Here is a 57,671-nt window from a genome sequence, read left to right as displayed (position 1 = left end):
ATACTGAACGGCTGCGAAAGAAACCGAAACGGTACCGCTACTGAGCTGCGTTTGATTCTTTATAGTTTTGGAAGATTGTAAAACGGTATTTACAACGCGGTCCAGGAAATTACCGACAAACTGGTGCTCGCGGGCAAATTTTACCGCCTGCTTAATCTGGCCGACTACTTCATAATCACCAAGAATCTGTGAATCAAGCCCCGCGCTGACTTCAAAAAGATGCTGAATAGCTTCAGTTCCGGTTTTAATATAGGCAAGAGAACTAAATGTATCAATGTCGCCTACAGTCTGGGAGCAAAGTAGCTGTATAAGTTCCCGGGCGGTTTCTCCGAACCCATAAATTTCAGTTCTGTTGCAGGTAGACAGGATAAATAATTCATTTATTCCATAAAAAGGAGCAAGATCCAGGATAGAAGCATATTGTTCTTTGCCAATAGCAAACTGGCCCCTGATGGAAGCATCAGTCTTTTTATAGTTAATTCCCGCTACATGAAACTTAAAAATCTCTCTGGTCGTATTTCCGTTCATCAAAGTACTGCTGTTCAGATTGCAAAAATACTCCCTGGCCAGCTGAATCTGCATTTTCCAAGTCATTGTAATGTCATATTATTACCCGCTGAGGCAAACAAAAAGAAAGCACAGGCGTTTATTCAAGCGCAAATGTAATTTCGCGCAATAATTGAAAATGATGACCAGAAGGGGTATTATGCTGATGAACCTCGGATCGCCAGAATCCACGGAGGTAAAAGATGTACAGGATTATTTAAATGAATTTTTGATGGACCCAAGGGTTATTGACTATCCCTGGATATTCAGAAAAATATTAATAGAATGGATCATTACTCCGAAGAGGGCGCCGAAATCTGCTGAAGCGTATAAGTCGGTCTGGCTCCCTGAGGGTTCACCGCTGATAGTTTTATCACAACAACTGAGGGATGCCCTTCAGCTTGTAGTTGAAGAACCCGTTGAATTATCGATGCGCTACGGAAAGCCCCATCCTGCCACGGCATTTGAGAACCTGATGAAACATAATCCTGGGCTTGATGAGGTTATTGCTTTGCCCCTCTATCCCCATTACGCCATGTCATCCTACGAAACAGCCGTGGAATATGCAAAGGAAGTACATCAAAAAAACAAATATCCATTCAAACTAACTTTCATAAAGCCATTTTACAACGACGCTGATTATATAAATGCAATGGCAGAAAATATCCGGCCTTTTCTTGAAAACGAATATGACCAGATCCTCTTTAGTTATCATAGTATACCCCGGCGTCATATTACAAAAGGTGATATTACGGGGTCACATTGTCTCAAGACCCCAAATTGCTGTGAAGTGGCTTCGCCGGCGCACAAACAGTGTTACAGGCACCAGTGTTTTGAAACTACCAGGCTAATTGTTAAAGAGCTTGGAATACCTGAAGATAAATATGGAATATCTTTTCAGTCCCGGTTGGGAAGGGAGGAATGGCTCAAGCCCTATACCGCGCTCCGTCTCGCTGAATTACCTGCAACCGGAGTAAAAAAACTTTTAGTGGTCTGTCCTTCCTTTGTAAGTGACTGTCTTGAAACACTGGAAGAAATGGCTTTCGAGGGCAAAGAAATATTTCTTCATGCGGGAGGAGAAAGTTTTCAGCTGATTCCATGTCTTAATACACATCCACTACTCATCCAGACAATCGCAGGGTGGATGAAAAAATCTATCGCCGGAAGTAAAGAAATGGTCCTTGCATAAGTTCCAGGTTTCAATTAATAAAAACACAGATTGTTTATCTTGCCCACCGCATGTACGAATACGTAAAAGCCCTGCATATAATATTTATAGTAACCTGGTTCAGCGGTATGTTTTATATCGTCAGGCTTTTCATCTACAATACAGAAGCTGCAGAAAAACCCGAGCCGGAAAAAAGTATTTTAAACAGCCAGTTTTCGATCATGATAAAGCGGCTCTGGTTCGGTATCACCTGGCCCTCTGCAGTGTTGACCCTGATATTCGGTTCCTGGATGTTATACTTATTTGGATCTGTACCTGCATGGCTGGGTATCAAGATTGCGTTTGTCGCCGGCCTGTATCTTTATCACCTTTCCTTGCATAATATTTATCGTCAACAGATGAAGGGAGTATACAAATATTCCAGTACTCATCTTCGGCTGTGGAACGAAGTAGCCACAATATTTCTTATTGCAATTGTAATGCTTGTTGAAGTTAAACAGGCAATGAGTTTGTGGTGGGGGCTTGGTGGCCTGGTAGCATTTGCGCTTCTGTTGATGAGCGCGGTGCGTATATACAAGCTTGTCAGAGCCAAGAAGGAAGGCTGAATGATTGCCTTACCCTAATCTCTTGCATCGTTGATTTCCAACCAAAATCCATCCGGATCCTGGAAATAAATTTGTTTAACGCCATCCACGCGCTTAGTGATCTTTCCGCTTTCACCCGCCCAGTTCATAAACGGAACCTTCATTTTGTTTAACCTTTCGGCAAATTCATCAACCGACGGCACCGTGAAACAGAGATGGGTGTTTTTATCATGGCTGGTAATTTCTTTTGCAGATTCAATAATATGGAGATGACTTTTTGGGCCAATATTGAACCAGGTGTGTTTATTATCATGGAAGGGTTCAGGGATAGTGTCCAGCTGAACAACATCAATATAAAATGCTGTGCTTTTTTTAAGGTTTACTACTGAGAGCGCAATATGATTTAGTGCAGCTTTTTTTGACTGTGCAGTAGCAATTGTTGAGAATCCTGAGAACAATATGGTGGCAAATAATGCAATTTTATGAATCCCTTTCATGCCATCAAGATACAAAGGTTATAATAATACTCAAACTTTTAGTGCCAGGTGATCCGAAAAATCAATAGTTAACATGTGGAGAATACTCCACAATATGCCATCTTTGACTGATCGAAAAATCCGGAATAAACCGGCAAATTTGATTTCAAACTTATGAAATGGCCCGATACTACCCGATTTCACCAGCTATGTGTGTAGTGTACATGATAAAACGTCTTAATTTAATAATTTTTATTGCAACTGGGTGGTTGGAGCAACTTTTGTTTAATGTAATATCAAATCAAACTACGAAACTGTTCTCATCCGGGATACAAATTAGTCGATCGTAAGCATGGAGCCGCAAAAAAAGAAAAACTGGGTTAAGATCATTCTTAAGTGGGTGGGAATCGTGATAGGAAGCATCCTCCTGCTGCTGGTTATTTTGTGGTTTGTACTCCAGACAAGGTGGGCCCAGAATATCGTGAGAAAGGAGATTGTAAATTATCTTGAAAAGAAACTTGACACTAAAGTAAGCATTGCGCGACTGTCCATCAATTATCTGTACCATCTCGAATTAGATGGTGTTTATGTCGAGGATCGCTCCAAAGAGCCGCTGGTATATATCGGTAAGCTGGAAGCAGGATACAGATTGCTTGATCTGCTGGATAACACTTTGACAATCTCCAGTCTGGAAGTAGACAGTCTTCGTTTAAATATACATAATTCAGAGACCGACAGTTTATTCAATTATGATTTCATCAGCAAGGCATTTGCATCGGGTGATACTACCAAAACGGCGGATACACTGTCATCAGGCACTGCAATGAAATTCAATCTTGGGGATGTTGAATTATCCAGGGCGAATCTTCATTATAATGATGCCTATAACGGCCAGAACTTTACTATAACTTTCACCAATATAGATATTGGCATCGACAGGTTTAACCTTGATTCGATGGATTTCAGACTTGATCATCTTTATACACAGAATCTTGCTGCAGGTATCCGGTTCAAACCTACTTCCCGTTTAACGGCTAAAGATACTACTACTACTACTACTACTTCTACTACTACTTCTTCTTCAGGTCCCATGCCTTTGATCCGTGCAGACAGCATCCTGCTTACGGGTACCAGGATAATATATATAGATGATAACAGTGCAATAGATCTCAACACTGTTGCTGCGAAGCTCGGAATTTCTGACCTGAGGCTTAATCTCAATACAAACAACGCAAGTATACACAACCTCAGCCTGGCAGATCATTCCACCATATTTGCCACAAACTCAAAGCGGCCGGATAAGGAAGAGGTGGCCGAGATAAAAGATTCAATTGAAGCTGATCCCTTTAAATTCAGTGTTGAAAATCTTTCCCTTGAAAATAATACAGTGCAATATGACGATGTTGCGAAGCCAATAGTTCGTGGACCCCAGATGGATTTTTCTCATCTGAAACTAAATAACCTGAATACTTCCATTAAACAACTCATATCTGATGGGAGAGGATATAAGGCTGAGATTGAATCTTTGACATTTAATGAAAAAAGTGGCTTCCGGCTAAAGCAATTACATACTAACGCAGTTTATGATGAGCAGTTGGTGAAACTGGAAAAAACTGTTATACAAACAAATCGCAATCTCATTAATGGCTCAATGGAAGCGACTTTTGCATCCATTGAGGAGGCCAGCAAAAATCCCGGATCAGTTTCTATAAAAGCCGTTTTCACAAACACCAATCTTGTATTAAATGACTTGTTATATTTTCAACCTGACCTGGCAGCAAACAAATATGTTCAGCCTTTGCTAAACAAAACCATTGAGCTGAATACAAAAGTAAATGGGAAAGTTAATAGCCTGAACATTCCACAACTAATAATCCGACAGGGTTCTACAGCATTAAATGCTTCGGCGAAAGTGACTGGTTTGCCGGATGCCAAAAAAATGAAGATCGATCTGCGGCTAAATAATTTTAGTGGCACCCGTGAGGGACTGCTAAGTTTGTTACCAACGGATTTAATTCCATCATCTGTTCATATTCCCGAAACTTTCAATATCAGTGGTACCTATGACGGAACACCTGATGATATGAGCGCCGATATAAAGGTTGTAACCAGCAGCGGGGATGTTTCAGTTGTGGGTAAGATAAAAAATGCATCAGATAGTATCAGGGCCGTATATGATGCTCATATTACTTCTAACAATCTTCAGCTTAATAAATTTCTCAGTGATACCAGTTTGGGCCTCGTATCAGTAGATTTCAAAGTTAAGGGTAAGGGCTATGCCGTAAAAACTGCAGATCTAAGTCTTGATGGTTCAGTTAATAAACTGCAGGCAAAAGGTTATACTTATAATAATATAAAAGTAAAGGGGACTCTGGCCAATAATAAGGTGGTTGCTAATTTAAATTCACCGGACTCAAATCTGTTAGCAGATCTAGATGTCAGTTACAATATGGATGAGGTCCATCCGGAGCTGAAGGTTAATTCAAATGATATGAGGGTTAACCTGCAGAAGCTTGGTTTTTCAAAAGAACACCTGATCGTAAAGGCCAAACTCAATGTCGATCTTGTTAATGCAGATCCGGATAAGCTTGATGGAAATGTTTTTATTACCGGTTTGCAGATTGCTCATAAAGATAAAGTGTATCCACTCGACTCATTAAAAGTGATTGCTGGCAGAGTAGGGGATAGTTCAGATATAAGCATAGAGACACCAATGCTTTTCGCGAATATGCGGGGTTTATATAAAGTGTCAACCCTTGCTCAGTCTGTTCAGGCGGTTATGGCTCATTACATGAGTGACAGTACATTTTCTGACACCAGTGTTCCCGCTAATCAGTTTCGGCTTACAGGTACAATAATAAATCATCCGATTATAAGATCGTTTGTGCCGGATATGCGAAGATTTACTCCCTTGAATTTTGCTGTTAATATGAATTCGGCAAACTACCTGTTGCAGGTAGTGGCTAATATGAAAACATTGCGCTATGGTGATTTCATAGTAGACTCCTTCAATCTTGGGGCAAATTCTCAAAATGATAGCCTGGTATATGGTATTAGCGTTAAACAGGTTACTCATCCAACTACCCCTTTATACAAAACAACGATATATGGAGGGTTACGGGGTGGTAAGATTGGCTGGAACATAAACCTCCACGACAAACAGGATAAAGACAAGTATTTTGTCGGTGGCACGTATAATACAATAAGGGGTGTTTCAGAACTGCGGTTATTGCCGGAGCTCCTGATTAATAAGCAGACCTGGACGACAAATGAAAATAACCTGGTTCAGTTAGACAGTAATGGAATTAAAACTGCAAACCTGGCCCTTATGCGGGGAGACCGGGGTTTAAAAATCAATGGAACGGGTGCTGGTGGTGGATTTCCGATCAACCTTCAGTTTATGAATTTTTCGATTGCCACCATCGCGTCGATGATCCAGAGTGACACGCTAGTGGCAGATGGATTAATAAACGGCAGCATTGCCCTAAAACAATCTTCTCCATTTTCATTTGTGGCAGATCTTTCAATAGACAGTATTGAAGCTTTCAGTCAACGAATAGGCACGCTGAAGTTAGATGCAAGTAATAGCTCTCCTGAAGTTTTTAATGTGAATGCAGCTTTAACAGGAGACAGTGTTAATTTGACTGTAAAGGGCGACTATACAACCACTGGCGAGAATAACCTGAACTTCGATCTTAATATTCCTGAGTTTTCACTTACAGCAGCGCAGCCATTTGTGAAAGACATGATCACGAATTTGTCAGGATTGGCAAGTGGCAATCTAACATTACGCGGCAGTGCCGCGAAACCGCAGGTTCGCGGTTCTCTGTCTGTAAAACAAGCCTCGCTTATTTATGCTGAGTATGGCACAGCATTACGTATTCCTGATGAAACAATTGTATTTGATGATCAGGGTATTCTGCTTGATAAGTTTACCATTACAGACTCAATGGGTCATGAGGCCATAATAGATGGCAGGGTATTCACAACCGATTACCAGGATTACCGATTTGATTTGAGTTTGAATGCAAGGGAGTTCAGGGCAATAGATAACCGTTTAAAACCTGACCAGACCATTTTTGGACCTGCCTCCATCAATGCCCGGCTAACTATTAAAGGGGATATGAATTTGCCTGTTATAGAGGGACGGGTAAGAGTGATTGATAATTCTTCTGTCACCTTTGTGCTGCCTTCAGAGGATCCACAAGTTGAGAGTCGGCGTGGAATCATCCAGTTTGTTGACTTATCTAACCCCGTCGATTCATCATTAATAGCAAATACAAATCCAAAAGACACATTAGCGGAAGATGTAATTAAGGGATTGTCCTTAAGTATCAGTGCAGAAATCACACCCGAGTCTTCGTTGACCATTGTGCTTGATGAAGATAACGGCGATAGTTTAAGAGTCAACGGAGCAGCCACTATCAATATGACAATTGATCCCAGTGGTAAAACAAGTATGACAGGCAGATATACTGTTAGTGAAGGCGCTTATATTCTATCATTGAACCAGTTTATCAAAAGAAAATTTGATATCGTAAAGGATGGAACAATAACCTGGACCGGTGATCCCACTTCAGCTACTATTGATCTTTCGGCCGTATATACGGTAAACACTACGGCAGAACCGTTGTTGAATGCCACATCGAGTGTACCAGAAGGTGCACTCAGACAGAAATTGCCTTTCCTGGTTTATCTGAACCTTGAAGGTGAAATGCTGCAACCAAAGATCTCTTTTAAACTTGATATGCCTGAACGGGAAAGAAATGTGTTTGACGGCGTGGTCTATAACCGGCTTAAATTAATTAACAACGATGAGTCGGAACTGAATAAACAGGTAATGGGCTTACTGGTACTTAATAATTTTATTGGTAATAATCCATTCAGCAGCCTTTCATCCAGTACGAGCGCGGAGACAATAGCTATGGGTGCTGCAGGTAAAATCCTTGCTCAACAACTAAATAATCTCGCGGGAGATCTTATTAAAGGAGTTGATGTCAATTTCGATTTTGAACAAAGGGAAGATTATACAAGCGGTAGCCAGCAAAATTCCACCAGGATGAATGTTGGTGTGTCAAAAAATTTATTCAATGACCGCACAACGGTAACGGTGGGAACCGGCATACCGGTTGAAGGCTCCTCGAACAGCTCCTCAGGACTGACAGGAAACGTGACTATAGATTATAAAATAACACGTGACGGCAGGTACCGGCTAAAAATATACCGTCGTAACGATAATCAAAGCATTATAGATGGTGAGGTAGTGGAAACCGGCGTTGGTTTTATACTTGTGATGGACTACAATGAGTTCAAGGAAATATTACAGAAAAGCAGGCGTGACCGGAGATACCGAAATCAAGTTGGGAGGCCGCCTTCACAAAACACGAAATGAATAGAAAATATCAACTGATACTTGTTGTGCTCACGGGTTTGATATTGTGTTCCTGCAATAACTTAAAGAAATTGCCGGCCGGAGAGAGATTGTACACCGGTGCAGAAGTTGTGTTTGATGATACAATCAAAAACAAGAAAGAAATCAGGAATGAATTAAAGGAACTCCTTCGACCGGTTCCAAACTCGAAGTTTCTTGGCATGCGGATCAGGCTGAGTCTTTATAACCTGGGTAAACCAACAAAAAAGAAAGGACTTAATCACCTGTTACGTAATAAATGGGGCGAAGCCCCTGTTTTGTGGAGCCGCGTAAAGCCCGAAAACAATTCTACTATTCTCAACAATTATATGTGGAACCATGGTTTTTTCAAATCCATTACCGAGGCAGAGCCTTTATTGAAAGAAAAAACTGCCAGCGTAAAATATCACGTCCGCGCAGGCATCAGGTATAAGATAGATACTGTCGGATTCCCCACAGACAGTACTGCGTTAGGTATGCTCATTCGTGCGCAACAAAAGAAAACTTTATTAAAAACCGGAAATTTTTTCAATCTTGATGATATTAAAGACGAAAGGACAAGGATTGACCAGGAACTTAAAAATTACGGATACTTTTATTTCAATCCTGATTACCTGCTAGTCCAGGTCGATAGCACACTTAAAGGAAATGTAAACCTTTTTGTAAAAGTTAAGGAGCGTAGCCCGAAATCCGCATTAGTGCCTTATGATATCAAGAACATATACATTTATGCAAACTACCGTACTACTGTTGATACATTGTTGCTTTGGAAAGACCTCGTTAATTTTCCCAACTATAAACTAATAGATACTCAAAAGCTGTTTAAACCTAAATTGTTTGAAAAAATTGTTACCCTTCACCAGGATAGTATTTATTCAAGGGCTGCACATAATGTTTCACTGAAAAGGCTTGTCGATTTAGGGACTTTTAAATACATCAGGGCCACATTTGAGAAATTGCGTGACTCAACGTCGTTACTGAACGCATCTTTTTATCTCACACCAACAGAAAAACGATCGTTACAGTTCCAGCTTTCGGGAACCTCAAAATCAAACAACTTCGTAGGATCACAGATCCAGATAAACATGAAAAACCGCAACTTTATGAAGGGTGCGGAGTTACTGGATATTGCTCTAGCAGGTGGATTCGAGAAACAGGTGGGCGGTGAACAATATTCGACCAATGGTACCTCGCTGACCGGGGATATTAATTTATATGTTCCAAGGTTTATAGTTCCATTCCGGATAATAAATCCTCACACAGAGTTTGTGCCCCGGACAAAGTTTAGCGCGGGTTTTGAATTTTTGAATAGAAAGGATCTTTACCGACTTGATGCGATACGTGGTGGACTCGGTTATGTCTGGCGGCAGACTGATAAGATCGAACATGACTTCGCCCTGGCTAGTATAAGCTATATTCAGCCTTCGAATATCACTCCAAAGTTTGATTCCATACTTCAGCAAGACTTTAGCCTGCAGCAGGCGTTTGAAAAGCAGTTTATCATTGGCAGCAATTATACATTTACATACAATGAGTCGACAACAACTCAAAAATGGAACGCAACAAATATCAGGTTTAATGTAGATGTAGCTGGTAATACCCTTGGTTTGATTACCGGGTCGTTTAAGCAATCAGCCAGTCAGAAAACACTGTTTGGTATACCCTTCGCCCAATACCTGCGTTTTAGTACCGAGGCAAGTAATTACTGGAAACTTAATAACCATGGCGTGACCTGGGCAAACCGTATTTCCCTGGGCTATGGATATGCTTATGGCAACTCGCAACAGATGCCATATGTAAAGCAGTTTTTTATTGGTGGAAGTAATAGTATCCGTGCGTTCAGGGCAAGAACACTGGGCCCGGGCAGTTATTATTCTGAACAGAGCCAGACCTATGCCAGTGAAGCTGGTGAAATTAAAGCGGAAGTAAATACCGAGATCAGGGCAAAACTATTTAGTATAGTCAACGGTGCAGCTTTTGTTGACGCCGGTAACATCTGGCTTCGTAAAGAAAACCCCCAGAAACCAGGAAGTGGTTTAGCAGGATTTTATAAAGACTTTGCGGTTGGGACCGGGGTGGGTTTGAGATTTGATGCATCCATTATCATTGTCAGATTTGACCTGGCTTTCCCTTTACGTAAACCCTGGTTACCCGAAAAGGAAAGATGGGTTATTGATGAGATAGCATTCGGTAAAAGTGATTGGAGACGTGACAATCTTATCCTTAACATAGCTATTGGTTATCCCTTCTAATATTGCAATTTCGGAACGAAATTATTCCCGCAGATATTTCATCCAGTCTTTTCAATGAAGTTTATCCAATGAGATCTTTCAACGAGATCTTTCAACGAAAACTTTCAACGAGATCTTTCAACGAGATCTTTCAATGAAAATCTTTCAATAAATTCATTAACGCTTCTTTAATTTCTTCAAACCGGCATCTATGAATTCATGGTTCATATATTTTGATCCAATCATTACCCCATGAATATTTTTGGTTTGATCAATGTCGACCAACGGATTACCATTCAGTAGAATCAGGTCGGAAGGTGCACCTGCTTTGATGGTTCCTTGCAGCGGATCATTATAAAACTGTCCCACATTCACAGTACCTGTTTTAATAGCTTCAAAAGGTGTAAGGCCGGCATCAACAAGATATCTCAGCTCATGATGGACGCTAAAGCCTGGCACATTGAAAACCTGGGGCCCGTCGGACCCAAGTAGCAAACCAACTCCCCCATGATTACATGCGGCAATAAGTTGTCTTCTGATTTTTAAAAATTCATTTACACGATCAGGGTTGTAGGAGGGATTGCTTACCAGGGATTTTTTAGATTTTACCCAGTCGTTCACAGTTTGTTCATCCATATAAACCATTTCTGGTGCGGATGCAAGCATATCTGCGTCTGCTCCGGGAGCTATCCATCGTTCAGCTAAAGCCTGGGTGGGCACAACATAGATCCTTCGGTTTCTTAAACCGGTGATCAAAGTTTTTATCCGGCTGGTATCCGCACGGTATCCAATAAAAGTCGCGAAAAGGCCTGTCCGGTTTTCTGGTATACTATCCAGGCCGGGCACCAGGCTTTCTACAAATCCATCCAGATGGTCGATAGTTGCATACCCCGCATCAATGGCTCTCCATACACCCACCGCATAAGGCACATGCCCGGCGAATGGAATATTTTCAGCTTTCGCGGTTCGTGCAACAGCATTAAAGTTTTCAAGCGTTAGCCCGGGATGGATTTTCAAAAAATCATAACCGGCTTTTTTTTGTTCAATTACCCTGGCGGCACCTTCTTCTTTTGTTTTTACTGTAGAGCCATTAAATGAGGGACCTGAAGTATAAAAATGAGGACCCAATATCTCGCCGCTTTTTATTTTGGAACGCAATTCAAGATGACGGGGATGACCCAGCATACCCCGAATGGTTGTAACACCATTTAATGCAAACAACATGAGCACGTTTTTCATTGGCTCTATATCATCAATCGGCGGAACATGCGCATGCATCTCTGAAAGTCCAGGCATAAGGTACTTGTCGCTGGCTTCCACTACAAAGGCGTTTGCGGCAATCTTTGCTTTTGCTCCATCTGTAATTGAAACGATTTTCCCGTTCCTGGTTACGACCGTTTTATTGGTCAGTACCCTATCGCTGTCCATCGCGATCACATTTACATTTTTGAAGACAATATCCCTGTTCCGGGAATCAATTGGTTGCTGTCCATGGACGATATCTATGCAGAGCAGGGCTAAGAAGGTGACAAACAATTTCATCGTTTTTGAAATTTCACTGCAGCGTTTGGTCCTTGCGGGATGTTTCGAAATCTCAGATGGGTGATTCATATAACATCTTTATTTGAGTCGGAAGTGAAAATGTGTGTTCGGGCAGATAACATTGTACCTGATAAATTTACAATAAATTTACACTGCTCAATCAACTAAGCTGGCGGGGTGGCTGGTCCCTTGGTGAATTTCATGTGAATTTTACTATCGGTATATGCAGGTTCAAAAACTATATGAAGATTGCATGATGAATGGTGTAGCGGAACCCAAAAAATAATAAATAACGGATGAAATACAGAAAACTAGGTAAATCTTCTCTTGAAGTCAGCGTTATTTCATTTGGTGGTATGTCAATGCCCGTTGATCAGCCGATTGCCGATCAATTAATATCGAAAGCTGTTGACGGGGGAATCAATCTTTTTGATACTGCCGACTTATATAACCAGGGGGCAAACGAACTAATGCTTGGTAAAGCACTAAAATCATATCGGAAGAAAGTCTTTATAGCAACAAAGGTTGGCAATCAATGGAGGCCGGATAATTCGGGTTGGGATTGGAACCCTTCAAAACAGTATATCATTAGCCAGGTTGAAAACAGCCTGCAAAGACTTGGTACCGACTATATTGATTTGTACCAGCTACATGGAGGAACAATAGATGATCCGATTGATGAAACAATATCCGCTTTTGAAGAACTAATACAAAAAGGTAAGATCAGGTTTTATGGCATTTCATCGATTCGTCCAAACGTGATTCGCGAATATGTTCAGCGTTCATCCATTTCTTCCGTTATGATGCAATATAGTTTGCTCGACCGTCGCCCCGAAGAGCTTTGCCTGCCATTATTAGCAGCTTCAGACATCGGAGTGCTCGCCAGGGGGAGCATTGCCAAAGGTTTGCTGGGTGGTAAACCGGCAGACAAGTTCCTTAATTATGACAAACTTGAAGTGCATAAATTATCAACGGCTATTCGCAGTATCAGTAGCGACGGTAGAAGTGAAATGCAGACTTCAGTAAACTATGTGCTTCAGCAGCAAGCAGTTACATCGGCTGTAATAGGTGTTCGCACTATGGCTCAACTTGATGAGGCCCTGGCAGTTCCGGAAACATTGGCGTTAACGGCCCAGGAACTGGCCTACCTTAACCAGATACTCCATCAGAACTTTTATGAAGAACACAGGTAATGGCTCTCTTGGTTTAAAATAAATTAATTATTCAGATAGGGGTGCAATAGCCTGCAGGTGTCTTTAAATAAAGCACAAATTTGGCCGGAGCCCTCAAATACAGCACTGGATATCAAACCCTAAGAATGGAAGTAAAAGACAGTGGAAAGCTGTATAACCCTGGAGATACGGGGGAACAAGCTTTTGAACAGGTTTTTAAAACAAACTTTAAAAACCTGCATGCCTACGCCTATACTATCATCAGGGACGATATCATGGCCGAAGAGATCGTTCAAAATGTGTTTTGTCGTCTTTGGGAAAAAAAATCTAAGGTTGAAATTCAAATCTCCCTCGCGGCATATTTGTACAGGTCGGTTTATCATGAAAGTCTTAATTACCTGAAACACCTGAAAGTGCGTTCAGCATATAACAATTACGCACAATCGCAGATGAAAAGCAATTCGGACAATGCGGAAAAAAAGATTTTATTGGGTGATCTGGAAAGCAAACTCAACCAGGCATTAAGCGAATTGCCGGAACAGTGCCGAACTATATTTCAGATGAGCCGTTTCGAAGAACTCAAATACCAGGAAATCGCAGATAGAATGGGCCTGTCGATAAAAACAATTGAAAACCAGATGGGCAAAGCCTTAAAACGGCTGCGGCTCAAACTTGTTGACTTTTTGCCAGCTGCCATTTTAACTTTTCTTAACCTATAAAAGCGACTTCATTGAAAGAATTTTTACATGATATGGATGATGAAATGCTGGTGAGGTTCCTGCTTGATGAGGTAACGGAAGAAGAGCGGGCTCTAGTAAATAACTGGATCGGCCAGACTCCGGCCAATCAAAAATACTTTAATCATTTTGAACTCATCTGGCAACAGAGCAGGGTACTGGCAATATCAAGGGAGGTGGACGAGGATGCAGCCTGGCAAAGATTTAAGATCAGGATTAATAGCCCTGGTAAACCTGCTATCATTGTTCCATTTAAAAAAAGTTTTAACTGGATGCGTGTCGCTGCAATTTTCATTACCACGATCGCAGTTGCCGTCTTATTTTACCTGGTTAATACAAAAACCGCTCAACTGGAACTTGCAAGCAATGATATAATTGTTAATGATACGCTGCCCGACAATTCCATAGTTACCTTAAACAAACATTCCAGTTTGAGTTACCGTGAAAAATCAGGCAGGCAATCTTATCGCAAAGCAATTTTGAAAGGAGAAGGATTCTTCAATGTAAAACCCGATAAATCAAAACCATTTTTTGTTGAAGTTGATGGTATCGAGGTAAAAGTAGTCGGCACTTCGTTTAATATTAAAAGTCTGAAAGATTTTACAGAAATAATTGTTGAAAGCGGTATAGTGACCGTAGCAAAAGATAATCAACTGGTCACGCTTCAAAAGGGCGAAAGGCTTACGATACCGCGGGCCGGGGCCATGCCACAGAAAAAACAAAATTCCGACAAACTCTATAACTATTACCGGAGCCGCGAATTTGTTTGCGATAATACTCCTGTATGGAAACTGATTGAAGTGCTCAATGAAGCCTATGAAACGAAAATTATCATCGAAAACGAAAAAGCAAAAAAAGAACTTTATACTGTCACTTTCTACAACGAGCCTATTGAAAAAATAATTTCAGTTATCGCAGAAACTTTTGACCTCACTACTGAAAAGAAAGGCGACCAGATCATTTTAAAATAACGTTCAACAATATTTAAGATAAGATTCAACACTAATTTCAAATTAGGTTCAACGCTAACATTTCACCAACAAACAATGAAAGGAAGAATTAAGGTACATTTCGTAACAGCATTTGTAACAATCCTGTTTGCAGGAGCCGCAACCGCGCAATCGAATCTCAGCAAAACAATTTCACTTACGGTTTCAAAACAACCAATTGACCAGGTACTGGAGATCTTAAGCAACAAAGGAGATTTTTATTTTTCTTATAACAGTAACATAGTGTCCCGCGACACGCTGATCACTATTTCAGAAAATAATAAGACGGTAAGACAGTTGCTGGATATGATTTTCAAATCGGGATTCGAGTTCCGGGAAAGTGGCAATTACATCATTATCAGGCGTGCTCCGATTAAACTTACATTGGTCACATCAAAAGCGGTGAGTGAAAATAAAATATATATCGTAAGTGGATATATCGTGGACGACCAGACGGGCAAGCATGTGAGTTATGCAAGCATCTATGAGAAGGACCGCCTGGCTTCAGCCATGACCAATGAGCAAGGTTATTTCAAGATAAAATTAAAAAGCAGATACAAAACAGCATCACTTACCGTCAGTAAAGAATTTTATGAAGACACCACGGTTGTAATAGAACCAAAGTTCAATCAACAGATAACCATCACGATCATGCCGCTTGAGGTAACTGAACAATCAGCGATAATCAGTCCTAAGAATTACGAAGCACCCGACTCTATTGTAATTGCTGTCCGGCAGAATGACAGCATTCAATGGTTATATACCTATAAAAAAACAGATTCTGTAAGGGTAGAAAAAACCACCCTGGGTGACTGGTTCATCAGTTCCAAGTTGAAATTTCAAACGATTAATCTGAAGCGGTTTTTTATTGCCCGTCCTTACCAGGTATCCATTACACCAGGTTTAAGTACAAACGGTAAATTAAACGGGCAGGTTATTAATACCGTTTCCCTCAATTTGTTCGGTGGCTATTCGGGTGGGGTAAATGGTTTTGAGCTGGGCGGTTTATTTAACATCAACAAGAAAGATGTAAGATATGTGCAGGTAGGAGGCATATTCAACGCGGGCGGGGGAGATATGGAAGGCGTTCAGGTGGGTGGCATTCACAATTCTGCGTTGGGTTTTGCTACCGGTTTACAGATAGCGGGGATCAACAACTTTGTTGGCCGGAGCTATACAGGTTTGCAATTAAGTGGAATTTATAATCATGTTGGTGGCCGGTTGAATGGGATGCAGATAGGCGGCATAGCCAATTACAGCAACAAAGATGTAAGAGGTATGCAGGTAGCGGGCATTGCAAATATCAACCCCGCTGAAACAAAAGGGGTCCAGATTGGTGGCATATTTAATTACACCCGCAAGTTGACGGGACTGCAGGTTGGTTTGATAAATGTTTCCGATACTTCAGAAGGGTATAGCCTGGGGCTCATTAACATTGTGAGAACCGGTTATCATAAGCTGGTATTTTTCACCAATGATGTTGTTACCGCAAATTTTGCATTTAAAACAGGTAACCGGAAACTATACAGTATACTACTCGGAGGTTTAAATACAGATAGTAAAAGAATGATCTATTCATATGGCTATGGGCTTGGTACTGAAAAGTATATAGGAAAATGGTTCAGTATCAGTCCTGAAATCACCTCGCAATACCTGCATCTCGGTTCATGGGATCATCTCAACCTGTTGAATAAGGCAAACCTTAATCTCAATATTCGTTTTGGCAAACACTTTTCGATTTTTGGAGGACCTGCCTTCAATGTCTATTATTCTAACCAGACTTCAGCTGTGCCCGATTACAAATTTGATATAGCGCCAACAAATTCATATAAATACGGAGATCATGTTAATGCGTGGTTTGGTTGGAACGCAGGGATCAGCTTGTTTTAATTTTTTTCATGCGCATAGGGGTAAATAAAATGAAGGTTGTCATAATGGAATAAAAAAACCTTTGTATGAAAAAAATCAGCCTGGCTTTATTATTAGTTTTGTCAATTATCAGTCTTCCTTCATGTCGCAAAGTTGTGGGTGATGGTCCTGCCATCACCGAAAACAGGTCAACGGGAGAATTCACAGGGATCGAGATGGGTGTTCCTGCAGACATGTATTACATTCCCGGTAACAACTTCAAAATCGAGATCACCGCACAACGTAACATCCTTGATGTTATAGAAACCTATGTTTCAGATAACATATTAAAGGTTAAAGTGAAGCACAGTGTAAACATCAAATCCCATGAACCCGTAACAATAAAGATAACTGCGCCTGATGTTAGCTGGCTTGGAGTAAATGGTTCGGGAAATATCAAAGTGTTGGAACCTTTCGAGCCGGCTGCAACAACCTTGTCAATAAATGGATCCGGCACTATGGTAGTTGCAAAACTGGTCGCCGAAGATGTCCAGGTAAAAATCAGCGGTTCGGGTAGTATCCAGGTTTATGATGGCAACACTTCCAAAGAAAGTTTGTCCATAAGCGGGAGTGGGTTGATAGATTTAGCTGCATTAACAGCTGTACAGGCAAGCACCAGCACCAGTGGATCAGGCACCATGCGCGTTAATGTTGTATCCAACCTGGACTGTAAGATTTCCGGCAGTGGAGTTGTAATGTATAAGGGCAATCCCAAAGTAAGCAGTAGTGTGTCCGGTTCAGGGCGCGTAATACCCCTGTAATCCAAATTTCACAGATCCGGCCTTCCATTCATTGGATAAGGTTTAATATTGCAGATTAATAACAGCATTTAACGCTCTCATTAATCAAATATCATAACCAATGGTTCGCATCGGAGAATACAACGATTTACAGGTGATAAGGGTCGTAGACTTTGGAGTATACCTCGATGATGAAAAAGAAGGAATTCTGTTGCCCAAACGTTTTGTACCCGAAGGTCTTCAAACCGGCGATAGTCTTCGCGTTTTCATCTATCATGATTCTGAAGACAGAATGATCGCTACCACACTGGAGCCAAAAGGTGTAGTGGGTGATATAGTTAAATTAAGGGCGGTTGATGTCACTCAGCAAGGTGCCTTTCTTGACTGGGGTTTAATGAAAGATATTTTTGTTCCAAAATCCCAGCAAATGCTTCGTATGATACCAGGTGGAGAATACCTGGTGAAAATATACATCGATGAGAGAACAGGCAGGGTTGCAGCTACCGAGAAAATTGACCAGTTCCTGAGCAATGATACACTTTCTGTAAAGGAAATGGATATTGTTGATCTTGTGATCTATCGGCGCACTGATATTGGTTATCTCGTAATCATCAATAACAAACATACCGGCGTTCTTCACTTCAATGAGGTTTTCCGTGTGATAGAAACCGGTGATAAGCTTGAGGGCTTTATAAAAAAAATCGGGCCGGAGAACAAAATAGATGTAGTAGCCGGCCGTCCTGGCTATCAAAGAGTGGAAGACGAAACCGGGAAAATCATGAGATTGCTGAAAGAAAACAATGGTTATTTACCTTACCATGACAAGTCCGACCCCGATGATATTTATTCATTTTTTTCAATGAGTAAGAAGACATTCAAAATGACGACGGGCAATCTTTTCAAACAGCGGAAAATTGTCTTTACAAAAACCGGAATCAAGCTGGTTGATGAAAACGATTAATCATTATTTGACCATTTCAAATAGAATATCCCCGTTTAATTATGCCCTGAAAAAAATAAAAATAAGAATAGATAAAAATAAAACCGGGTCAGATGAAATTTAATAAACGTAGCCCCCTGCTCAAAGCGAGGGGCTTTTGCTAATTTGCGGTTTATGGCAAAAGGATTTGTATTTGATCTGAATGGAACAATTATCGACGACATGCATTATCATAACCAGGCATGGTTCGACATTCTTACAAAAGATTTAAAAGCTAAACTTACCTGGGAGGAGGTGAAAAAAGAAATGTATGGCAAAAACAGCGAACTCCTGGTCCGTGTTTTCGGACCCGATAAATTTACAAGCGCTGAAATGGATGAATACTCCCTGGAAAAAGAAAGACGATATCAGCAGGCCTATAAACCGGATCTAAAGTTGATTCCCGGATTGGATAGATTCCTTGAGAAAGCCTCAACCAAAGACATCCCCATGGCAATCGGCTCCGCTGCCATCATGTTCAATATAGATTTCATCCTCGACAATCTTGATCTCAGGAAATATTTCAAGGCCGTCGTCAGCGCAGAGGATGTAAAAAACAGCAAACCTGACCCTGAAACTTTTCTGAATTGTGCTACTTTATTGAATGTCCCGTCTCAAAATTGCATTGTATTCGAAGATGCACCAAAAGGTGTTGAAGCAGCCCGGAATGCGGGTATGAAAGCCGTAGTAATAATGAGCGCGCATGAGAAAGCAGACTTTGCTGATTATGACAATGTTTTATATTTTATCAGGGATTATAACGATCCGCAGCTTGATCAGTTATTTTGACTGCAAAGATAAATGTACGATATACACTTAACTGAAAATTTCAGTATATTGGACATTCATTTGAAAGCTTGCCAATTGTATGCCTGACAATTTTGTTATCGGGGTCGACTACGGTACAGACTCAGTGCGCACCATAATTTTGAATACCGGCAATGGAGCAACTACTGCTTCTTCAGTATTCGAATATCCAAGATGGCAGGATGGATTGTTTTGCAACCCAGCCATCAATCAGTTCAGGCAACACCCCCAGGATTATATTGATGGGCTTGAATCTACTATACGGAGTTGCCTGGTACAGGCTGGCGAAAATGTCAGAAAAAACATTGTTGGCATTTCAGTCGATACAACAGGTTCCACCCCCGTCGCCGTTAATAAAGAAGGAAAGCCGCTTGCACTTGTTCCAGGATTCGAAAACAATCCTAATGCAATGTTTGTCTTATGGAAAGATCATTCCTCGACTCTCGAAGCGTCCCAAATCAACAATCATGCAAAAAAATTCAATACAAATTATCTCCGCTTTGTCGGCGGTATCTATTCTTCCGAATGGTTCTGGGCAAAGCTATTATACATCTTAAGAAAAGATGAATTCGTTCGCAATGAATGTTATTCCTGGGTTGAACATTGTGACTGGATCCCATTTTTATTAACCGGTGGCGTCGATATTCATACAATGAAGAGAAGTGTTTGTGCCGCAGGGCATAAGGCACTTTGGTCGCCTGAATTTGATGGTCTCCCGCCAGATGAATTCTTTGCTTCCCTTGATCCCCTCCTTAAAGGATTTACTTGCCGGTTATACAAAAACACATATACCGCTGACAAGGCGGCCGGATATTTGTGCGAAGAATGGGCACAAAGGCTCGGGTTATCGACTGATGTAGTAATAGGAGTCGGTGCTTTCGACGCCCATATGGGAGCAGTCGGGGGCCAGATATCACCATACCAGTTAAGCAAAGTGATGGGAACTTCAACCTGTGATATGTTGGTAGCCCCTGTTAACGAATTGGAGAACATACTGGTCAGGGGCATTTGCGGACAGATAAATGGATCTGTTATTCCAGGGATGACCGGGCTTGAAGCCGGCCAGTCCGCTTTTGGTGATACTTACGCCTGGTTCCGCGATCTGCTTAGCTGGCCACTTTCCCTGTTGCCGGAAAGCAAATTAATAGATACAGCAACTGCCAAAGCCCTTAAAGAAGAGTTGAGCTCCACAATGATCCGGCAATTGGGTGAGCAAGCCAGCGAACTGGATCCGGATGAGGATTCGGAGCTGGCACTTGACTGGTTTAATGGTCGCAGAACCCCGGATGCAAACCAGGAAATAAAAGCAGCCATTACCGGGCTTAACCTCGCATCGAACGCGCCCAGGATCTTTTATGCGCTGGCTGAAGCCACTTGTTTCGGTGCAAAAAAGATTGTTGACCGCTTTAATGAACAAGGTGTTCCGGTGAAAGGATTGATCGGGCTGGGTGGAGTAGCAAAAAAATCACCTTTCATTATGCAGATGATGGCAAATGTGATGAATATGCCAATCCGTATTCATAAATCTGAACAGGCTTGTGCCACCGGAGCAGCTATGTTCGCGGCCACGGCAGCAGGTAGATATAGAAAAGTGGAAGAGGCAATGATGGCAATGGGAAGTGGTTTTGGAACAGAGTACAAACCACAGTTATCAAAAACAACCTTATTGCAACATCGCTTTGACAAATTTACCAGGCTATCAGAACTGGTTGAAGATAAGTTATGAGCCTCGCCCGCCGTAGTACATCGAAATACTGATACACTGCCAGATAATTAACGAAGGCGGGCCTCGCCCGCCGAAGTAAGTTGAAAACTGTTTTTAATGCCATACTATTAACGAAGGCGGGACAAAAAATAATTCTGAAGCGATGAAAGAATTTAAGGAGCTAAGAGAACAGGCCTATCTCGCAAATATGCAATTACCAGCGCTCAACCTGGTAGTATTTACTTTTGGCAATGTAAGTGCCGCAGATCAATCGAAAAAAATTTTTGCAATCAAGCCAAGCGGAGTTCCTTACGATCAATTGTCACCTGACAGCATGGTGATTGTCGACTTCGACGGAAAAGTGGTGGATGGCGCTCTTCGTCCTTCATCAGATACCCTCACACATGCAGTGCTGTATAAGAACTGGCCGGCGTTAGGGGGTATTTCACATACGCATTCTATCTATGCTACCGGCTGGGCACAGACATTAAGAGATATTCCAATTTATGGGACCACTCATGCTGATCATCTGTCGGTGGACTTACCCTGTGCTCCACCAATGGATGATACCAGGATAGTTGGTAACTATGAATATGAAACAGGATTCCAGATTATTAATCACTTCACAAACAGGAAATATGATTATAAGGATGTTGAAATGATCCTTATTGGCAATCATGCGCCTTTTACCTGGGGCAATACAGCGGGCAAGGCTGTTTATAATAGCGCAGTCCTTGAAAATATCGCATACCTGGCATACTTAACCGAACAAATCAATCCTAAGGCTGAACGTATGAAGGAATCACTTATCAGAAAGCATTATGAAAGGAAACATGGTCCGGATTCATATTACGGGCAGGTTATCTTTTAATTTAATCGGAAAGCTATGGATCTAAAACAATTCGAAGTCTGGTTTATCACTGGAAGCCAACACTTATACGGAGAAGCAACATTAAAACAGGTAGCAGAACATTCGCAGGTAATTGCGAAGGCGCTAAATCAGCACATAAGCATTCCCGTTAGTATTGTCTTCAAACCTGTCGTTAAAACGCCTGATGAAATTTTTCAACTTTGCCAGGACGTAAACATCACAAAAAACTGTATTGGCATCATTGCCTGGATGCATACTTTTTCACCGGCAAAGATGTGGATAGGAGGGTTGAAAGTATTGAAGAAACCGATGCTTCATCTTCATACCCAGTTCAACCGGGATATTCCCTGGGGTGAAATCGATATGGATTTTATGAACCTGAATCAGAGTGCTCACGGCGACCGCGAGTTCGGATTTATCATGACACGTATGAGGTTGAACAGGAGAGTGGTAACAGGTCATTGGCAAGATAGTGACGTAATTGACCAGCTCAATGGCTGGACAAGAGCTGCTGCGGGCTGGAACGACTGGCAGGGAGCCCGCTTTGTAAGGTTCGGTGATAATATGAGGCAGGTGGCGGTAACAGAAGGAGATAAGGTTGAGGCAGAATTGCAATTCGGATATTCAGTGAATGGACATGGTGTTAGTGACCTGGTGAAAGTGATTTCGGAGGTTACTGATAAGGAAGTCGAAAACCTGGTAAGAGAATACGCAGATAAATACGAACTCGCTTCGAAACTGAAAAAAGGTGGGGACTTTCATAATTCATTATTTGAAGCAGCCCGGATAGAAGCCGGTTTGCGTCACTTCCTGGTGGCCGGTAATTTTAAGGGATTCACTGATACATTCGAAGATTTGAATGGTTTGCCCCAACTGCCTGGAATAGCCGTGCAACGGCTAATGGCAGAAGGTTATGGTTTCGGGGGAGAAGGCGACTGGAAGACAGCTGCCCTGGTACGGGCTATGAAGGTGATGGGTGCCGGGTTAAACGGCGGGAATTCTTTTATGGAAGATTATACCTATCATTTTGATCCTGCAAACAGGATGGTTCTTGGTTCGCATATGCTTGAAATCTGTGAATCAATATCCAGCGGTAAACCTTCCTGCGAAATTCATCCGCTCGGAATCGGGGGTAAAGCTGATCCGGTTAGATTAGTCTTCGACGTTGCTGCGGGGCCGGCTATCAATGCCTGTATAATTGATATGGGCAACCGTTTTCGTTTACTTGTAAATGATGTAGAAGCTGTTACTCCCCTGGAGTCACTGCCGAAACTTCCGGTAGCAAGAGTGATGTGGAAACCAATGCCTGATATGAGGACGGGTTGCACAGCCTGGATTTATGCCGGTGGCGCTCATCATACCGGGTATAGTCAGAACTTATCGAGTACACATATGCGTGACTTTGCAGAAATGGCCGGCATAGAATGTGTAGTGATTGATAAGGACACTAATTTGAATGCATTCCGGAATGAATTGAGATGGAATGAAGTTTATTATAAGGCGGCACAAGGGTTTTAACGGTAGTGCAGTGATTTTAATGGCCCCTTAATATTTATTATTATAATTTTCAATTGCCTTTCACCGGTCTGTTAACTTTTCACTGTTCGTTTTTCATCACCTATTGGTTTGCCTAATCAAAAGCCCCCATGAGTATTATTCAGTACAAAAATTACGACCGGCTGCTCCTGGCAGTAGATTGTATCATATTCGGATTTGACGGACATCGGATCAAAAGTCTGCTTATTAAACGTGGTTTTGAACCAGAGATAAGTAAGTGGTCTCTGATGGGTGGTTTTGTAAATAATAATGAAAGCGTTGACGAAGCTGCGAAAAGAGTTTTAAAGCAGCTAACCGGACTTGATAATATTTACATGGAGCAATTGCAATGTTATGGCGATCCTGAGCGGGATCCGGGAGGGAGGGTTGTTTCAGTTGCATATTTTGCGCTGATCAGGATTGACAATAACGACAAATTACTTAAAGAGCACCAGGCAGAATGGTTTTCGTTCGATAAATTTCCTCCACTGATTTTTGATCACCAGGAAATGGTTAAAAACGCAAAGGAGAGATTGCAACAAAAAGTAGCCAACCATCCCATCGGATTTGAACTGTTGCCTGCAAAATTCACCCTGCCTCAATTACAATCCCTCTACGAGGCGATTTATGAAAGTCCTGTCGACAAAAGAAACTTCACAAGAAAAATTTTATCACTCGATATCCTGGAAAAGCTGGATGAAAAAGAAAAAACCACATCAAAGAAGGGGGCCTTTCTTTACGTGTTTGATAAGGAAAAATACATGAAGCTTGAAAATGAAGGCCTGAAATTTATTTAATCTGAAAAATTAATTACCTGGGTCAAAATGTCGGACACAGGGATTGTCTTTTGTCACCGTTGTAGTCGCTGTAGAATCCATGATTTATGAGCGCAAACTCAAACGCTCCACGTGAATTATTGTATTGTTTGAGCGAAGATGAAGTCGCATCGTAGCTAAACACCAGTCTCACATTTTTCCATGAGAAACCTATCATCGGAATTATAGCATCTCCCGGGCGGTAATAAAGACCACCAATCAACTGAATCTCTCCATCACCTGAAAGATTGTACTGGATATTTCCACCCGCAACCAATTCGGATGAACTGGCCTGGTTACTGTAATAGGCCATCGGGTTAATAATAACCATATCATTCATCTTGATGCTTGCATTCACAAAAGCTGTATATCTTGGTGCTATCCGTCCATCAAAGCTGATGCTGTCCAAACTATTCGGATCCGTTGTGAAAAAAGATTCACGGGGCCTGTTAATATGGTGCGCAGACAATCCGGCATTCAGGTATAAATTTTCAGTCGGAAAGTATGCATAGTTTAGTCCGACCTGCATATCAAAATAATTAACGGCACTTGCGTCGAGCACTACACTTGTCGGGAGCGTATTGTCAAAAAATTTGCCATCAAACTGATCCGGAAATTTCAGGTCTGACATGTTAACTCTCTTATTTGCCCAGCCTACATTAAATCCTGCTGATAACAGGTGTGCTTCGCCAAGCATCTGGTGATAAGCCACGGAGCCATAAACTTTGGTTGAAGTGAGGGTACCGGATCCGGCCACATCGCGCAGTATTACACCACCCAATCCAAGCCAGCCGCTTTCAATACGGTCGCGGAATACCTGTGCATCACCCCAAACGCTCATGGTTTTATATGGAACACTCATGATACTGGACCATTGATTCCTGTAGTTGGCTCCTAAACGGTAATCAGCATCCGGAATAAAACCTGTATTCGCAGGATTTGTGGTAAGCGGTGAGTTGAACCACTGTGAAAAATGGAGGTCTTGTGCCGTTGAATTATTCGTCACCAATGAAATGAAAGACATCAGTATAACACTGGTGGCTAACCGAAAAGATGATCGGTAACCGGGTTTTGATTTTATAACATCCTCTCCGGATGGTATAGCCTTTACCCGCATTTTTCTGTTCTTCCAACCCTGGATTGTCAGCATCGTCATGTAAGTTACTGTTAAGAATAAGTTTCTCCTACAGTTGGTTCTGGTTTAATTCGCAATCCCGGATCCCCGGAATTTTTCTACTTATCGGCCTATGTTTAGCAGCCTGTTTTTAACTGCCTATGTTTATTTATCTCTTATCAGATTTATCTGTCTATCTTATCAATGTTATATCGCCGGTTTTTCTTGTTGTGGACCCATCACTGAACTCAACATCAAGCACATATGCATACACTTCCATTGGCTGCGGTTTTCCATTGAAATTGCCGTCCCATCCGAGCCTCCTGTCATTACTTTCAAAAACTTTCTGTCCCCATCTGTTATAAATCCTGAACATCATTCTGTTGATTCCAAATCCTTCTACTCTCACTATACTGTTTTTTCCAAATCGTCCAGGTGTGAATGCGTTTGGTACGTCAAGCAGCGGGATAACCTGGGCCTGAACCGGTTTGCAAATAGTATCAGTACAGCCGTATTGATTGTATGTAATCAGGCAGGCTGTAAAAGTGCCAGTGGCGTTGTATAGATGCAAGGTGGTATCCATAGTGGTTTTTACCGTTGAGTCTCCATCTCCGAAAATCCATTTGTAACGGACACCGCCGGTTGACAGATTTGTGAAGATCACAGGTTTATTTACTTCAGGCGGACTTGGCGAATGATTAAAATTGGCGGTGGGTTTGGTATTCACACTTATTGTATGTTCAATTGAGTCAACCACATTACAGGTATTCGGATCCCTGGCCACCAGTTTCACCCTGTAGGTTCCAACATTCGGGTAAAGATGTACGGGATTGGTGGCTGTGGAAGTGGTTCCGTCTCCAAAATCCCAGAAAAATGTTTCACCTGCAAGCGAATTGTTGGTAAACACGGCATTGAATGGGGCGCAGGCAGGTGAAGGCACCGTAAACTGAGCCTTTACAAGCGGGGAAACCCGGAGTGTGTCTGCCAGGGAATCCGGTGCATTACAATAATTTGTGTCAACAAGGACAAGCCTGGCATAATAAGTTCCTGCGGCAGGATAACGATGATCTACTGGTGCTGTACCGGCATTTACCCGTGGAGAGCCATCGCCGAAATCCCAGACAAAACTATTTGGCCCGAATGGTTTGCCCGGAGGAGCAATCGATAAGTTTTCAAAACGATAATTAAGATCCTCGCAAGGGGGTAATTTTACAATATTCATTGCTAAGTTAGCCCTGTCGGTACGTACCCTGATTGTCGTGTAAGCCGTATCTCTGACATTACAGGAGGTAGAATCTATCGCAATCAATCTTACCAGGAAGTTTCCCACTGTTCCATACACATGGTTAACTTCAAAGTTGTCAGTAGTTAAATCGGGTGAACCATCTCCAAAAGTCCATATATATTGTTTTGCATTGCGAACAGTATCTCTGAGTGTAACTGCAAATGGTACACAACCGGTAGAATCCGGATCATTGCCAACAAAAGCTTTCGGGCCCGCGGCAACTCCGGAGAAATTAAAGGAAATTTTTACTGCACCCAGGTTACAGCCGTTTCTGCCTGCACCATTTACAGGACCGATTACACCTGGAGTGATTGGATAAGGCCTGGTGATCTGGCCGGGACCATTTTGAAAACAGTTTGCGCAGATTGCCTGGTAAATTACTCCCTGTTGGTCATAACGGCTTGTACCTCCGTCCACATGTTCACCTTCGGCACCATCCTGGCCGAAAAAAGTACCATATAGTACCTGGGTCGCATCTTTCTTTAGTACGATAAAATAAAAGTCACGGTTATCGGTAACTGATTTTATAGCATCTGGTGTTATAGGCATACCAGCCACACCTGCAGTAAGATAAGGATCAGTACCTGTCTGTATCCATCCGCCCCAACCGGAAATATAGATGTTTTCACATCTGTCTACCAGGAAAGCCACGGGTGATATATTTGGTTTCCGGTTGCCGGTGCCAAACACAGTTGAATAGATATAGGCTGAAAGATCGGGTTGAAGTTTAGATACAAACTGGCTTGAATTCGGAGCGAACGCAGTGGCGTTGATAACGGGCCAGGCACCCCCTGTAATACCCATCACATACGGGAAACCAATTTTGTCAAATTTTATCCCATAAACAACATCGGGAGTATTGGTGCCGAGATAGGTGGTTTTGGTAATGGAAGATCCATCGTTTGCAATAATGCTGACAAAACCATCGCAGTCTCCGCCCTGGAAAGTACCGGTAAGGCTACCTGATTTGTTTCCCGGAAAGTTAGGGCTGGCCGTTGCGCCACCGACGTAAATTTCATTGGTATTTGGTCTTATTTCGAGAACAAATGCACCATCGTTGGCTGTTCCACCGAGATAAGATGCCCAGGTAACAGCATTACAATTGGGATTTATTTTCATCACAACTCCGTCCTGCGCACCACCTAAGGTTCCCTGGAATGCACCAGCTGTTACCGGAAATTTGAGCGACTTTGTCTGGGCAGCAACATAGATATTTCCCTGGGGATCCATTACTACTTCGCTCCTTGAATCATCACCATAGAATCTGAGCAGGGAGCTTTGACCAACCGCAGCTCCGTTTCCAACATCATTAATGTTTACCCCATCATCCTCGGCTCCTCCAATTATGAGAGAGCCTATCAGGGTTGCCCCATTCGCACTAAATTTTGAAACCACGATATCGGCTCCGCCCCCTGTTCCTACTTTGACACCTGTTGTTGCAAAATCACTGCCGGAATAACTTCTTCCCATTACGACCAGGTTCCCGTCCGGGTCAGATATAAGACTGTGCGGGTATTCATTACCACTACCACCGAGATAAGTTGAATATAAACGCTGTGTTCCGGTTGCGCTGAATTTTGTAATCCCTATATCAACGCCATTGTTACCGGTACCACCTCCGAAATTTATCTGGTAGGCGCCCGTGGTAACAGGATAACCGGTGCCGGTAACCCGTCCACCGGCATAAAGTGAACCATCCGGACCTGGTGTGGCTGTGAAGCCATATTCGTCGGCACGGCTGCCACTGAAAGAAGAGAATATCAGGGTCGGATCAATTACAAGCGTAGTTTTTGTATCGTGATTTTTTACCTTGAAACGAACAGTATTGCCGGTAAGTTCGTAGTTGCATTCAACTGATTGCCTTCCTTTCACATTATCGAACTGGTAGCTATAGGGCGACAATTCCTTTACGTCACCAACAGAGGTTTTTATAATCAGTTCACGGTTGCGTATCGATAATTTGTCTGCTCCTTCAATTTTCATCACGATATCATTCACTGAACCTCCCGGATGAATGATGAAATCATATTTAAGCTGACTGTTTTCGGAATAATACCTCACATCAACATTTGGATAAACATTCTTGTAAACAACAGCCTGGAATATCCTGACATGAGATTGCCATTTGCTTGAATCGCGGCCAATAAAATAATTGTTGTAGCTAGGTAAAATTTTGTCAGGTATGATGAGCGGATTCTCATTAGCTCCCACAAATTGCACATTGTAGGCATGTGAACGTACAGTACCGGAAGAATTACCCGGAGGTTTTGGAAATTTGGTGGCATTACTATCCGGCACCCAGGGTTTTTGAGTGCCCTGGCTGGTAGCCTTTGCTGAATTATGCCTGTCCATTACCCGCCTGAGATCTTCTTCGTTATGCAGTACAACCTTAAAACCATTATTGTGGAGGTAGAAGGAACCTGCCGAAAGAGGACCCTTGAATTTTACGCGGGAATCCCACTGTCCTTTATTTTCAATGAAATCAAATGTCGTGATTTCTGACTGCGCCGTGATTCTTAGGGTGGATATCAGTAGGAAAAAAGCCAAAAATATTCTTCGGTAAGTCAATATATATTTTTTACAAAGTACTCAAATTCGAAGGGCAGGTTTATAGTACGTATTGAATTTAATTAAAATTTAAATAAGATGGCATAAAAGCCTCCGTTCCTGTTCACAACTATTGCACAGTTTATTTACCGTGTTTATTTACGTGACCTGGGGAATTGTGGTTGGCCGGAATGCAACTTACAGGCTGTTTTATATTTATTTTGTGATTTAACTAGTGGATAACATTCGCTTACGGCCATTTGCACTTCTGGCTTTTATGATTATCTTAGCAGTCAGTTTAATACTTAGCACAACAGCTCCACACATCCCCTGAATCAAACCGCGCTAATCCCTTAATTCTATTGTATTTTTTTGTTGTTGTCATCCATCCCTGTGAATAATTGGTTCCAAGATTAAGTCCCCTGAAACAGCCGTATTTATTACTTAATCTCAAAGGCAATGAAACCAATAATACTCGCTGTGGATGACAGCAAAGCTATACGATTCCTGCTTCAATCGATTTTTGGCAAAAAATACCAGGTTATTACAGCTGCAGATGCATCATCTGCTATGTATTGGTTGTCAAAGAAAAAGTTGCCTCAGCTAATAATAACTGAATCACAACTTCCTGATGTCGATAATTGGGAATTCGTTGCAAATCTGAAGAACAGTTTTTTATATCAGCCTATACCTGCGATCGTTTTGTCTTCGCAGGACCAAAAAGAGACCGAATCCAAGTGTAAAGCCTACGGAATAGATTATTTTTTTTCCAAGCCATTCAATCCTGTGGAACTAATCGAATTAGTTGATGAATTATTAAGTAAGGAAAAAATTTACTAGTGATCATTGATTGTTGCATCTTAAATCTACCCTTATGGTTCGTACTGAAAACAATGTTTCACCTAAAAGAGTTTACGCTTACCGGCGGACAACTGCTGCACCGGAAAAGAAGCCTATTCTTCCAAATCTTTCTTATCTATATATCGGCAACAAGTTTAAGGCAGCTCATGACCTGCACGCAGGATTCGAGAACAGCTATTTCCTGTTTTCCTTTGATGAAACCATCAAATTACTTTTCCGTCTCGAAAAAGCAGGGCGCTTACCTTCAGTAATCCTGGTAGACAGCCCCAAAGATATTTCGGCGTTTAAGAAATTCCTGGAGGCACTCAGTGAGGTAGAGTCCTTTAAAACGGTGACTATACTCGCAGAAGTCTCCAATTGTCGCCAGGAGATTATAGCTCAACTTTCCCAGGAAAAGGGTATAAGTGACCTCGTAATGATAAATACGAACAATGGCCTCGCTGAAAAAGTTGTATTCTTCAACAAACTGCAAAAAGGAGCCTTGCTGGCTGAAAAATCACTGCACCAGGGTATAAACTGGAACATGATAAAGCATTATGGCTTTGTGCGTGTATTTGACCTTATTTTTTCTATGATTTGTATTGTGTTGCTTTCTCCCCTGATGTTATTGCTCGGGGTGTTGGTTAAAATGGATGGCGGTTCTAATATTTTAGAATTCAGCATAGAACGAGGCCTTCGTTATCGCAGTTTTCGTTATATCAGGTTCAGGACTGAACTGAGCTACAGCAATGAACAGTTTCCGGATCTATGTCATGTTAACCAGTTTTTAAATTCCGAGAATGATGGGGCATCCTACCAGGGTAAGTCAAATCAGACAAGTAAAATAGGCGCATTTCTCCGGTCTACAAATCTGGATGAACTGCCTGCGCTTTTCAACATTATGGCCGGAGATATCTCTTTTATCCGGAACCGCTGATCCGGTTTATCCGGAGCAAAGATCCGGTTTATCCGGAACAAAGATCCGGTTTGTCCGGAAACACTGATCGGGTTGGCCGGTTCGTTTTAAGTGATTCATTTACCTCGGGAGTTTTTCTGTTATTTTTGCCGCAAAAATCAGCATCAGTTATATTTCCAAGATATTAGCCAACCCCATTGAGTACCTGAAAGGCGTCGGTCCCCAAAAAGCCGAGTTGCTAAAAAAAGAGCTTGGCATCTATACATTCCGGGATCTTCTCGAGCATTTCCCATATCGGCATATCGACAAAACAACCGTTACACTTATTCGTGAAATAGACCCGGCTGCGGATTATGTGCAGATCAGGGCTCGTCTCATGAGCCTGGAGATTGTTGGCGAAAACCGGGCGAGGCGACTGGTGGCCCAGGTGAGGGATGAATCCGGCATGATGGAACTTGTTTGGTTCCAGGGCGTAAATGGTATTGAAAAGATGCTTATCACCGGGCAGGTTTATATGATTTTCGGAAAAGTCAGTTTCTTCCAGGGAAAACCACAGATCACACATCCCGAAATCGAGGCACATAACGAGTCCTCAGCCAGTGGCAAAAATTTCCTGGAGCCCGTATATCCCAGCACTGAAAAATTAAAAACCCGTGGCCTGGGTGGCAGACAAATCGCTAAACTGGTTTACGGTTTGTTCACAATGATCAATGAAAAAGATGTTCCTGAAATCATTCCTCCCGCATTATTGGAAGAACTAAAACTGATGCCAAGGTACCAGGCCTTTTCAAATATCCATTTCCCCCCGGATCCCGGCATACATGAAGAGGCGCTTAACCGGCTGAAATTTGAAGAATTTTTTGTTGCGCAGATCCGGCTGGGGATGATCCGTTCGCAGCGACACAGATCCTCAAGGGGTGTTATCTTTGAAAAAGTCGGGCCTCTTTTCAATACATTTTATGAAAAGTATCTGCCTTTCAAATTAACCGGGGCTCAAAAACGGGTTATCAAAGAGATCAGGAAGGATACTGCGGCCGGCAAACAAATGAACCGGCTTTTACAGGGAGATGTAGGCAGTGGCAAAACCATCGTGGCGCTGGTGGTAATGCTTATCGCAGCCGACAATGGCTTTCAGAGTTGCCTTGTAGCTCCGACTGAAATTCTTTCTCAGCAACATTTTGCCAACCTGCAACGCTTGTTGAAGGATCTTCCGGTTCAATGCCGGTTGCTCACCGGATCCACAAAATCGGCCTCCCGTAAACAACTTCATAAGGACCTGGCTGATGGCACCGTTTCAATTCTGGTTGGAACTCATGCCGTGATTGAAGATGTCGTAAAATTTTCGAATCTTGGCCTGGCCATCATTGATGAACAACACCGTTTCGGCGTTGCCCAGCGTGCTAAACTTTGGGCGAAGTCAGTTATCCCTCCACATGTATTGGTTATGACCGCGACACCTATTCCGCGAACACTTGCCATGACGGCTTACGGAGATCTTGATTACAGTGTAATCGATGAATTACCACCAGGTCGTAAACCCATCATAACTGTGCATCGCTATGAAACAGTACGTTCCCAGGTAATGAGTTTTATCCGTGCAGAAATTGCACTCGGCAGGCAAGCTTATATCGTATTTCCGCTTATTGAAGAATCTGAAAAGATGGACTACGAAAATCTTATGAAAGGCTATGTAAATGTAAAAGCATATTTTCCTGAACCAAAGTTCTATATCAGTATGGTACATGGACGTCAGTCTAGTGATATCAAGGAAACGAATATGAAACGTTTCAAGGATGGTGATACACAGATCCTGGTATCTACTACTGTTATTGAGGTTGGAGTTGATGTGCCCAACGCCAGTGTAATGGTCATTGAAAGTGCTGAGAAATTTGGTCTCTCACAGCTACACCAGTTACGTGGCAGGGTAGGAAGGGGAAGTGATAAAAGTTATTGCATTCTTCTCACCGGAACCAAACTCAGCAATGAAGCAAGGGAAAGGTTGAAAACAATGGCTGCCACTTCAGATGGATTTAAGATAGCTGAAAAGGATCTTGAGCTGCGTGGCCCGGGCGATATTAGTGGTACCAGGCAAAGTGGACTGATGAATTTTAAACTGGTAAGTATTACCCAGGATAAACATTGGCTTGATCTTGCTAAAGAAATGGCAGAGAAGGTGCTGAATGATGATCCTGTTCTTGCCAATTCTCAAAACAACGGGCTCAGGGACTATCTGCAATCCGTGGCCGGCAAAACAGCCTGGAGCAAAATCTCGTAGCTGAAACTCCGGAATCAAAAGAACCGTACTTTTGGAGTCATCACTCATCACTCAAGAAGAATTTGCTATGAAAATGGAAGCGATTAAAAAAATACTAATGGTGCTGACGGTGTTCGTCTTAGTTGCCGGGGCTTTGCAAGCACAGTATGATGAACCCGCAGAAAAACAAGGCTTTGACAAGAGTCGTTTGTTTGGAGGAGGTAGCTTTGCGCTTAATTTCGGTAATATAACCATCATCAATATTTCACCACAGGTTGGATATCGTTTCAGCCGTTATCTTGCTGCTGGTGTTGGCGTCAACGGGCAATATTCATCATTCAAAACCATCAATGGATATGATGGTTCAACACTTTCACGCGAAGAATATGGGGTTGCAGGAATGAATATATTCGGTAGGTTTTATCCTATCGAACAGATAATTCTCCAGGTACAGCCTGAAGCAAACTATGTTTGGGGTAAAGTAAAATACTATGATCCTGCCCAGGAATTCAAACTGGATGGTAAGATTGTTCCTTCATTGTTGCTCGGCGCCGGTGGTGCGATTCCTATGGGTGGTGCGGGTGCATTTATTATTATGGCCCAATACGATGTTTTGCAAAGCGATCGTACGCCTTATGGCAGCAAGGTCTTTTTTAGTTTTGGCTATAACTTTGGATTCTGATATTTTATATAGCTTATCTATGTAAAAGTGCGCTGGCTTTTAAGTCCAGGCTTCGGAGCAAAGAATTCCAGTAAAGACTTCCAGCGAAGACTTCTTTGCTTATAAAAGTTATTCAATCCTGTTGAAGATTTCAATGGGCGAATTGCAAAATATAATCCGTTCTTCCGGCAATTCATATAAAAAACCTTCTCTTCTTGCATGATGAAGATGATGCATCAAATGATTATAATAACCTTCTGAATTAAGGACGAATATTTTTTTATCATGAATCTTTAACTGGTTCCAGGTTAACATTTCGAAAAATTCATCCAATGTTCCGAAGCCGCCAGGCATTACAATCGCGACATCACAAAGTTCGTACATCATCTTTTTTCGGGTATGCATATCCGGTACAATCGTTAACTCACTCAAGCCATCGTGTTGCTGCTCCCATTCGATCAGAACCTTCGGGATTACCCCGGTAGCTCTTCCGCCATGCTCCAGTACAGCATCAGCTATAATCCCCATTAATCCTTTTTTGCCTCCACCATAAACGAGTTTAAGATTCAGAACCGCGATCAGTTTGCCAAGTTCAGCCGCATGTTGACTGTAGATTGGATTTACCCCGTTTTTCGACCCGCAGAAAACTGCTACCGCATCTATGTTCATTCGTTAAATGTAGAAACTAATCACTGAAAATTCAAATGGCCGGGGCATATCAAAAGCAACAATTGAATTTGCTTTTCGTTTTGGTTTTTTACTTCTTAACTTGCTGAATCGTATATAAAAGCTATCTATGTCTGCTACCTTGCTGTTTTCTTTTGTAATCGGCTATTTTCTCATATTACTGGTAGTCGCTTATTTTACTTCCAGAAATTCAAATAACGATTCTTTTTTCATTGGCAATAAAAACTCAAACTGGATGCTGGTTGCATTCGGAATGATAGGTACATCATTGTCCGGTGTAACCTTTGTGTCAGTGCCCGGAACAGTCGGGATTTCCGGATTTGCTTATTTCCAGGTGGTGATTGGTTATGTTATAGGTTATGTGCTTATAGCCTTCGTTCTGCTACCTCTTTATTACCGGCTCAATCTGACTTCAATTTACCATTACCTGCAAACACGTTTCGGCATTGTATCTTATAAAACCGGGGCTTTGTTTTTTATTATTTCGAGAACCTTAGGTGCAACCGCCAGGCTTTATCTTGTTATTAATGTGCTACAGATATTTATCCTTGACAAGCTTAATGTCCCTTTTGGTGCAACCACATTTGTTATATTGCTCATGATCCTGCTTTATACCTTTGAAGGTGGTGTTAAGACAATCGTATTTACAGATACCCTGCAGACTTCCTTTATGCTGCTTGGACTTATAGTTACCATCGTTTATATCATGCATAATATGGGGGGATCGCTTGGATCGGTAATGTCAGAATTGAATGAGAAAGGACTTTCCAGGATATTTAATACGGATGTTAACAGTTCTGCATTTTTTGTTAAACATATTCTTGGAGGCGCGGCTATCACTGTTGCGATGACAGGCCTCGACCAGGAGATGATGCAGAAAAATATCAGTGTGAAGAACCTGAAAGATTCCCAAAAGAACATGATGACTTTTACCTTCATCATGGCTATTGTTATATTCCTGTTCCTGCTGCTTGGCGGCCTGCTTTATCTTTATGCTGCACAGCAAAGTATCAATGTTCCGGCAGACGATCTGTTTCCAACCATTGCTCTTTATCACCTGCCGACCTGGGTTTCAATTATCTTCATTATAGGGCTGATATCTGCCCTTTTCCCCAGTGCTGATGGTGCCCTGACGGCACTTACTTCTTCCTTTTGTATTGATATCCTGGGCATGAAACGCAAGGAGGAATGGGATGAGAAAAAGCGTAAACGGATCCGGCTCACGGTTCACTTTCTTTTTGCTTTTATATTTTTTCTGTTTGTGCTTGGCTTCAAGTTAATGAACAACAAGTCGATTATCGACGTGATCCTTAAGGTTGCCGGTTTTACTTATGGCCCGCTGCTCGGTCTGTTTGCATTTGGTATTCTAACCAAAAGAGTTATCAATGACAAATATTCTCTGCTTGTTTGTCTGATCGCTCCGTTGATTATCCTCGGGGTCGATATTGTGAACAACGTTGACTGGTACATCAAATTGAACCTATTGGGTGAATGGCTCAACGGCGTCAAAGAATTTTCAGCTTCGCTTTTCGGATCCTTCCGGATAGGTTATGAAGTTTTGATCTACAATGGGATACTCACTTATCTCGGCCTGTTAATCATTTCAAAAAAACCAGCAAAAGGGTAAACTAAATTAATATGTTTTTCGTTTAATATGTAATGCCGTCTTAGGATGGCATTACTTGTCTTAAGCAGAACATACCCTGTTTCTGTACCCTAAACCAACGAAAAAATGAAAGAATCAATCAGGATGTCAAAACAACGCCGCTGGTCAGAGTCCAAGGGACACTCCAGCTGGCAGATCTTTAAAATAATGGCGGAGTTTGTGGATGGCTTCGAGGCTTTGGCCAAACTAGGTCCATGTATTTCAATATTTGGTTCGGCACGTACCCAACCGGGACATGCGCACTATGAACTTGCGGTGGAAATATCCAAAAGGCTGGCAGAAGAAGGCTTTGGTATCATTTCCGGCGGCGGCCCCGGTATCATGGAAGCAGCAAATAAGGGTGCGCAGCTCGGGGGTGGTAAATCTGTTGGATTGAATATTGAGTTGCCATTCGAGCAACATTCAAACCCATTCATAGATCGCGATGCCAATCTGAACTTTGAATACTTCTTTGTGAGGAAAACAATGTTTACAAAATATTCGCAGGGTTTCATAATGATGCCTGGTGGATTTGGTACGATGGATGAATTTTTTGAAGTGGCCACCCTTATTCAAACCGGAAAAATGTTGCAGGTGCCATTAATACTTGTTGGGAATGATTACTGGCGGGGCCTCGTAACCTGGATGCAGGAGGTGATGATGGAAAGAGTTGGATATGTTTCTCCTGAAGATATTAACCTGCTGCAAATAGCAGATACGGCAGAAGAAGTCGCTCAGCATGTATTGAACTTTTATTCTAAAAATCCGGTTCAACCCAATTTCTAATCCTGATACCAGCATTTGGGACTGGTGTAAACCAACTGAATTCTATTCATTCAACAGGAACCGGATTCCCATATAAAATATCAGCCTCTGCAGCACTAGTGTTAAAACTCTGGTATTAAAACATAAGAGCGGTGGTTTTTATTCCGCTGCGAATTACAGGTATTAAGCATAAATTCAGTGAATTGTTATTTGGGCAGCAGATTGATTTGTACAACAAAAAATTACAGCCCCTAAGTCATTGGTGAAGGGTTGGGAATCTTTGAAGGTGAAGGATCATTTTTTCCCGGCTCCCGCCATCTGGCCAGGGGCTTTTCTTTTTGAAGGCAAGTGCCTGGCATGCTTATATCTCACTCTGCTTATATTTGCAAAAAGCTATCATTGGATATAATTAACCCACTTGCACAAGTATACGCGGAAAGATATTCTGCAAATGAAGATCCGCTTTTAAAGGAAATTGCTGCTGAAACTGCCGAAACACACGCAGAGTCACATATGCTGAGTGGTCATCTCCAGGGCAAATTTCTGGAACTTATGAGCCGTATGCTGCAACCCACCCGAATACTGGAAGTGGGTACATTCACGGGATACAGCGCCATCTGTCTTGCCAAAGGATTGTTAAATGATGGGAAACTTCATACAATCGAGCTCCGTGAAGAAGATGCGGCAACAGCTTCAGCCAACTTCAAACGGGCAAATCTTTCAGAAAAGATAATTTTACACCAGGGGAATGCGTTAAGTATCATTCCTACGCTGGATGAAGCCTGGGACCTGGTGTTTATTGATGCAGATAAACCCAACTATATTGCATATTACGACTTAATACTTCCTTCCGTGAAACCGGGCGGAATCATCCTGGCTGATAATGTTTTATTTCATGGACAGGTTTTAGAGCAGCCGATTAAAGGCAAGAATGCAAAAGCAATCCAGGAATTTAATGAGTATCTTGATCAGGATAACAGGGTAGAGACTGTTTTACTAATCATCAGGGATGGATTATTACTGATCAGAAAAAACGGATAATTCCAATGTTGTTAAAAAAATTTTTACCACTGTTTTTATTAGTTGTCTGGTCTGTGGCGAAAGCACAGCCAGCCGATGTTGTCAGGGAATATATAAACGAATACAAAGAATTAGCCATGGAGGAGATGAAAAGGACCGGTGTACCGGCTTCTATCAAACTCGCCCAGGGTATTCACGAAACGATGGCCGGGACCAGTGTACTCGTGCTTAAATCAAACAATCATTTTGGTATAAAATGTAAATCTGTCTGGACCGGAAATAAGGTTTATCATGATGATGATGCCCGTGGCGAATGTTTCCGAAGTTATACATCACCAATAGATTCCTACCGTGATCATTCTGATTTTCTGAAAAGTGGTCAGCGTTATTCTTTTTTGTTTGAAATGGATCCGGCTGATTACAAAGGCTGGGCTTATGGCCTGAAAAAAGCCGGTTATGCAACGAATATTAAGTATTCTCAGATCATAATTAAGCTCATTGAAGATTATAACCTACAGGAGTATTCACTCATTGCCATGGGCCGGATTCAGCAGGAGGGAAACATAGCCTCAAGTGACAAGCCGAAATCGATATTAACAAGTGCAGCAGTCAATGTTCCCGAAGAAAAAGCGGTATCAAGGCCGTCATATCCCCGCGGCCAGTTTATGATCAACAATACCCGGGTGGTGTTTGCAACAGGAGGAACAGCACTCTTAACGATTGCACAGGAGTACGATGTTCCCTTATCGCGTTTGCTTGAGTTCAATGATTTAAAATCAGATGTACTGGGTAAGGATCAGCTGGTTTACCTGCAACGCAAACGCAAAACCGGGGCTAACGAATTTCATATAGTACAGCCGGGAGAGACCTTATATGATGTGTGCCAGATAGAAGGATTAAGGCTTGAGAGCCTGGTTGAATACAATCATCTCCAGGCTTATGATGAACCCGCAGTTGGTGAGAAGTTATCCCTGAGGTCAGCTGCACAATCCCGTCCCAGAGTGAACGATAATGCAGTCAAGTAACTATAAAATAACACTGAATGTCTGTTATCAGGGTCCACGATAAATACTTCGAACCATATCTGTCCGCTGATGAAATTTCTGCAGCAATAAAAAAAATAGCTGGATCATTAAATTCAGAATACGAGGGCAGGCGGCCATTGTTTATAGCGATCCTGAATGGTTCATTTATCTTTGCTTCTGATTTGTTCAAAGAACTGACCATTGAAGCTGAAATCTGTTTCATTAAACTCGCATCCTATAAGGGGACAAAGTCAACGGGACATGTGGTTACTGCAATTGGCCTGGATATTGATCTGATCGGTCGTGATGTTCTTATCATCGAAGACATAGTCGACACCGGGAAAACCCTGAACCAGTTTCTCCCGCAGCTTCGCCATCAACAGCCCGCTTCCATGAGAATCGTGGCGCTGCTCCACAAACCCGAAGCAACCTTGTTCCCCCAGGATATCGATTACCTTGGCTTTACCATACCGGATAAATTTGTTGTGGGTTACGGACTGGATTATGACGGCCTCGGCAGAAACATCCCGGCAATATATAAATTGATAGAAAGTTGACCGGGTTTCGGGGTTAACAGGATTAAATTCCATCCCGCTAACAAACACTAAACCAATAACTGTTTATATCCCATTGAAAACCCTTGCCATCATATTTTTCATACTGCTTGCTTCAATCCCTTTATCTGCGCAAAACTACCTGCGCGGTGAAATCAGGGATGAGAAAGGCGCCACTTTGTCCAATGCAAGGATACTCGTTCGTTCTACCGGTTATGTTTATTTCTCAGGAAGCAGTGGGTCTTTCGGTATCATTCTTCCGAAGGCGACGGACTCCATCACGATTAGCTTAACGGGTTATCAGCCCATGTCAATAAAGGCAGAATCTTCGAAGTACCAGATTTACGTGCTGAAATCACTTTATATTGCTTTAAGTAATCCTGTAAATCATCTGTCTTCGCTCACTAAAAATCTTGCACCTTCAGACAGAGGCAACTGGACCTTAAAAGGGGAGACCTATACAATGCTGGTCGAAAATGAACCGGTATCAGCAAGGAAATATCCCGAAACAGGATTTGCCATTCATTCAAATAAAGCTTCATACAGCAATATCCGTCGCTTCCTCAACATGAATACGCTGGTTCCCCCGGACGCTGTTCGTACCGAAGAAATGATGAATTATTTCAATTTTGGATATAATCAACCTGAAAAGGATAGTGCCTTTTGTTTCCGCTCATATATAACAGAATGTCCCTGGAACGCGGATAGTGAACTGTTTATGCTCCAGGTAAGTGCAAGAAAGATCGATCCGGAGAAAATACCCCCGAGTAATCTTGTGTTTTTGATTGATGTATCCGGTTCGATGGATATGCCTAACCGGCTCCCTTTATTAAAATCTGCTTTTAAACTGTTGATCGAGAACCTGCGCGAAAGAGATACGGTGTCAATTGTAGTTTACGGCAGTGCTACGGGCATATGGCTGAAACCAACTTCCGGTATTGAAAAGGAAAAAATCCGCAAAGCTATCGAAGAGCTATATCCCGGTGGAGCAACACCTGGCGAATCAGGGATCCTTGCAGCCTACCGGGTGGCAAGGAGCCAGTTTATAAAAAACGGAAATAACCGCGTAATACTCGCAACAGATGGTGATTTCAATGTGGGACAGTCTTCGGAAGACGAGTTGGAAAAACTGATCACCAAACACCAGGAATCGGGAATTTATCTTACCTGCCTTGGTGTCGGGATGGGAAACTATAAGGATTCAAAACTGGAAGTGCTCGCGAAAAAAGGCAATGGCAACTTTTCATACCTGGATAATGAAAAGGAGGCTGAAAAAATACTTGTTAAGGAATTCACTCAAACCATGTTTACCGTGGCGGACGATGTATTCCTTAATATAAGGTTCAATCCCGATTTTGTAAGGGATTATCGTCTGATTGGTTACGATAATAAAATGAAAGCACTGGCAGATTCCTTAAGCCATCTTGAAGGGGGAGAAATAGGCTCCGGTCACTCATTGCTGGCAATGTTCGAAATTTCCCCTGCAAGAATTCTGCAGGATAAATTTGGCCGTTCCGGCCAACTTGCAAATTTGCTGCTCAGTTACCGCAATCCGGAAGATTCTGTGGTGAGACATACTTCATACAAAGCGCCCAATACATTTTACGAATTCAGTGAGATACCTGAATGTTACCGCTTTGCTGTATCAGTAACTATGTTTGCCGCACTTCTGAAAAATTCCAGGTACTATCGCCAGATTGGCTGGAACGACATAATTATCCTGGCTAATAACTCTTATAATCGCAAAGATGCCGTTCAAAAAGAGTTTATTACCATGGTTGAAAAAGCTAAAAAGATCTATAGCAAGTACCGGAAACGCTCCAGGGAATAAACTCAGGTAAACATCTCACGCACCTTATCAAAAAAACTTTTCTCAGACTTATCAGGTTGAGGTTTAAAATTATCAGAAACGTTCATTCTGTCGAGCATAGTTTTTTCGTCTGCAGAAACCTGTTGAGGGGTCCAGATATTCACATGAATAAGCTGATCTCCCTTTTCATATGAGTTAATTGCAGGGAAACCCTTGCCTTTCAAACGAAATATCTTACCACTCTGGGTGCCTGCTGGTATTTTTATTTTTGCCCTTCCATCAATGGTAGGCACTTCGAGATTCGTTCCAAATACCGCATCCGGAAAAGTTATATAAAGTTCGTAAGCAACATTGAGACCATCACGATGCAGTTCCTTGTGTGCTTCTTCTTCAATCAGCACAATCAGATCGCCGGGTGCGCCGCCGCGTTCGCCCGCATTACCTCTTCCGGCAACACTCAATTGCATACCTTCCTGTACACCTGCCGGGATATCGATAGAAACTGTTTCTTCGCCATAAACCCTTCCTTCTCCTTTACAAGCTGTACATTTCGAAGTAATGGTAGATCCTTCCCCGTTACAGGTAGGGCAGGTGGTAACTGTTTGCATCTGGCCCAGGAAGGTGTTCGTAACCCTTCTTACCTGGCCAGAGCCACCGCATGTACCGCAGTTCTGCACACTGTTTTTGTCTTTAGCGCCGGAACCACTGCAGGTATTACAGGTTACATGTTTTTTGACCTTTATTTGTTTGGTAACACCTTTTGAGATCTCTTCGAAATTGAGTTTTATTTTTATCCTGAGATTAGATCCCCTGGTACCACGGGTTCTTTGCCCTCCGCGACCACCACGGCCTCCTGCATTACCACCAAAGAAATTACCGAAGATGTCGTCACCAAAAATATCGCCAAACTGGCTGAAGATATCTTCCATATTCCCTGATCCCTGCCCGCGGGAAGCACCACTTACCCCCGCATGTCCGAAACGGTCATACTGAGCGCGCTTATCAGCGTCACTTAATACCTCATAAGCTTCAGCAGCTTCCTTGAATTTATCTTCCGCAGCCTTATCGCCCGGATTACGGTCAGGGTGAAATTGCATCGCTACCTTACGGTAAGCCTTTTTAATCTCATCAGCAGACGATGATTTTGTTACACTAAGTACTTCGTAATAATCTCGTTTATTAGACATTTATTTTATTTGAAATTCAGACCACAATACCGGCCACATTATTTACCGACTACAACCTTAGCGAACCGAATTATTTTATCGCCCAGATAATAACCTTTCTCCATCTCGTCAACCACCTGACCTTTCAAATCCTCAGATGGAGCCGGAATTTCAGTAATTGCTTCGTGTTCATCAGGATTAAATTCTTTTCCTATGCTTTGCATAGTTTTCAGACCTTTTGAACCAAGAGTGTTCCTTAATTTATTAAAAACGAGTTTCACGCCCTGGCGAATGGCAGCTACATCATCACTTGTATCCATTTGCTTTTCTGCACGCTCAGAGTCATCCAACACTGGCAATAAAGAAACCATCAGATCCCTGGTTGCAGTCTGGATCAACTCCAGTCGCTCTTTTGCGCTGCGTTTGCGGAAGTTATCAAATTCTGCGGCCTGGCGTATATATTTTTCTTTTAGTTCCAGAATTTCGGCCTTGAGTTTATCTGTTTCGCTTTCAGGCATTGGCTCATTCAGATGGCTGGATCCGTCCTGGTTTTCATCCGCATTAATGTTCATTGTCGATGAATTATTGTCCGTCGTTTGCTGTTCTCTTGGATCTGTCATATTGTTATAATTATTCAAATGAATGGCTTTACTTAAATGAATGGCTTCTTAAAATTGTCGGCAAAGGTAGCAATGTCAAGAATATTGCCAAGCAATATATACAGGTCAAATTGTCCTTTATTGATGAGGTTGCCTGTCTTAATTGATTATATGACCGGTCAAACCGGCAATCAAAATCTGAGTATACATTTAGCTGACCACAATTTTAATTGATTATTAATGTAGAATATGAGTGAATATGAAAAATTCTTGCAACAATTTCGAATTAATCTATCAGATAAAATTAACTCATATTGTCATATATATCAATATATTATAAATTAAAAATATCATTATTTTACATTTGAAACGTTGATAATAACGCCGAAAAACCGAAAAATCAAAGTTTTTTTTGCAAATGCACCTATTTTAATGTTAAATTTATTGTGCCATCATTTCAAGCCAAACCAAACACTAACGATATGTCTGAGTCTTGCCACCTTAGTTATACCGGCTCGAGCCCGGGATCTCCACCTATAATACACATAACACCGGATTTCAATATTTCATAGCAACACCTGCTTAGCTAATGCTATGCGGGTATTGTCGTATGATGTTTACGAAAACGTTTTCTTAACCCAAACACCCTCTACAATGCCTCTACTGGAGGTGTGAACAGTGCAACAACACAAGAACCAACTCGACTCAAAAACTTGTTCTCAAAATTTCTCTCCTGCTAAAACAAATGAAAAAAACAAAATTAACCGCTATGATTTTCAAAACAGCTGCCTTACGATCGGTGTGGACTGCCTTGCTCCTGCTACTCGGCACCTTCGCTTTCTCTCAACAAAAATCGGTAACCGGCAAAATTACCGACGGTTCCGGTGCGCCCGTGTCGGGAGTTACCATAAGCATTAAGGGCACTACCACGGGAACCCAAACGGATGCAGAAGGTAATTTCAGTATTACTGTTCCTGACAATAACGCCGTTCTCATTATATCATCAGTTGGATTTAAAGAACAGGAAAGAACAGTCGGAGATCAGACAACGCTTAATATTAACTTAGCTTCAGCTACTTCAGACCTTAATGAAGTGGTTGTTTTGGGTTATACAAGTGCCAAGAAAAAAGATATTATTGGCGCGGTATCGGTGGTTAGCGCGGAAGATCTGAGGATAACACCTTCAGCAAACCTTGCAGTTCAACTACAGGGTCGTGCACCGGGTGTTACCGTAAGTTCTTCGGGTCAGCCGGGAGCAGCTGCCGTAGTTCGTATACGTGGTTTCGCTTCTGCGGGAAATAATAATCCTTTATACATCATTGATGGAGTTCCTACCACTGATGGATCTTTGTTGAATCCGAACGATATCGAATCGTTGCAGGTACTTAAAGATGCTTCCGCTGCCTCTATTTATGGCGCACGGGCTTCAAACGGTGTTGTAATTATCACCACGAAACAGGGAAAATCCGGCAGATCTGTGGTGAGCTACGATGGATACGTCGGCGTCCAAAAAGTAACTGATAAGATGATGCCCGACATGCTGAATACAACCCAGTATCTCGAATATTTGCAAAGATCTTCTGCAGACGGCTATAGACACCCGGTTTTTGGCTTAAAAGGCTCCTTTGCCATTCCTGATTTCTATATTACAAGCGGACCATTCAAAGGTGGGGTATCTGCAAGTGATCCTAGAGCTAATCCTGATCTTTACAATGTTACCGGTTCTCTTTATCAGATCTCAAAAACAAGCCTCGGCACAAACTGGTATGAAGAAGTAACGCGCCCCGCGATACAACATAACCACCAGGTTTCGGCTTCAGGTGCAACGGATAAAGCTTCTTATTCTCTTGGCTTGAATTATTTTGACCAGGAAGGAACTTTTGTTGAAACTTACTACAAAAGGTATAGCGTCCGTCTTAATACATCTTTCAAGCCTGTCAGTTTTTTACGTATCGGCGAAAATTTTCAGTTCAGCTATGAAGATCGTAACGGTGGCGAAAACCGTGGTGAGGGTGATGCGTGGGCAAGTGCTTTTCGTATGGTACCATATGTACCGGTGTATGATATCAAAGGTGGTTTTGGTGGTAATGGCGTTGGTGAATCCGGAAACGGCAGTAACCCGGTTGCTAACCTGGAACGCCAGGCAGACAACACCAATAAGTTCACCCGGGCTTTTGGTAATGTATTCGCTGAAATACCGTTTACCAACTGGTTAACTGCAAGGACTTCTTTCGGAATTGATGCCGGAACACAGTTTTTAAAAAATATCGGCCGCAAGACTTATGAGCGTTCGGAAAACCAGGGCAGTACTCAGCTTACCGAGGAAGCATGGTATTATATGAACTGGACCTGGACCAACACATTGAACTTCCAAAAAGTTTTTGGTGATCATGACATCAAATTGATAGGAGGAACTGAAGCAATCAAAGGTAATTCACGTGGAACCAGGGCTTTCGGGCAAAATTTTGATTTTGAAACACCCGATTTCATTTCTTTAAATACAGCCACCGCTGGTAGCTTAAGTGACCGGACCATTACCACATACAATCTTGGCCGTAACTCGTTATATTCTTTGTTTACACGTCTTGATTATTCCTACAAAGGTAAATACCTGTTAACTGGTACATTCCGTCGAGATGGTAGTTCAAGATTTGGTCCAAACGTAAGGTATGCTAACTTTCCATCCATCGGTGTCGGCTGGAGAATTTCCGACGAGTCTTTCATGAAGGATCTAGCCTGGATCACAGACTTGAAAATACGCGGAGGCTGGGGTCAATTGGGAAGTGAGGCGAATGTACCTGGTGAGAATCCATTCTCAACTTACATTTCAAATCCTGCCCGGACAAATTATGATATCAATGGTGGCAATACTTCATCCGCCCAGGGTTATAGACAGGCACGTGAAGGTAACCCAGATACAAAATGGGAAACACTGGAAAGTTCAAATATCGGTTTAGACGCGACCTTATTCAATGGTGCCATTGACGTGATTTTCGATGTTTATTCAAAAAGCACGAAAGACTTATTGGTGCCCGGGGTATTAAACGGCCTGGAGCCACAAATCACCAAACCAGATGTAAATCTCGGTACAATGAAAAACACAGGGTTTGATCTGGGTATTAATTATAATGGAAACCAGGGGAAAGATTTCAACTATTCAGTTGGTGTAACCTTCTCCCATTATAAAAATGAACTGACAAAATTAAATGAGGAAAATGCACCAAGAGTAATTGGTCTTGAAAGATTAAGCAACGTAATAAGATCAGAGTTGGGTCACCCTATTTCCGGCTTCCATGGTTATATACTTGATGGTTTTTTCAACAGTGCGGCTGAAATTGCTGCCGGTCCCGCTATGGACGGTGCTGTTGTAGGAAGCTGGAGATACAAAGATCTTGACGGAGACAAAAAAATCACAGAGGACGACAGATCCTTCCTTGGTAATCCACACCCTGATTTTCAGTTGGGGCTTAACCTAAAGTTTAATTACAAAGCTTTTGATTTCACTGCCTTCTTATTCTGGAACCAGGGCAATGAAATATTCAATTACACAAAATACTACACTGATATGCGTGTGTTTATCGGTGGGGTAAGTACAAGAGTGTTGAATGACAGCTGGACACCAACAAATACAAATGCTAAACTTCCACAGTTGGGTACAGGTGCAACCAATGGATTTACCGGATTTACTACCAGCACTACAAACTCATACTATGTTGAAGATGGTTCTTATCTCCGTGCAAAAACAGTGCAACTTGGATACACCCTTCCAACAAAAATCAGCACTAAAGCGAAACTGAGCAACGTTCGTTTCTATCTCCAGGCACAAAATCTTTTTACCATCACGAATTATAGCGGTGCAGATCCGGATATCAGCCAGATTTCAAGAGATCCGGGTGGTGCAAGAGACTTTTACATGGGTGTGGATCTTGGAGGTTTTCCAAATCCTAAACAGTTCATCGTTGGTATAAGTGCAAACTTTTAATTATTTAGTAAAATAAAAATATGAAGACGAAAGTTTTATTAATAATAACAGCAATCACCGGGACCTCAATGCTCTCCGGTTGCAAAAAGAAATTCCTCGAGTTGTCTCCTCAGGGGGTTTATGACCTGCCAAGCTTATCCAATAAAAAAGGTGTTGATGGTTTGCTTATCAATGCTTATGCAACATTGGATGGCCGCCAGGATCAGCAAAATGGTGGCGCCAGTAATTGGCTCTGGGGCAGTATCCGTGGTGGCGATGCCTATAAAGGAACTGAGTTCTCGGATATGAATGATGCCAACCCGGTAATGAGGTTCGAAATCCTTCCAAGTAACGGTCAGCTTACAAATAAGTGGACGGGTATATGGGATGGTGTTGGCGGCGCTAACGCGGTATTAAATGTTCTGCCTTTGGCAGAAGATATTTCTGCCGCTGATGCAAAGCAAATCGAAGCTGAAGCTAAGTTCATACGTGGGTTTATGCATTTTGAAGCTAAGAAAGGCTTCAATAATGTGCCCTACATCGATGAAAAAGTTGTCGACTTCAAAGTTCCGAATACTGATGCGGGCGGAGCATATGTAAATATCTGGCCGCAAATTGAAGCTGATCTGAAATTCGCATATGATAACCTGGATGAAAAACGTCCCAACAAAGGACGGGTTAACAAATGGGCCGCAGCTGCGTTTCTTGCAAAGGCCTATATTTTCCAGAACAAGTTTACAGAAGCGAAAACGCTATTTGATGTTATCATCCTGAATGGTAAAAACAGCGAAGGAGTAAAATATGAGCTAACTCCTAATTTCCATTCCAGCTTCCGTGTAACTTCTGAGAACAACTCAGAAACAGTGTTTTCAATCCAGGCGTCTTATGGAGATGGTGCTAACACAAATGGTAACTATGATAACACGCTGAACTATCCGCACGGCGGAGATGCGACCAAAGACAAACCAGGCGCTTGCTGTGGTTTCTTTCAACCTTCCCAGAATCTTGTGAACTCTTATAAAACGGTAGCTGGTTTACCTGAAATCGATACTTATGACAATTCGGATGTAACTAGTGACGAAGCATTTACTTCGGCCCAGCCATTCACACCTTATGCTGGCCCACTTGATCCACGTCTTGATTGGACAGTAGGTAGAAGAGGTATTCCATATTATGACTGGGGTCTGCACCCGGGCAGAGACTGGATCCGCGTTGTTTCATATGGCGGACCATACACTCCTAAGAAAAACACTTATTACAAGGGGGACATCGGTACTTTAGCTGGTACTGTGGGTTGGGGTTTCGCAAACAACGCCCTAAACTTTACACCTATGCGTTTTGCAGATGTACTGTTAATGGCGGCTGAAGCTGAGATTGAAGTAGGAAGTCTTACAACTGCGCTGACTTATATCAACAGGATCAGAACCCGGGCAGCTAACTCTCCCGTACTGAATGGTGCTAATCCGGCCGCAACATATGCAGTATCCAATTATGTATCACTTGGAGATAAAGTAAGTGCCCGCAAGATTGTTCGTTTCGAAAGAAAACTCGAGCTTGCTATGGAAGGCCACAGGTTCTTTGACCTGGTTAGATGGGGCATTGCAGATGTTGTACTCAACAATGAATATTTTGCAAAAGAGAACGTTCGCCGCAAAAGTGCACTCGAAGGTTCTGTATTCACAAAGGGCAAACACGAATATCTGCCGATCCCAGAATTTGCTATCGCAAGAAGCATAATTGATGGAAAGGAAACGCTTAAACAGAACCCTGGTTACTGATTATATTTGGTTTATGATTCCGTGAACCACCTTTCGAGGTGGTTCACTTTTTTTGTACCTTGACTGCTGAAGATCCTCAGATATAAATACCTTTTTTTGAAGACCTGATTAGAAGACCTTATTAACGATAATATTCTTTAGTTTATTTTTTGACTTATGATCCGTGTTCTTTCGTTTCTTCTCTTTATCATTACGCTCTTCTCTTGTAAATCAAAATCCCGTTTCGAAGCTATAAGCTCAACTGAATCGGGTATTGTGTTCAATAATATAATGACCAATAACGATTCCCTAAATGTATTGGATGTAGAAAATATTTATAACGGGGGCGGAGTAGGTATTGGTGATTTTAACAATGACGGATTAGCTGATATTTATTTTACTGGTAACATGGTGCCGAATAAAATGTATGTCAATAAAGGAGATTTTAGATTTAATGATGTTACAGACCAGGCAAGAGTAACTGGTGAAGGCAGATGGGCAAGAGGAGCCAGCGTGATTGATATAAATAATGATGGAAAGCTTGATATTTATGTTTCAGCTTCGTTATCAAAAGATGCAAAAAAAAGAGAGAATATTTTATATGTCAATGTAGGGAATAATGCCGATGGGATCCCTGTATTTGAAAATCTTGCAATTGAGTATGGGCTGGCTGATACATCGCATTCAACAATGGCGGCTTTTTTCGACTACGATAACGATGGTGATCTTGATATGTATCTTGTTGTAAATGAAATTGTGAAACATGAATCTCCAAATACATTCAGACCACAGCTTAAAAACCGGGAACACAAAAACACTGACAAATTTTTTCGGAATGACTGGAATGATAGTCTGAAACATGGTGTATATAAAGATGCGTCCACAGAAGCAGGTGTCACCATTGAAGGATATGGGCATGGAGTAAATATTGTTGATATAAACCGCGATGGCTGGAAAGATGTTTATGTTACCAACGACTTTCTGTCTCAGAATTTGCTTTATATCAATCAGAAAAATGGAACATTTAAAAATGAAATCAATTCTTATTTTAAGCATACAGCGGAAAACGCGATGGGTCAGGATATCATCGACATCAACAATGATGGATTAGCCGATGTCATTGAACTCGACATGAATCCTGAAGATAACTACCGGAAGAAAATGATGATGAATCCGATAGGTTACCAGCGTTATACTAACAACGATTATTTTGGCTATCAATACCAATATGTCAGGAACGTGCTCCAGATAAACCAGGGTCCGATGGTATTGCAAAATGATACGGTCGGTCATCCTGTTTTTTCTGATATAAGTTTTTATGCCGGTATTGCTGAAACAGACTGGAGTTGGTCGCCTATAGTGGCAGATTTTGATAATGACGGTTTCCGGGATATTATCATTACGAATGGTTTTCCAAAAGATGTTACTGATCACGACTTTATGGCATTCAGAAATAAAGCGTCAGCATTGTCATCCAAAAAGGAAATCCTCGACCAGATTCCCGAAGTAAAAATTTCCAACTATGCATATAGAAACCAGGGTGATCTTAAGTTTGATAACGTGACTAAAGATTGGGGAATGGAAACAGCGGGTTTTTCAAACGGTGGCGTTTATGCCGACCTGGATAACGATGGTGATCTTGACCTTGTTATCAATAATATCAATGACGAAGCTTTTTTGTATAAAAACAATTTCCGGGAAACAAACAAAGAGGAGAGCCACTTTCTCGATGTAAAATTCGAAGGAGGCACACAGAATAGAAATGGCCTGGGTGCATGGGCAGAGATTTATATCGGAACTAATCACCGGCAGGTCTATGAAAACACGCCTTATAGAGGCTATCTGTCATCTGTGATCAATTTCGCGCACTTCGGTATCGGGAAAAATACAAAGGTTGATTCATTGGTGATAAAGTGGCCAAATGGAAGCATGCAGATCTTTAAAGATCAATCAGCCAATAAAGTATTAACAGTGAAAGAGTCAGACGGAAAACCAGCCAATTCATTTGTTAAGGACACCGCTAACTACCTTATGATTAATCATCGTTCGATCTTTACTGAAATAACTTCAAAAGCCGGCATCAATTATATTCATGAAGACAAGGATTTTGTTGATTTTAATATTCAAAATCTTTTACCTCATAAGCTTTCTCAGTATGGGCCTGCCCTGGCTGTAGGTGATATTGATGGCAATGGTATCGATGATATAATAAGTGGAGGTTCTTTTTTCTATTATGCACAAGCGTTTTTGCAGCAGGGGGATGGCAGGTTTCAACTTAAGTCAATCATTAGCACCACCACTCAGCATTCAGATACTCAACAAATAAGTACTCAAGAAACAAATACCCAACTAAAAAACACCCGGCAAAAAACAACGGGCCAAATATCGGCTGCACCAACAAAAAATGCAGAGGATATGGGTGTACTTTTATTTGATGCTGACGGTGACAATGACCTGGATCTTTATATTGCGCGGGGTGGCTATGAAGGGCCACCGGGCACAGATTCATATCATGATGTTTTTTACATTAATGATGGCAAAGGCAATTTTTCTGAAAATACTGCTGCATTTTCAGCTAATCTTACGAGTAAGTCCTGCGCAAGGGCTGCGGACTTCGATAAAGACGGTGACCTGGATTTATTTATCGCAGGAAGGGTTGAACCGGGTAAATATCCGGTCCCTGTATCAAGTTATCTTTATCGCAACGACTCCAAAAACGGGCAGATAAAATTCACTGATATTTCGGCCACCGTTGCTCCAAAGATCCAGGGAATCGGTTTGGTTTGTGATGCGCTGTTTACAGATTTCGATAACGATGGATGGCAGGATCTCATTTTACTTGGAGAATGGATGCGTGTTACCTTTCTAAAAAACAATAAAGGCAAATTTGAAGATGTTTCTGCAGATTCAGGGATCGGCAGCGTTTATGGTTGGTGGAATTCAATAATTCCGGGCGACTTTGATAATGATGGTGATATTGACTATGTACTGGGAAACTTTGGTACCAATTCATTTTACAAACCGACTTCACAGTATCCGGTAAATATTATCGCCAAAGACTTTGATGGCAACGGCAGTTTTGATGCCCTCACTTCATATTTTCTTCCTCAATCGTTCAATGATCCCCAAAAAAGAGAGGTTCCTGTTCATCTTCGCGACGACATGATAAAACAGATTGTAAAAACCAGGGCGAAATTTCAGACATATAAAGATTATGCGGGAGCAACTATGCAAAACCTGCTCAACCTGGAGCAAATGGAGGGCCTACTGAAACTGCGGGCGACTGATCTGCATTCGTATTACCTGCAGAATGATGGGAACGGCAAGTTCAAGCCAATATTATTGCCAGCTGCCGCACAGATTTCTGTACTCAATGGGATGGCCGCAGAGGATTTTGATAATGACGGCAACCTCGACCTGGTTGCAACAGGTAATGATTTTGGCACCGAGTTATCAATGGGAAAATATGATGCACTCAATGGAATCTTTCTCCGAGGTGACGGAAAAGGAAACTTTAATGCTTTAACGATTCAGCAAAGCGGGATCTATTTTTCCGGCAACGGCAAAGCGCTGGTAAAACTCAGAAGCAGTAAAGGTCACTACTTGCTTGCTGCAAGCGAAAATCAGGGACCATTAAAAATATTACAACTTAGAAGTGAGGTAAAACTGATCCCCGCACTCACGACAGATGTGAGTGCTATTTTAACATTGAAAAATGGAAAAAAGAGGAAATCAGAATTCAGTTACGGATCTTCGTTTTTATCACAGTCTGCGAGATTCCTGCTATCTGATACAAGTGTGCGGGCAGTTGAGATAACAGATAGTAAAGGCCGGGTTCGTTCAATAACTATAGAGTAAAAAAGAATATTGAAGAGTGCAAATGTTTTCAAATTTCAAATCAACCCGACAATTTAGCCGGCATTGCCAACAAAGAGCTAAGGTCCTGGATATTCTAAACAGTACCAGGGTCAGCATGATAACCTGTTTCTGCATAGTTTCAACCTGCTTATTGATTTCATCATGCAAAAACTATCACCGCAACAAAGCTTATTCAAGCATTCCTGAGTCCAATATCCGGGAAGGTGAAAAACTTGCTCAGATACATTGTCAATCATGTCATGAATTGCCTGACCCTTCGCAACTTGATGTGAACAGTTGGGAGGAAGGAGTGTTGCCGCAAATGGGACCAAGGCTTGGTATATTTAAACATAATTTTAAATACTATCCTTCATTTAAAAAAGATCCCAATCTCGATTCAACTTATTACCCATCAAGACCTTTACTTGATGCTCATGAATGGCAAGCCATCATGGATTATTATCTTGCCACTTCGCCTGATACATTACCCTCACAGTCCAGGCCGGGAATAGTGAACAGGAAATTACCCGGCTTCTCCGTTGAGCTGCCATCCTTCAGGTTAGATACACCGGCTTTATCATTCATAAAAATAAATACAGGCAATAACGCACCTAAATTATTATTCAACGATATCATTAAAGAACGACTTTTCAGCTTCTCCAATATTAATTCCGCTCCAGGGTCTATGGGTTCTTCAGGGAATATAGTTGATATGGCGTTTCATGACCGCAAGTATGTATTCTGTGATATCGGGCAATTAAACCCAACGAATGCAAAACTTGGCTCCCTGGCTTTTGGCCTGGGTGATACCTTAAGAAACGATAGTTCGCATTTGATTCCGGTGGCTTCAGGTCTCGCAAGACCAGTAGCCCTCGCCATGGCGGACCTGAATACAGATGGGAGAACTGATTATGTTGTTTGTGAGTTTGGTAACCTCACAGGGGCCTTATCCTGGTTCGAAGACCGGGGAAGGGGAAATTATTTGCGTCACATACTAAGTCCATTGCCCGGTGCCATCAAGGCTTATATTGTCGATCATAACAAGGATGGATTACCGGATATCTGGGCTCTTTTTTCACAGGGAAGCGAATGCATCATTGTTTATACAAATCTTGGCAACGGTCGTTTTCACCAGGAAAAAGTATTAAGTTTTCCTTCGGTTTATGGTTCCTCTTACTTCGAGTTAGCTGACTTTAACAGTGATGGCTATCCCGATATCGTGTATACATGTGGAGACAATGCTGACTTTTCAATGGTACTAAAGCCATATCATGGGGTTTACATTTTCACAAATGATGGGAAAAACAAATTCACCAACCAATTCTTTTTCCCGATTCACGGATGTTTCAAAGCAATAGCCAGGGATTTTGATAATGATGGCGACCAGGACCTCGCTACCATAGCTTTTTTTGCAGACTTTACTAACCAACCGGAAGAAGGGTTTGTGTATTTAGAAAACAAGGGTCAATATCGTTTTGAGCCCTACACTTTCCCGGAATCCGAACTTGGCAGGTGGCTGACTATGGATGCGGGTGATATAGATGGTGACGGCAAAATTGATCTTGTATTAGGTAATTTTTCGATCCGGCCTTCGGAGACAAAGCCAAAGAAAGATTGGAAAAAAGGACCGGCATTTATATTACTGAAGAACATAAATTGAGATTAATGTTAATCCCGGGGCTTTGCTTTGCTGATTCCATTAATTTTGCGGGTTATGGCCAATGTGTTCCTAAATAAAAAGATCAGTCAACGTGTACCGAATGGTCATCCCTGGATATTCAACAACGAAGTGAGAGAAATTGCCGGCGAATCGAAACCAGGGGATATCGTAGATGTATATACGCACGATAAAAAATTTGTCGGAAAGGGCTATCTTAATCCGCAGTCACAAATAGTTATTCGATTACTCACCCGGGATAAAAATGCGGTTATTGACGAAGCGTTTTTTCACGATCGTATTCTGAAGGCCTGGCAGTACCGGCAGCAAATTGGTTATTCTGAAAATTGCAGACTGATATTTGGTGAGGCTGATGAACTACCGCAGCTTATCATCGATAAATTCAACGATTATTTCGTAATTCAGACACTGGCACTTGGAATAGATGTCTGGAAAAACGAAATTGTAAAGGCTATAGAGAAAATATTTTCACCAAAAGGTATCTATGAAAGAAATGACGTGCCTGTTCGTGAACTCGAAGGCTTACCTCAACAGAAAGGATTTCTTTCAGCTCCTTTTGATACTAAGATCCAGATAGTTGAAAACGGACTCAGATTCCAGGTAGACATAGAAAAAGGACAAAAAACAGGTTATTTTCTCGACCAGCAGGATAACAGGAGGGCTATCCAACATATCGTTAAGGGCGCCGATGTACTTGGTGTATTTACCTATACCGGTACTTTCGAAATTCACGCTGCTCACTATGGTGCAAAATCAGTGCTGGGCCTGGATATTTCAGAAAATGCCGTTGAACAGGCTAACCTCAATGCTGCTTTAAACGGTTATGAAAATATCTGCAAATTTGAAGTGGCCAATGCCTTCGATGTTTTAAAAAACTGGGTGAAAGAAGGGCGACAATATGATGTGGTAATGCTTGACCCACCATCTTTTACCAAATCAAGGGAGAATATACAAAAAGCGATTGCAGGCTACAAGGAAATCAATCTCCGGGGAATGAAACTGGTTAAACCGGGTGGTTTCCTGGTTACCTCAAGCTGTACAAACCTGGTTCCTCCAGATCTTTTTGTAGACATTATGCAAATGGCAGCAAAAGATGCAAAACGTAAACTAAGACAGGTGTGTTTCCAGGCGCAGTCTGCTGATCATCCGATCATGCGGGAACTGGAGAATACGCACTACCTCAAGTTTATGATCACCCAAGTAATTTAAGAGAAATATGAAGTATGAATTATGAGTTATGAAAGGAGTTATGAGTTACGAAAATTTATTTTTCATACCGGATATTCTCATACCTATTATTCAACGGTTCTAAAAGTTGAGGATTATTTAGTGACCTGGAATTTTCCTGAATCTACTAGTTTGCCAAATTGATCTTTAAGTTGAAAGATATAGATGCCACGGTAAAAGTCGCTGAGGTTAACTGTGGTCTTTTGATCGACCTTGGATAATTCATATACCTTTTTACCTGTGAGGCTGAAGATTTGGAAATTATAATTTTTGTCAGCGTTTTTTTGAAAATCGAAGTTGATAACGGAAGTGGCAGGATTAGGATAAAATTTTACTATCCGGGCAACAGGCTCTTGTGCAGGGGTTTCCCTTGGGCGCTCCTGGCTTTTCGCTTGTAGTGAAACAATAAGGATGATGGACAGAGAGTAAAAAATCTTCATGCAAGATGATATTTTACGATTATGTCCCAAGATATTTCCATTAATTCAAATGTACAAATGATTTGAGATATTAAAGAAGTTACTAAGGGAAATATCTTAGTTTTTTACTCAGAAAGTATTATTACGATATTGCGCGTAAGTCGATGATTTGCAGCGAGATAGTTATGATATTGAGCTATTCCCAATTCGGGATTCACCCCGTTCAGTTCAAATTCTTCAACGTTTCATTGATTTTAGCAAAATCAGGCACTTCGCTGGCATTCTCCAATACCTCGGCGTATCTCACGATCCCGTTCTTGTCAATCACGAAAGCGGCTCTTTTAGACACCCCCTTCATTTCCATTCCAAAAGTTTCATATATAGTTTCGTAATTCCTGGAAATCTCCTTGTTGAAGTCGCTTAACAGTTCAAAATTGAAATGTTGTTCTTCCTTGAATTTACGAAGGGAATAAGGGGAATCAACACTAATGCCAAATACCACGGCGTTTGCTGAATTATAGGCCGCGATATTATCTCTTACCCCACAAAGTTCAGCAGTACATGTACTTGTAAATGCCAGCGGGAAAAATAAGAGCAACACATTTTTACCTTTTTGGTCATCAAGGCTAATTTTCTGCTTTCCTGTATTATATAACGCGAATGCCGGTGCCGTATCCCCTATTGAAATTGCCATGCTAATTTAAGATTGGTGAGTTTAAGATTGGTAAGTTTAAGATTGATTAGTTTAAGACTGGTGAGTTTAAGACTGGTGAGTTTAAGATTGATGTGTTTATGATGTTAGCTTAAGGTTGGTTAGTTTATAATTGATTAGTTTAAGACTGGTGAGTTTAAGATTGATGTGTTTAAGATTAGTGAGTTTATGTTTGGTTAGTCTAAATTGTTCAGGTGAATGTTAGAAATGCCGGGAAATAAATCCTTAAAATTTTGGACAAAGCATTTTGTACTGACTACTGTTGTCTCTTTTGATAAAACCAATATAGGACACAGAAAGTTCAATTCCACCTCTACCCATACTTGCAGTTTTTAAAGGAGAAATGTTTACATCATAACTCATTGCCACTGAAAGCGGGTACCGGTCAACTTTTATTACAGGGATAACAGCGTCTTTCCATCGCAGAAATCCCCCTGCATGTACGGTATATAAAGGGTTGTCCGGATTGTCTCCAAGTTTGTAGGAATAAAGTGCGCCCGCGATAGTTTCAGTATGACTGCCCTGGAGACTATAATCTGCCTGCAGATTGAAATAGGAATAATCGTCTACATTCAGCTTTACCCCGGCCGAAAACACATATTTCGCATTCAATTCAATTTCCGGGTTCCTGTAAAATGAATTTTTAGGCCGGTTCAGATGATGATAAGCGCCCCCGACAAAAAGACTATTAACCTGGCCCGTGCCAAAGGTTGTATTAAAACTCAGCCCGGCACTTGCATCCCAGGTAGTGAAATTTGGTGCAATGAACATTTCGCCGGTTGGGAGTGTGGGATCATAACCACCCGGACCGTATTGATTATCTGTCGTCATTTTAGACATATCAATGCTTTTCCTGATCATGCCGCCCATTACCCCAAAAGATAAATACATTGTTTTCTGGTCGCTGAGCGATTTATGATAGTTCAACGCCGGCAATACCTGGGAAGTTGTTAGT

41 protein-coding genes (1 of these 41 running past the window's edge) are annotated in these 57,671 nt (G+C 41.8%); 30 read left to right on the top strand and 11 right to left on the bottom strand.

The window, feature by feature from the left end; translation table 11 throughout:
• Positions 1-594 carry the 5' end (the start) of a glutamyl-tRNA reductase gene (gene hemA, locus VK664_RS17305; RefSeq protein ID WP_461399947.1) on the bottom strand. 717 nt of this gene lie to the left of the window's left edge, so only the first 594 of its 1,311 coding nucleotides appear in the window; it begins with the start codon at positions 592-594; the stop codon falls past the left edge of the window.
• A gap of 91 nt (positions 595-685) precedes the next feature.
• Here hemA and hemH point away from each other — a divergent pair, with 91 nt between their 5' ends.
• The gene (gene hemH, locus VK664_RS17300; RefSeq protein ID WP_461399946.1) at positions 686-1,735 is read left to right on the top strand and encodes a ferrochelatase; all 1,050 of its coding nucleotides are present in this window, start codon (positions 686-688) and stop codon (positions 1,733-1,735) included.
• A gap of 50 nt (positions 1,736-1,785) precedes the next feature.
• Positions 1,786-2,319 carry a CopD family protein gene (locus VK664_RS17295; RefSeq protein ID WP_461399945.1) on the top strand — a complete coding sequence of 178 codons (534 nt, stop codon included), beginning with the start codon at positions 1,786-1,788 and terminating at the stop codon, positions 2,317-2,319.
• Positions 2,320-2,333: 14 nt separating this feature from the next.
• Here VK664_RS17295 and VK664_RS17290 read toward each other — a convergent pair whose 3' ends face one another.
• Complete coding sequence (locus VK664_RS17290; protein WP_461399944.1) at positions 2,334-2,795, bottom strand: VOC family protein; 462 nt, start codon at positions 2,793-2,795, stop codon at positions 2,334-2,336.
• A 331-nt stretch (positions 2,796-3,126) separates the two neighbouring features.
• Between VK664_RS17290 and VK664_RS17285 the strand changes: the two genes are divergently transcribed.
• A complete protein-coding gene (locus VK664_RS17285; RefSeq protein ID WP_461399943.1) occupies positions 3,127-8,166 on the top strand; it encodes a translocation/assembly module TamB domain-containing protein in 5,040 nt (1,679 codons plus the stop codon).
• Positions 8,163-10,436: a translocation and assembly module lipoprotein TamL gene (tamL, locus tag VK664_RS17280; protein WP_461399942.1), complete on the top strand. Its 2,274-nt coding sequence runs from the start codon at positions 8,163-8,165 to the stop codon at positions 10,434-10,436. The genes VK664_RS17285 and tamL overlap by 4 nt, the downstream gene beginning before the upstream one ends.
• Before the next feature lie 156 nt (positions 10,437-10,592).
• On the opposite strand, the gene VK664_RS17275 is transcribed toward tamL, so the two are convergent.
• On the bottom strand, positions 10,593-12,026 hold the full coding sequence (locus VK664_RS17275; protein ID WP_461399941.1) for an amidohydrolase family protein: 1,434 nt from the start codon (positions 12,024-12,026) through the stop codon (positions 10,593-10,595).
• 227 nt (positions 12,027-12,253) lie between these two features.
• Between VK664_RS17275 and VK664_RS17270 the strand changes: the two genes are divergently transcribed.
• The 11 genes from VK664_RS17270 (at position 12,254) to VK664_RS17220 (ending at position 24,198) form a co-directional block, all read left to right on the top strand.
• On the top strand, positions 12,254-13,150 hold the full coding sequence (locus tag VK664_RS17270; protein WP_461399940.1) for an aldo/keto reductase: 897 nt from the start codon (positions 12,254-12,256) through the stop codon (positions 13,148-13,150).
• A 125-nt stretch (positions 13,151-13,275) separates the two neighbouring features.
• The gene (locus VK664_RS17265; protein ID WP_461399939.1) at positions 13,276-13,848 is read left to right on the top strand and encodes an RNA polymerase sigma-70 factor; all 573 of its coding nucleotides are present in this window, start codon (positions 13,276-13,278) and stop codon (positions 13,846-13,848) included.
• A gap of 11 nt (positions 13,849-13,859) precedes the next feature.
• Complete coding sequence (locus tag VK664_RS17260) at positions 13,860-14,837, top strand: FecR family protein (protein ID WP_461399938.1); 978 nt, start codon at positions 13,860-13,862, stop codon at positions 14,835-14,837.
• A gap of 75 nt (positions 14,838-14,912) precedes the next feature.
• Positions 14,913-16,745, top strand: a complete 1,833-nt coding sequence (locus tag VK664_RS17255) for an STN and carboxypeptidase regulatory-like domain-containing protein (RefSeq protein WP_461399937.1) — start codon at positions 14,913-14,915, stop codon at positions 16,743-16,745.
• 65 nt (positions 16,746-16,810) lie between these two features.
• Positions 16,811-17,524 carry a head GIN domain-containing protein gene (locus VK664_RS17250; protein ID WP_461399936.1) on the top strand — a complete coding sequence of 238 codons (714 nt, stop codon included), beginning with the start codon at positions 16,811-16,813 and terminating at the stop codon, positions 17,522-17,524.
• Positions 17,525-17,624: 100 nt separating this feature from the next.
• Positions 17,625-18,464, top strand: a complete 840-nt coding sequence (locus tag VK664_RS17245) for a CvfB family protein (RefSeq protein ID WP_461399935.1) — start codon at positions 17,625-17,627, stop codon at positions 18,462-18,464.
• Between the two features lie 153 nt (positions 18,465-18,617).
• Positions 18,618-19,271 carry an HAD family hydrolase gene (locus VK664_RS17240; RefSeq protein WP_461399933.1) on the top strand — a complete coding sequence of 218 codons (654 nt, stop codon included), beginning with the start codon at positions 18,618-18,620 and terminating at the stop codon, positions 19,269-19,271.
• 79 nt (positions 19,272-19,350) lie between these two features.
• Complete coding sequence (locus VK664_RS17235; RefSeq protein ID WP_461399932.1) at positions 19,351-21,015, top strand: ribulokinase; 1,665 nt, start codon at positions 19,351-19,353, stop codon at positions 21,013-21,015.
• 142 nt (positions 21,016-21,157) lie between these two features.
• The gene (gene araD / locus VK664_RS17230) at positions 21,158-21,865 is read left to right on the top strand and encodes an L-ribulose-5-phosphate 4-epimerase AraD (RefSeq protein WP_461399931.1); all 708 of its coding nucleotides are present in this window, start codon (positions 21,158-21,160) and stop codon (positions 21,863-21,865) included.
• Positions 21,866-21,880: 15 nt separating this feature from the next.
• Positions 21,881-23,383 carry an L-arabinose isomerase gene (araA, locus tag VK664_RS17225; protein ID WP_461399930.1) on the top strand — a complete coding sequence of 501 codons (1,503 nt, stop codon included), beginning with the start codon at positions 21,881-21,883 and terminating at the stop codon, positions 23,381-23,383.
• 128 nt (positions 23,384-23,511) lie between these two features.
• The gene (locus VK664_RS17220; RefSeq protein ID WP_461399929.1) at positions 23,512-24,198 is read left to right on the top strand and encodes an NUDIX hydrolase; all 687 of its coding nucleotides are present in this window, start codon (positions 23,512-23,514) and stop codon (positions 24,196-24,198) included.
• A gap of 22 nt (positions 24,199-24,220) precedes the next feature.
• Here VK664_RS17220 and VK664_RS17215 read toward each other — a convergent pair whose 3' ends face one another.
• Positions 24,221-25,372 (bottom strand): PorP/SprF family type IX secretion system membrane protein, encoded by a 1,152-nt coding sequence (locus VK664_RS17215; RefSeq protein ID WP_461399928.1) that lies wholly within the window; start codon positions 25,370-25,372, stop codon positions 24,221-24,223.
• Between the two features lie 151 nt (positions 25,373-25,523).
• Positions 25,524-29,183, bottom strand: coding sequence for a DUF7948 domain-containing protein (locus VK664_RS17210; RefSeq protein ID WP_461399927.1), 3,660 nt, complete (start codon positions 29,181-29,183; stop codon positions 25,524-25,526).
• A gap of 438 nt (positions 29,184-29,621) precedes the next feature.
• On the opposite strand from VK664_RS17210, the gene VK664_RS17205 reads away from it, so the two are divergent.
• The 4 genes from VK664_RS17205 (at position 29,622) to VK664_RS17190 (ending at position 33,854) form a co-directional block, all read left to right on the top strand.
• Positions 29,622-30,002: a response regulator gene (locus VK664_RS17205; protein WP_461399926.1), complete on the top strand. Its 381-nt coding sequence runs from the start codon at positions 29,622-29,624 to the stop codon at positions 30,000-30,002.
• A 34-nt stretch (positions 30,003-30,036) separates the two neighbouring features.
• On the top strand, positions 30,037-30,939 hold the full coding sequence (locus VK664_RS17200) for a sugar transferase (protein ID WP_461399925.1): 903 nt from the start codon (positions 30,037-30,039) through the stop codon (positions 30,937-30,939).
• A 97-nt stretch (positions 30,940-31,036) separates the two neighbouring features.
• Positions 31,037-33,193, top strand: coding sequence for an ATP-dependent DNA helicase RecG (gene recG / locus VK664_RS17195; protein WP_461399965.1), 2,157 nt, complete (start codon positions 31,037-31,039; stop codon positions 33,191-33,193).
• Between the two features lie 73 nt (positions 33,194-33,266).
• The gene (locus VK664_RS17190; protein ID WP_461399924.1) at positions 33,267-33,854 is read left to right on the top strand and encodes a hypothetical protein; all 588 of its coding nucleotides are present in this window, start codon (positions 33,267-33,269) and stop codon (positions 33,852-33,854) included.
• Between the two features lie 108 nt (positions 33,855-33,962).
• On the opposite strand, the gene VK664_RS17185 is transcribed toward VK664_RS17190, so the two are convergent.
• The gene (locus VK664_RS17185; protein WP_461399923.1) at positions 33,963-34,502 is read right to left on the bottom strand and encodes an LOG family protein; all 540 of its coding nucleotides are present in this window, start codon (positions 34,500-34,502) and stop codon (positions 33,963-33,965) included.
• Positions 34,503-34,629: 127 nt separating this feature from the next.
• Between VK664_RS17185 and VK664_RS17180 the strand changes: the two genes are divergently transcribed.
• The 6 genes from VK664_RS17180 (at position 34,630) to VK664_RS17155 (ending at position 41,360) form a co-directional block, all read left to right on the top strand.
• Positions 34,630-36,147, top strand: coding sequence for a sodium:solute symporter (locus VK664_RS17180; RefSeq protein ID WP_461399922.1), 1,518 nt, complete (start codon positions 34,630-34,632; stop codon positions 36,145-36,147).
• A gap of 105 nt (positions 36,148-36,252) precedes the next feature.
• The gene (locus tag VK664_RS17175; RefSeq protein ID WP_461399921.1) at positions 36,253-36,951 is read left to right on the top strand and encodes an LOG family protein; all 699 of its coding nucleotides are present in this window, start codon (positions 36,253-36,255) and stop codon (positions 36,949-36,951) included.
• Positions 36,952-37,329: 378 nt separating this feature from the next.
• A complete protein-coding gene (locus VK664_RS17170) occupies positions 37,330-37,971 on the top strand; it encodes an O-methyltransferase (protein ID WP_461399920.1) in 642 nt (213 codons plus the stop codon).
• 5 nt (positions 37,972-37,976) lie between these two features.
• Positions 37,977-38,975, top strand: coding sequence for a glucosaminidase domain-containing protein (locus VK664_RS17165; RefSeq protein WP_461399919.1), 999 nt, complete (start codon positions 37,977-37,979; stop codon positions 38,973-38,975).
• 17 nt (positions 38,976-38,992) lie between these two features.
• Positions 38,993-39,532, top strand: a complete 540-nt coding sequence (gene hpt, locus VK664_RS17160; RefSeq protein ID WP_461399918.1) for a hypoxanthine phosphoribosyltransferase — start codon at positions 38,993-38,995, stop codon at positions 39,530-39,532.
• Between the two features lie 73 nt (positions 39,533-39,605).
• The gene (locus VK664_RS17155) at positions 39,606-41,360 is read left to right on the top strand and encodes a YfbK domain-containing protein (protein ID WP_461399917.1); all 1,755 of its coding nucleotides are present in this window, start codon (positions 39,606-39,608) and stop codon (positions 41,358-41,360) included.
• 2 nt (positions 41,361-41,362) lie between these two features.
• Here VK664_RS17155 and dnaJ read toward each other — a convergent pair whose 3' ends face one another.
• Both dnaJ and VK664_RS17145 read right to left on the bottom strand, forming a co-directional pair.
• Entirely contained in the window at positions 41,363-42,526 is a 1,164-nt protein-coding gene (gene dnaJ / locus VK664_RS17150; protein ID WP_461399916.1) for a molecular chaperone DnaJ, read from the bottom strand.
• Between the two features lie 38 nt (positions 42,527-42,564).
• A complete protein-coding gene (locus VK664_RS17145) occupies positions 42,565-43,125 on the bottom strand; it encodes a nucleotide exchange factor GrpE (protein ID WP_461399915.1) in 561 nt (186 codons plus the stop codon).
• 724 nt (positions 43,126-43,849) lie between these two features.
• On the opposite strand from VK664_RS17145, the gene VK664_RS17140 reads away from it, so the two are divergent.
• The 5 genes from VK664_RS17140 to VK664_RS17120 all read left to right on the top strand — a co-directional run bounded on the left by VK664_RS17140 (position 43,850) and on the right by VK664_RS17120 (position 55,567).
• A complete protein-coding gene (locus tag VK664_RS17140) occupies positions 43,850-47,086 on the top strand; it encodes a SusC/RagA family TonB-linked outer membrane protein (RefSeq protein ID WP_461399914.1) in 3,237 nt (1,078 codons plus the stop codon).
• 20 nt (positions 47,087-47,106) lie between these two features.
• Positions 47,107-48,843, top strand: a complete 1,737-nt coding sequence (locus tag VK664_RS17135; RefSeq protein WP_461399913.1) for a RagB/SusD family nutrient uptake outer membrane protein — start codon at positions 47,107-47,109, stop codon at positions 48,841-48,843.
• A gap of 156 nt (positions 48,844-48,999) precedes the next feature.
• Positions 49,000-52,680 carry a VCBS repeat-containing protein gene (locus tag VK664_RS17130; protein ID WP_461399912.1) on the top strand — a complete coding sequence of 1,227 codons (3,681 nt, stop codon included), beginning with the start codon at positions 49,000-49,002 and terminating at the stop codon, positions 52,678-52,680.
• Positions 52,681-52,795: 115 nt separating this feature from the next.
• Entirely contained in the window at positions 52,796-54,340 is a 1,545-nt protein-coding gene (locus tag VK664_RS17125; protein ID WP_461399911.1) for an FG-GAP repeat domain-containing protein, read from the top strand.
• A gap of 54 nt (positions 54,341-54,394) precedes the next feature.
• Entirely contained in the window at positions 54,395-55,567 is a 1,173-nt protein-coding gene (locus VK664_RS17120; protein ID WP_461399910.1) for a class I SAM-dependent rRNA methyltransferase, read from the top strand.
• Positions 55,568-55,680: 113 nt separating this feature from the next.
• On the opposite strand, the gene VK664_RS17115 is transcribed toward VK664_RS17120, so the two are convergent.
• The 3 genes from VK664_RS17115 to VK664_RS17105 all read right to left on the bottom strand — a co-directional run.
• Entirely contained in the window at positions 55,681-56,025 is a 345-nt protein-coding gene (locus VK664_RS17115) for a T9SS type A sorting domain-containing protein (protein WP_461399909.1), read from the bottom strand.
• Between the two features lie 202 nt (positions 56,026-56,227).
• A complete protein-coding gene (locus VK664_RS17110) occupies positions 56,228-56,698 on the bottom strand; it encodes a redoxin domain-containing protein (RefSeq protein ID WP_461399908.1) in 471 nt (156 codons plus the stop codon).
• A 243-nt stretch (positions 56,699-56,941) separates the two neighbouring features.
• On the bottom strand, positions 56,942-57,671 hold a 730-nt coding region (locus VK664_RS17105), incomplete at its 5' end, for a type IX secretion system membrane protein PorP/SprF (RefSeq protein ID WP_461399907.1).

Source organism: Flavitalea sp., from assembly GCF_035489435.1.
In the GTDB taxonomy this organism is placed as follows: Bacteria; Bacteroidota; Bacteroidia; order Chitinophagales; family Chitinophagaceae; genus DATHKG01.
The sequence above is the reverse complement of the archived record's forward strand: the minus strand, read 5'-3'. Positions and strand labels throughout refer to the sequence as shown.

Excerpts from the sequence above, each read along its gene's own strand:
- VK664_RS17145 (WP_461399915.1), bottom strand. The coding sequence starts at position 43,125 with ATGACAGATCCAAGAGAACAGCAAACGACGGACAATAATTCATCGACA.
- hemH (WP_461399946.1), top strand. The coding sequence starts at position 686 with ATGATGACCAGAAGGGGTATTATGCTGATGAACCTCGGATCGCCAGAA.
- VK664_RS17140 (WP_461399914.1), top strand. The coding sequence starts at position 43,850 with ATGAAAAAAACAAAATTAACCGCTATGATTTTCAAAACAGCTGCCTTA.
- VK664_RS17250 (WP_461399936.1), top strand. The coding sequence starts at position 16,811 with ATGAAAAAAATCAGCCTGGCTTTATTATTAGTTTTGTCAATTATCAGT.
- VK664_RS17135 (WP_461399913.1), top strand. The coding sequence starts at position 47,107 with ATGAAGACGAAAGTTTTATTAATAATAACAGCAATCACCGGGACCTCA.
- VK664_RS17290 (WP_461399944.1), bottom strand. The coding sequence starts at position 2,795 with ATGAAAGGGATTCATAAAATTGCATTATTTGCCACCATATTGTTCTCA.
- VK664_RS17265 (WP_461399939.1), top strand. The coding sequence starts at position 13,276 with ATGGAAGTAAAAGACAGTGGAAAGCTGTATAACCCTGGAGATACGGGG.
- tamL (WP_461399942.1), top strand. The coding sequence starts at position 8,163 with ATGAATAGAAAATATCAACTGATACTTGTTGTGCTCACGGGTTTGATA.
- VK664_RS17295 (WP_461399945.1), top strand. The coding sequence starts at position 1,786 with ATGTACGAATACGTAAAAGCCCTGCATATAATATTTATAGTAACCTGG.
- VK664_RS17120 (WP_461399910.1), top strand. The coding sequence starts at position 54,395 with ATGGCCAATGTGTTCCTAAATAAAAAGATCAGTCAACGTGTACCGAAT.
- araA (WP_461399930.1), top strand. The coding sequence starts at position 21,881 with ATGGATCTAAAACAATTCGAAGTCTGGTTTATCACTGGAAGCCAACAC.
- hpt (WP_461399918.1), top strand. The coding sequence starts at position 38,993 with ATGTCTGTTATCAGGGTCCACGATAAATACTTCGAACCATATCTGTCC.
- VK664_RS17245 (WP_461399935.1), top strand. The coding sequence starts at position 17,625 with ATGGTTCGCATCGGAGAATACAACGATTTACAGGTGATAAGGGTCGTA.
- VK664_RS17215 (WP_461399928.1), bottom strand. The coding sequence starts at position 25,372 with ATGACGATGCTGACAATCCAGGGTTGGAAGAACAGAAAAATGCGGGTA.
- VK664_RS17110 (WP_461399908.1), bottom strand. The coding sequence starts at position 56,698 with ATGGCAATTTCAATAGGGGATACGGCACCGGCATTCGCGTTATATAAT.
- araD (WP_461399931.1), top strand. The coding sequence starts at position 21,158 with ATGAAAGAATTTAAGGAGCTAAGAGAACAGGCCTATCTCGCAAATATG.
- VK664_RS17125 (WP_461399911.1), top strand. The coding sequence starts at position 52,796 with ATGATAACCTGTTTCTGCATAGTTTCAACCTGCTTATTGATTTCATCA.
- VK664_RS17180 (WP_461399922.1), top strand. The coding sequence starts at position 34,630 with ATGTCTGCTACCTTGCTGTTTTCTTTTGTAATCGGCTATTTTCTCATA.
- VK664_RS17275 (WP_461399941.1), bottom strand. The coding sequence starts at position 12,026 with ATGAATCACCCATCTGAGATTTCGAAACATCCCGCAAGGACCAAACGC.
- VK664_RS17240 (WP_461399933.1), top strand. The coding sequence starts at position 18,618 with ATGGCAAAAGGATTTGTATTTGATCTGAATGGAACAATTATCGACGAC.
- VK664_RS17190 (WP_461399924.1), top strand. The coding sequence starts at position 33,267 with ATGGAAGCGATTAAAAAAATACTAATGGTGCTGACGGTGTTCGTCTTA.
- VK664_RS17115 (WP_461399909.1), bottom strand. The coding sequence starts at position 56,025 with ATGAAGATTTTTTACTCTCTGTCCATCATCCTTATTGTTTCACTACAA.
- VK664_RS17130 (WP_461399912.1), top strand. The coding sequence starts at position 49,000 with ATGATCCGTGTTCTTTCGTTTCTTCTCTTTATCATTACGCTCTTCTCT.
- dnaJ (WP_461399916.1), bottom strand. The coding sequence starts at position 42,526 with ATGTCTAATAAACGAGATTATTACGAAGTACTTAGTGTAACAAAATCA.
- VK664_RS17185 (WP_461399923.1), bottom strand. The coding sequence starts at position 34,502 with ATGAACATAGATGCGGTAGCAGTTTTCTGCGGGTCGAAAAACGGGGTA.
- VK664_RS17165 (WP_461399919.1), top strand. The coding sequence starts at position 37,977 with ATGTTGTTAAAAAAATTTTTACCACTGTTTTTATTAGTTGTCTGGTCT.
- VK664_RS17175 (WP_461399921.1), top strand. The coding sequence starts at position 36,253 with ATGAAAGAATCAATCAGGATGTCAAAACAACGCCGCTGGTCAGAGTCC.
- VK664_RS17235 (WP_461399932.1), top strand. The coding sequence starts at position 19,351 with ATGCCTGACAATTTTGTTATCGGGGTCGACTACGGTACAGACTCAGTG.
- VK664_RS17285 (WP_461399943.1), top strand. The coding sequence starts at position 3,127 with ATGGAGCCGCAAAAAAAGAAAAACTGGGTTAAGATCATTCTTAAGTGG.
- VK664_RS17205 (WP_461399926.1), top strand. The coding sequence starts at position 29,622 with ATGAAACCAATAATACTCGCTGTGGATGACAGCAAAGCTATACGATTC.
- VK664_RS17220 (WP_461399929.1), top strand. The coding sequence starts at position 23,512 with ATGAGTATTATTCAGTACAAAAATTACGACCGGCTGCTCCTGGCAGTA.
- VK664_RS17270 (WP_461399940.1), top strand. The coding sequence starts at position 12,254 with ATGAAATACAGAAAACTAGGTAAATCTTCTCTTGAAGTCAGCGTTATT.
- VK664_RS17255 (WP_461399937.1), top strand. The coding sequence starts at position 14,913 with ATGAAAGGAAGAATTAAGGTACATTTCGTAACAGCATTTGTAACAATC.
- VK664_RS17200 (WP_461399925.1), top strand. The coding sequence starts at position 30,037 with ATGGTTCGTACTGAAAACAATGTTTCACCTAAAAGAGTTTACGCTTAC.